At 69.8% G+C, this 52,813-nt stretch carries 52 protein-coding genes and 2 pseudogenes (1 of these 54 cut by a window edge); 33 read left to right on the top strand and 21 right to left on the bottom strand.

Annotated elements, in window-relative coordinates; genetic code table 11:
• Positions 1-187: 187 nt before the first annotated feature.
• Complete coding sequence (locus SPR02S_RS11850) at positions 188-451, bottom strand: GlsB/YeaQ/YmgE family stress response membrane protein (protein WP_019057177.1); 264 nt, start codon at positions 449-451, stop codon at positions 188-190.
• Positions 452-682: 231 nt separating this feature from the next.
• Here SPR02S_RS11850 and SPR02S_RS11845 point away from each other — a divergent pair, with 231 nt between their 5' ends.
• Complete coding sequence (locus SPR02S_RS11845; RefSeq protein ID WP_019057176.1) at positions 683-2,107, top strand: hypothetical protein; 1,425 nt, start codon at positions 683-685, stop codon at positions 2,105-2,107.
• 67 nt (positions 2,108-2,174) lie between these two features.
• Here the strand turns inward: SPR02S_RS11845 and SPR02S_RS11840 are convergent, their stop codons facing one another.
• Positions 2,175-4,928, bottom strand: coding sequence for a glycoside hydrolase family 2 protein (locus SPR02S_RS11840; protein WP_019057175.1), 2,754 nt, complete (start codon positions 4,926-4,928; stop codon positions 2,175-2,177).
• Between the two features lie 102 nt (positions 4,929-5,030).
• The gene (locus tag SPR02S_RS11835; protein ID WP_019057174.1) at positions 5,031-6,215 is read right to left on the bottom strand and encodes an ROK family transcriptional regulator; all 1,185 of its coding nucleotides are present in this window, start codon (positions 6,213-6,215) and stop codon (positions 5,031-5,033) included.
• A gap of 140 nt (positions 6,216-6,355) precedes the next feature.
• On the opposite strand from SPR02S_RS11835, the gene SPR02S_RS11830 reads away from it, so the two are divergent.
• The 3 genes from SPR02S_RS11830 (at position 6,356) to SPR02S_RS11815 (ending at position 9,682) form a co-directional block, all read left to right on the top strand.
• Positions 6,356-7,810 (top strand): APC family permease, encoded by a 1,455-nt coding sequence (locus tag SPR02S_RS11830; RefSeq protein ID WP_019057173.1) that lies wholly within the window; start codon positions 6,356-6,358, stop codon positions 7,808-7,810.
• A gap of 212 nt (positions 7,811-8,022) precedes the next feature.
• Positions 8,023-8,802, top strand: coding sequence for a phosphotransferase (locus SPR02S_RS11820; RefSeq protein ID WP_019057171.1), 780 nt, complete (start codon positions 8,023-8,025; stop codon positions 8,800-8,802).
• Between the two features lie 112 nt (positions 8,803-8,914).
• Entirely contained in the window at positions 8,915-9,682 is a 768-nt protein-coding gene (locus tag SPR02S_RS11815) for an ArsR/SmtB family transcription factor (RefSeq protein ID WP_019057170.1), read from the top strand.
• A gap of 69 nt (positions 9,683-9,751) precedes the next feature.
• Here SPR02S_RS11815 and SPR02S_RS11810 read toward each other — a convergent pair whose 3' ends face one another.
• Together SPR02S_RS11810 and SPR02S_RS11805 are read right to left on the bottom strand one after the other, a co-directional pair.
• Positions 9,752-10,192: an SPW repeat protein gene (locus SPR02S_RS11810; RefSeq protein ID WP_019057169.1), complete on the bottom strand. Its 441-nt coding sequence runs from the start codon at positions 10,190-10,192 to the stop codon at positions 9,752-9,754.
• Between the two features lie 89 nt (positions 10,193-10,281).
• Complete coding sequence (locus SPR02S_RS11805) at positions 10,282-10,884, bottom strand: sigma-70 family RNA polymerase sigma factor (protein ID WP_019057168.1); 603 nt, start codon at positions 10,882-10,884, stop codon at positions 10,282-10,284.
• Positions 10,885-10,986: 102 nt separating this feature from the next.
• Here SPR02S_RS11805 and SPR02S_RS11800 point away from each other — a divergent pair, with 102 nt between their 5' ends.
• A complete protein-coding gene (locus SPR02S_RS11800) occupies positions 10,987-11,970 on the top strand; it encodes a MerR family transcriptional regulator (RefSeq protein WP_043258197.1) in 984 nt (327 codons plus the stop codon).
• Positions 11,971-11,979: 9 nt separating this feature from the next.
• Here SPR02S_RS11800 and SPR02S_RS11795 read toward each other — a convergent pair whose 3' ends face one another.
• Positions 11,980-13,353: a cryptochrome/photolyase family protein gene (locus tag SPR02S_RS11795; protein WP_019057166.1), complete on the bottom strand. Its 1,374-nt coding sequence runs from the start codon at positions 13,351-13,353 to the stop codon at positions 11,980-11,982.
• Positions 13,354-13,544: 191 nt separating this feature from the next.
• Between SPR02S_RS11795 and SPR02S_RS11790 the strand changes: the two genes are divergently transcribed.
• Complete coding sequence (locus tag SPR02S_RS11790) at positions 13,545-13,733, top strand: DUF8839 family protein (protein ID WP_019057165.1); 189 nt, start codon at positions 13,545-13,547, stop codon at positions 13,731-13,733.
• A gap of 43 nt (positions 13,734-13,776) precedes the next feature.
• Here the strand turns inward: SPR02S_RS11790 and SPR02S_RS11785 are convergent, their stop codons facing one another.
• The gene (locus SPR02S_RS11785) at positions 13,777-14,688 is read right to left on the bottom strand and encodes a LysR family transcriptional regulator (protein WP_019057164.1); all 912 of its coding nucleotides are present in this window, start codon (positions 14,686-14,688) and stop codon (positions 13,777-13,779) included.
• A gap of 137 nt (positions 14,689-14,825) precedes the next feature.
• Here SPR02S_RS11785 and SPR02S_RS66125 point away from each other — a divergent pair, with 137 nt between their 5' ends.
• From SPR02S_RS66125 to SPR02S_RS11760, 6 genes are all read left to right on the top strand, one after another.
• Entirely contained in the window at positions 14,826-14,909 is an 84-nt protein-coding gene (locus SPR02S_RS66125) for a putative leader peptide (RefSeq protein WP_351305882.1), read from the top strand.
• Between the two features lie 130 nt (positions 14,910-15,039).
• A complete protein-coding gene (gene sfnG, locus SPR02S_RS11780) occupies positions 15,040-16,161 on the top strand; it encodes a dimethylsulfone monooxygenase SfnG (RefSeq protein WP_019057163.1) in 1,122 nt (373 codons plus the stop codon).
• Positions 16,162-16,191: 30 nt separating this feature from the next.
• Positions 16,192-17,409, top strand: coding sequence for an acyl-CoA dehydrogenase family protein (locus SPR02S_RS11775; protein WP_019057162.1), 1,218 nt, complete (start codon positions 16,192-16,194; stop codon positions 17,407-17,409).
• A 60-nt stretch (positions 17,410-17,469) separates the two neighbouring features.
• Entirely contained in the window at positions 17,470-18,024 is a 555-nt protein-coding gene (gene ssuE / locus SPR02S_RS11770; protein WP_019057161.1) for an NADPH-dependent FMN reductase, read from the top strand.
• A gap of 5 nt (positions 18,025-18,029) precedes the next feature.
• The gene (locus SPR02S_RS11765) at positions 18,030-19,226 is read left to right on the top strand and encodes an SfnB family sulfur acquisition oxidoreductase (RefSeq protein ID WP_019057160.1); all 1,197 of its coding nucleotides are present in this window, start codon (positions 18,030-18,032) and stop codon (positions 19,224-19,226) included.
• Between the two features lie 35 nt (positions 19,227-19,261).
• Positions 19,262-20,404 (top strand): LLM class flavin-dependent oxidoreductase, encoded by a 1,143-nt coding sequence (locus tag SPR02S_RS11760; protein ID WP_019057159.1) that lies wholly within the window; start codon positions 19,262-19,264, stop codon positions 20,402-20,404.
• Between the two features lie 21 nt (positions 20,405-20,425).
• Here the strand turns inward: SPR02S_RS11760 and SPR02S_RS11755 are convergent, their stop codons facing one another.
• The 4 genes from SPR02S_RS11755 to SPR02S_RS11740 form a co-directional block, all read right to left on the bottom strand.
• Positions 20,426-21,646, bottom strand: a complete 1,221-nt coding sequence (locus SPR02S_RS11755) for a GNAT family N-acetyltransferase (RefSeq protein WP_019057158.1) — start codon at positions 21,644-21,646, stop codon at positions 20,426-20,428.
• Positions 21,647-21,732: 86 nt separating this feature from the next.
• The gene (locus SPR02S_RS11750; RefSeq protein ID WP_019057157.1) at positions 21,733-22,764 is read right to left on the bottom strand and encodes an acyl-CoA dehydrogenase family protein; all 1,032 of its coding nucleotides are present in this window, start codon (positions 22,762-22,764) and stop codon (positions 21,733-21,735) included.
• Between the two features lie 91 nt (positions 22,765-22,855).
• Complete coding sequence (locus SPR02S_RS11745; RefSeq protein WP_019057156.1) at positions 22,856-24,553, bottom strand: purine-cytosine permease family protein; 1,698 nt, start codon at positions 24,551-24,553, stop codon at positions 22,856-22,858.
• A gap of 212 nt (positions 24,554-24,765) precedes the next feature.
• The gene (locus SPR02S_RS11740) at positions 24,766-25,848 is read right to left on the bottom strand and encodes a substrate-binding domain-containing protein (protein WP_019057155.1); all 1,083 of its coding nucleotides are present in this window, start codon (positions 25,846-25,848) and stop codon (positions 24,766-24,768) included.
• Between the two features lie 111 nt (positions 25,849-25,959).
• Here SPR02S_RS11740 and SPR02S_RS11735 point away from each other — a divergent pair, with 111 nt between their 5' ends.
• The 10 genes and pseudogenes from SPR02S_RS11735 (at position 25,960) to SPR02S_RS11690 (ending at position 34,613) form a co-directional block, all read left to right on the top strand.
• Entirely contained in the window at positions 25,960-26,448 is a 489-nt protein-coding gene (locus SPR02S_RS11735; protein WP_019057154.1) for a MarR family winged helix-turn-helix transcriptional regulator, read from the top strand.
• A 23-nt stretch (positions 26,449-26,471) separates the two neighbouring features.
• Positions 26,472-26,885, top strand: a complete 414-nt coding sequence (locus SPR02S_RS64805; protein WP_019057153.1) for a DUF6193 family natural product biosynthesis protein — start codon at positions 26,472-26,474, stop codon at positions 26,883-26,885.
• Between the two features lie 92 nt (positions 26,886-26,977).
• Positions 26,978-27,334, top strand: a complete 357-nt coding sequence (locus SPR02S_RS11725) for a YciI family protein (protein WP_026150438.1) — start codon at positions 26,978-26,980, stop codon at positions 27,332-27,334.
• Positions 27,334-28,530 (top strand): RNA polymerase sigma factor, encoded by a 1,197-nt coding sequence (locus SPR02S_RS11720; protein WP_019057151.1) that lies wholly within the window; start codon positions 27,334-27,336, stop codon positions 28,528-28,530. The genes SPR02S_RS11725 and SPR02S_RS11720 overlap by 1 nt, the downstream gene beginning before the upstream one ends.
• Positions 28,531-28,633: 103 nt before the next feature.
• Positions 28,634-29,965 (top strand): annotated as a pseudogene (locus SPR02S_RS11715) (aldehyde dehydrogenase family protein); the annotation flags it as partial.
• A gap of 58 nt (positions 29,966-30,023) precedes the next feature.
• Positions 30,024-30,398, top strand: coding sequence for an ArsR/SmtB family transcription factor (locus tag SPR02S_RS11710; RefSeq protein WP_019057149.1), 375 nt, complete (start codon positions 30,024-30,026; stop codon positions 30,396-30,398).
• Positions 30,395-31,027 (top strand): SRPBCC family protein, encoded by a 633-nt coding sequence (locus SPR02S_RS11705; protein WP_019057148.1) that lies wholly within the window; start codon positions 30,395-30,397, stop codon positions 31,025-31,027. The genes SPR02S_RS11710 and SPR02S_RS11705 overlap by 4 nt, the downstream gene beginning before the upstream one ends.
• 83 nt (positions 31,028-31,110) lie before the next feature.
• Positions 31,111-32,166 carry an NAD-dependent epimerase/dehydratase family protein gene (locus SPR02S_RS11700; protein WP_019057147.1) on the top strand — a complete coding sequence of 352 codons (1,056 nt, stop codon included), beginning with the start codon at positions 31,111-31,113 and terminating at the stop codon, positions 32,164-32,166.
• Between the two features lie 134 nt (positions 32,167-32,300).
• On the top strand, positions 32,301-33,665 hold the full coding sequence (locus SPR02S_RS11695; protein WP_019057146.1) for a phosphoinositide-specific phospholipase C-related protein: 1,365 nt from the start codon (positions 32,301-32,303) through the stop codon (positions 33,663-33,665).
• A 42-nt stretch (positions 33,666-33,707) separates the two neighbouring features.
• Positions 33,708-34,613, top strand: coding sequence for an aldo/keto reductase (locus tag SPR02S_RS11690; protein WP_019057145.1), 906 nt, complete (start codon positions 33,708-33,710; stop codon positions 34,611-34,613).
• A gap of 13 nt (positions 34,614-34,626) precedes the next feature.
• Here SPR02S_RS11690 and SPR02S_RS11685 read toward each other — a convergent pair whose 3' ends face one another.
• On the bottom strand, positions 34,627-35,085 hold the full coding sequence (locus tag SPR02S_RS11685) for a pyridoxamine 5'-phosphate oxidase family protein (protein ID WP_019057144.1): 459 nt from the start codon (positions 35,083-35,085) through the stop codon (positions 34,627-34,629).
• A gap of 155 nt (positions 35,086-35,240) precedes the next feature.
• Positions 35,241-35,843 (bottom strand): ArsR/SmtB family transcription factor, encoded by a 603-nt coding sequence (locus tag SPR02S_RS11680; protein WP_019057143.1) that lies wholly within the window; start codon positions 35,841-35,843, stop codon positions 35,241-35,243.
• A 201-nt stretch (positions 35,844-36,044) separates the two neighbouring features.
• Here SPR02S_RS11680 and SPR02S_RS11675 point away from each other — a divergent pair, with 201 nt between their 5' ends.
• Positions 36,045-36,317, top strand: coding sequence for a hypothetical protein (locus SPR02S_RS11675; protein ID WP_019057142.1), 273 nt, complete (start codon positions 36,045-36,047; stop codon positions 36,315-36,317).
• A gap of 317 nt (positions 36,318-36,634) precedes the next feature.
• On the opposite strand, the gene SPR02S_RS11670 is transcribed toward SPR02S_RS11675, so the two are convergent.
• Positions 36,635-37,345 carry a dienelactone hydrolase family protein gene (locus tag SPR02S_RS11670; RefSeq protein WP_019057141.1) on the bottom strand — a complete coding sequence of 237 codons (711 nt, stop codon included), beginning with the start codon at positions 37,343-37,345 and terminating at the stop codon, positions 36,635-36,637.
• Positions 37,346-37,463: 118 nt separating this feature from the next.
• Positions 37,464-38,555 (bottom strand): bile acid:sodium symporter family protein, encoded by a 1,092-nt coding sequence (locus SPR02S_RS11665; protein WP_019057140.1) that lies wholly within the window; start codon positions 38,553-38,555, stop codon positions 37,464-37,466.
• A 238-nt stretch (positions 38,556-38,793) separates the two neighbouring features.
• Between SPR02S_RS11665 and SPR02S_RS11660 the strand changes: the two genes are divergently transcribed.
• Both SPR02S_RS11660 and SPR02S_RS64800 read left to right on the top strand, forming a co-directional pair.
• Positions 38,794-39,165: a BlaI/MecI/CopY family transcriptional regulator gene (locus SPR02S_RS11660; RefSeq protein ID WP_019057139.1), complete on the top strand. Its 372-nt coding sequence runs from the start codon at positions 38,794-38,796 to the stop codon at positions 39,163-39,165.
• A gap of 110 nt (positions 39,166-39,275) precedes the next feature.
• Positions 39,276-39,440: pseudogene (locus SPR02S_RS64800) on the top strand (MerR family DNA-binding transcriptional regulator); the annotation flags it as partial.
• A 798-nt stretch (positions 39,441-40,238) separates the two neighbouring features.
• Here the strand turns inward: SPR02S_RS64800 and SPR02S_RS11650 are convergent.
• Positions 40,239-41,090: a putative RNA methyltransferase gene (locus SPR02S_RS11650; protein WP_026150436.1), complete on the bottom strand. Its 852-nt coding sequence runs from the start codon at positions 41,088-41,090 to the stop codon at positions 40,239-40,241.
• Between the two features lie 611 nt (positions 41,091-41,701).
• Between SPR02S_RS11650 and SPR02S_RS11645 the strand changes: the two genes are divergently transcribed.
• Positions 41,702-42,097 carry a VOC family protein gene (locus SPR02S_RS11645; RefSeq protein ID WP_019057137.1) on the top strand — a complete coding sequence of 132 codons (396 nt, stop codon included), beginning with the start codon at positions 41,702-41,704 and terminating at the stop codon, positions 42,095-42,097.
• Positions 42,098-42,172: 75 nt separating this feature from the next.
• Positions 42,173-43,243 carry an adenosine deaminase gene (locus tag SPR02S_RS11640; RefSeq protein ID WP_019057136.1) on the top strand — a complete coding sequence of 357 codons (1,071 nt, stop codon included), beginning with the start codon at positions 42,173-42,175 and terminating at the stop codon, positions 43,241-43,243.
• Here SPR02S_RS11640 and SPR02S_RS11635 read toward each other — a convergent pair.
• Positions 43,225-43,740 carry a mycothiol transferase gene (locus SPR02S_RS11635; protein ID WP_019057135.1) on the bottom strand — a complete coding sequence of 172 codons (516 nt, stop codon included), beginning with the start codon at positions 43,738-43,740 and terminating at the stop codon, positions 43,225-43,227. The two genes, SPR02S_RS11640 and SPR02S_RS11635, sit on opposite strands and share 19 nt — an antisense overlap.
• A 27-nt stretch (positions 43,741-43,767) precedes the next feature.
• Positions 43,768-44,658 carry a LysR family transcriptional regulator gene (locus tag SPR02S_RS11630; protein WP_019057134.1) on the bottom strand — a complete coding sequence of 297 codons (891 nt, stop codon included), beginning with the start codon at positions 44,656-44,658 and terminating at the stop codon, positions 43,768-43,770.
• A 125-nt stretch (positions 44,659-44,783) separates the two neighbouring features.
• Here SPR02S_RS11630 and mgrA point away from each other — a divergent pair, with 125 nt between their 5' ends.
• Positions 44,784-45,776 carry an L-glyceraldehyde 3-phosphate reductase gene (gene mgrA / locus SPR02S_RS11625; RefSeq protein WP_019057133.1) on the top strand — a complete coding sequence of 331 codons (993 nt, stop codon included), beginning with the start codon at positions 44,784-44,786 and terminating at the stop codon, positions 45,774-45,776.
• Here mgrA and SPR02S_RS11620 read toward each other — a convergent pair.
• A complete protein-coding gene (locus tag SPR02S_RS11620) occupies positions 45,766-46,755 on the bottom strand; it encodes an oxidoreductase (RefSeq protein WP_019057132.1) in 990 nt (329 codons plus the stop codon). The two genes, mgrA and SPR02S_RS11620, sit on opposite strands and share 11 nt — an antisense overlap.
• 103 nt (positions 46,756-46,858) lie before the next feature.
• Between SPR02S_RS11620 and SPR02S_RS11615 the strand changes: the two genes are divergently transcribed.
• Positions 46,859-47,785, top strand: coding sequence for an AraC family transcriptional regulator (locus SPR02S_RS11615; protein ID WP_019057131.1), 927 nt, complete (start codon positions 46,859-46,861; stop codon positions 47,783-47,785).
• Here the strand turns inward: SPR02S_RS11615 and SPR02S_RS11610 are convergent.
• Together SPR02S_RS11610 and SPR02S_RS11605 are read right to left on the bottom strand one after the other, a co-directional pair.
• Positions 47,724-48,062, bottom strand: a complete 339-nt coding sequence (locus tag SPR02S_RS11610; protein WP_019057130.1) for a DUF1905 domain-containing protein — start codon at positions 48,060-48,062, stop codon at positions 47,724-47,726. The two genes, SPR02S_RS11615 and SPR02S_RS11610, sit on opposite strands and share 62 nt — an antisense overlap.
• 77 nt (positions 48,063-48,139) lie before the next feature.
• The gene (locus tag SPR02S_RS11605) at positions 48,140-48,523 is read right to left on the bottom strand and encodes a nuclear transport factor 2 family protein (protein ID WP_019057129.1); all 384 of its coding nucleotides are present in this window, start codon (positions 48,521-48,523) and stop codon (positions 48,140-48,142) included.
• Between the two features lie 388 nt (positions 48,524-48,911).
• Here SPR02S_RS11605 and SPR02S_RS11600 point away from each other — a divergent pair, with 388 nt between their 5' ends.
• From SPR02S_RS11600 to SPR02S_RS11585, 4 genes are all read left to right on the top strand, one after another.
• Complete coding sequence (locus SPR02S_RS11600; RefSeq protein ID WP_026150435.1) at positions 48,912-49,322, top strand: hypothetical protein; 411 nt, start codon at positions 48,912-48,914, stop codon at positions 49,320-49,322.
• Between the two features lie 72 nt (positions 49,323-49,394).
• Entirely contained in the window at positions 49,395-51,734 is a 2,340-nt protein-coding gene (locus tag SPR02S_RS11595) for an ABC transporter ATP-binding protein/permease (protein ID WP_019057127.1), read from the top strand.
• A gap of 10 nt (positions 51,735-51,744) precedes the next feature.
• Positions 51,745-52,290: a hypothetical protein gene (locus tag SPR02S_RS11590; protein WP_019057126.1), complete on the top strand. Its 546-nt coding sequence runs from the start codon at positions 51,745-51,747 to the stop codon at positions 52,288-52,290.
• Positions 52,280-52,813, top strand: the 5' portion of a protein-coding gene (locus SPR02S_RS11585; protein ID WP_019057125.1) for a serine/threonine-protein kinase. The gene runs 450 nt beyond the window's last position; 534 of the gene's 984 nt are visible here — the first part of the coding sequence; its start codon is at positions 52,280-52,282; its stop codon lies off the right edge, out of view. The genes SPR02S_RS11590 and SPR02S_RS11585 overlap by 11 nt, the downstream gene beginning before the upstream one ends.

Below are 52,813 nucleotides of genomic sequence, written 5' to 3'. Positions count from 1 at the left end.
TACGGCTCGACGAGCGGAGCGATGCGTGGTGACGAGGGTTCGCCGTGAGTCGTGAGGAGCCGTGAGGAGGAGTGCGGGCGCGGGAAACGGGGGATCGGGCGGCAGGCCCGCAGAAGCCGGCCGCCGCCCGGTCGCGCCCGTGGCGCATGTCCCGCGTCTCACCCGCGACGCACGTCCCGCCGCCCGCTCAGCGGCGTGCCCTCGACCGGTCCAGCGCGGCTATGCCGACCGCCGCCAGGCCGATCTGGATGAGCCACTCGATCCAGTCGATGCCCTTGGTGTCGGCGACCCCCAGGCCCGATGCGATCGCCGCGCCGATCAGCGCGGCCACGATGCCGACGACGATCGTCAGCAGCACGCCGATGTGCTGGCGCCCAGGGACGACGAGCCGTCCCAGCACGCCAATGATGATGCCGATGATGATGGCACTGATGATGCCCGAGATCTCCATCTCCGCCCCTCTTTGTCGATAGTGCTGCTCTCTTCATGTGCCCGCTGGAGGCCAAGGCAGTCCGCCGGAGTTCTGTTGCCTGTTATTGCCGGGACTTTCTGTTCACCACCCCTACATGCCATGTACCTTTCAATCGTTCAACGCGTGTAGAACTCCCCAACTACCGTTCTACGCGCGCAGATCAGGCGCCCGCACCGCACCCTTCCCCATCCCCTCATGGAGGTTCGTCGGATGCTTGGATCCAGAAGATCCCGCCGCAGACTCACCACCGCCCTCGCCGGCCTGGGACTTTTCGTCACGGGGGCCGCCCTCCAGGTCACCACCACGGCCACGCCCGCGCACGCGGCCACCACGCACCGCGTCCTGTTCGACGACGGCCACGCCGAGGAGGCGGGCAACGCGGACTGGATCATCTCCACCAGCAAGCCCGACCCGCTGTCCCAGGACTCCTCCCCGTCCGCCGAGACCGACTGGACCGGGGCGCTCTCGTCCTGGGGCGTCGCCCTGCAGAAGACCGGCGACTACAGCCTGAAGACCGCCACCAGCGCGCTGACGTACGGCGGTTCGTCGACGACCGACCTGTCGAACTTCGACACGCTGGTCCTGCCCGAGCCCAACACGCTGTTCACGACGGCCGAGAAGACCGCGATCATGACGTTCGTCAACAACGGCGGCGGCCTCTTCATGATCTCCGACCACACCGGCGCCGACCGCAACAGCGACGGCTACGACGCGGTCGAGATCTTCAACGACCTGATGACGAACAACAGCGTCGACTCGACCGACCCGTTCGGCTTCTCCATCGACACCCTCGACATCAGCTCCGGCTACCCCGCCGCGATCAGCGACAGCACCAACACGGTCCTGAACGGCGCCTTCGGCACGGTCACCAAGAGCCTGATCGCCGACGGCACGACGGCCACGCTCAAGCCCGCCGACAACGCGAACGTCAAGGGCCTTGTGTACCGCAGCGGTTACTCCGGCAACACCGGCGCGTTCTTCGCGACCAGCACCTTCGGCAGCGGTCGCGTCGCCTTCTGGGGCGACAGCTCACCCATCGACGACGGCACCGGCCAGTCCGGCAACACGCTCTACGACGGTTGGAACGACACCGGCGCCACCAACGCCGCCCTCGCCCTGAACGCCACCGCGTGGCTGGCCGGCGACGGCAGCAGCGGTGGCGGAGGAGGCGGCGACGGCACCTGCACCGCCGCCCAACTGCTCGGCAACCCGGGCTTCGAGTCCGGCAACACCACTTGGACCGCGAGCAGCGGCGTCATCACCACCTCCAGCAGCGAGGCCGCCCGCACCGGTTCGTACAAGGCATGGCTGGACGGCTACGGAACCGCCACCACCGACACCCTGTCCCAGTCGGTGAGCATCCCGTCCGGCTGCTCCGCCACCCTCAGCTTCTATCTGCACATCGACACCGCGGAGACCACCACCAGCACCGCCTACGACAAGCTGACGGTGACGGCCGGATCCACCACCCTGGCCACGTACTCCAACCTGAACGCGGCCTCCGGATACGTCCTGAAGTCCTTCGACGTCTCCTCCCTGGCCGGCACCACCGCCACCATCAAGTTCACCGGCGTCGAAGGGTCCACCCTCCAGACGTCCTTCGTCATCGACGACACGGCGCTGAACGTCAGCTGAAGACGACCGGTGGGGCCCGGCGGCGGCCGGGCTCCACGGGTTTACGGGGTTTACGCGGTTTACGGGTTCACCGTGCGGGGATCGTCCGCTCCGGTGTGTTCCACCCGGAGACCCGGACCCGTGGCGCCGACCCGTGCAGGTCAGCCGTCCGGTAGGTCGCCGTCAGTGTCGTCGACTCCCCGGGCCACAGGCTCACTTCGTTGTCGGACCACTGCACCGGCAGCACCGGCTTGCCCGCCGAGTCCACGAGATGGACGTCGGTGAGGAGCGAAGGCGTCTTCCCCGAGCCCTTGCCCGAGCCCTTGCCCGTCCCGGAGTTGCGCACCGTGACCGTCGTGGTCGACATGCCGTGCGCGTCGGCGTTGGTCGACGCCGTCGCCGAAACCGGCGCCTGCGCCATCGAGTTGAGCCCCTTGAGGTCGGCGTAGCTCGTCGTCGGCGTGTAATACCAGTCGGTGTGCGCCCAGTCGAGCGTGTCGGGCTTGCTGGAGAGCCAGTACACGTTCCGGCTCACCTCCTTGCCGGACGCGTCGGTCAGGGTCAGCCGTACCAGGTACGTCGTCGACAGCCCGCTCACCGACGAGGGCGAGGGCAGGGTGAGCGCCGTGCTGTGCGCGCCGCCGCCGCCGGAGACCTTCACCCCGGTCACCTTCTTGTCGTACTTCGGTGTGCCGTCGGTGTTGAACAAGGTTGCGTGTGCGGTGAGTTGGCGTGCGGACGCGTTCCGGTTGTTCACCACTACAACCGAGCGGTCGTCGTACGAGTACTGGATGTGCAGCGGCTCGTTCGCCTTCTTCGCGCCGAAGTAGGCACCGCCCTGATCGAGGTAACGGTCCATCAACTGCCAGTGCAGGGAGGTCCACCCGCTGTTGAACATCCAGTAGACGACCCCGGTCGCCGGCTTGGAGGCGTCGGTGGCGTTGCGCTCGTACGCCTCGAACTGGGCCCGCACGTTCTCGTATTGGGCCAGCTGTGCCTTGCGGACGTAGTCGGTGAGGCTCGTCGGTGGGCCGTAGCGGCCGGTGAGGGCGTTGTCGTAGAGCTTGAGGGTGTTGAAGGTGGCGGACGGGGAGCGGTGGTACTGCTTGGCGCTCGGGTCCTTCCAGAGGGTGGCCAGTTCGGCCCGGGTCATCATGCGGCGCAGGGTGTCGAGGGTGGGGATGTCGGGGCCCGCGCTGGTCTCGGAGTTGAAGCCGGTGGCGCCGCCCTCGCGCTTGGCGTACCAGTAGTTCGGCGGGATCCAGTCGTACGGGCCGGTCATCTTCATGCCCGAACTGCCGCTGACCGGAGAGGAGTTGTCGGAGGCGGCGGCGACCACCGGGGTTTTCCAGTCGGCGGCCTTCAAGGCGTCCAGGTACGTCTTCTCGATCTTCGCGTCAGGGGCGAAGTCGCTGCCGATGAGGAAGGAGATCACGCTCGGGTGGTCGCGCAGCCGGGCGGCCTCGGCGGTCATCGAGGCCTTGGCGACCGGGTAGTCGGCGGCGGTCCACGGGTCGCCCCGCTCGTCGCCGTTGACCTGGCCCTCCCACTTGTCGCAGCATTCCCAGCCGGGGAGGGTCAGGATGCCGTAGCGGTCGGCCAGGTCGAAGAACTCGTCCGGCTCGATGTGCCCTTCCAGGCGGATGGTGTTCAGGCCCAGGTCGAGGGCGTACTTCAGGCGGTCCTCGACGTAGGTCTTGTCCCAGCGCAGGAACTCGTCGGGTGACCAACCGCCGCCCTTGATCAGCAACTTGCGGCCGTTGACGCGGTACTGGCGGGCGCCGTCGGAGTTCAACGGGGCCTGCACGTCACGGATGCCGAAGGTCTGGTGCGCGGTGTCGGAGGGGGCGCCGTTCACGGAGGCGCTGAGGTCGAGGCCGTAGAGCGGCTGGCCGCCCATGCCCGCGGGCCACCAGACCTTGGGGGAGTTCAGGTGGAGGCCGAAGGTGATGGTCTTCGTCTCGTGTGCGGTGAGGGAGACGGTCTTCTCGAAGGTCGTGCTGCCGATGCTGCCCCGGACCTGCGCCGTGACGGGCGCGTTCGAGTCGTTGCGGGCCTGCGCCTTCACCGTCAGGTCGGCGGTGGCCAGCGACGCCACGGCCAGTTTCGTCACCACATGTGCGTCGCGCAGCGCGACCGGGCCGCCGCGCCGGACGAGGACGTCACGGACGATGCCCATGTTCTCGTCGGGCGGCGGCTGGAGCCAGTCGATCCAGCCCATGGTGAGGTTCTTGTTCGGGTCGTTCGGCCGGATGCGGAAGGCGACCGTGTTCATGCCGGAGCGGACGAGCGAGGTGACGTCCAACTCGTGCTGTGTGTAAGCCCCGTTGACGTCCGTGGCCTTGGCGATCCGCTTGCCGTTGACGTAGACGTCGGCCGCCGAGATCACCCCGCTGAAGTCGAGGTAGGTGCGCTTGCCGGGGTCGGCGACCGTGAAGTCGCTGCGGTACCACCACGGCACCTGGAAGTCGGCCTTCGGGATCTTCTGCTGGTTGGTCGAGTAGAAGGGGTCCGGGTAGACGCCGTCGGCGATCAGGGCCGCGAGGACGGTCGAGCGCGCGCCTGCCGGGTGCCAGCCGGTCGCCGGATAGCCGGGGGAGGAGATGGCGGCGGCGGAGTCGGTGACCTTGGCGGAGGATTGGATCGCGTAGCCGGACAGCGGGGTGGCGGTCCCGGCGGTCGAGCGTACGGCGGTCACCGGGAGCTGCGCGCGCTGCGGCGGGGACGACTCCCGGGCCCCCGCCCACGCGCTGGTCGTCAGGGTACCCAGCAGGCCGAGCGCGACCGCGGCCGTGGCGAGACGGCCTCTGAGGAGTGGGGGAACGGCGGGGCGGTGGAACACGGCGGTCTCCAGCCTCGTCAAGTTAGGAAGCTTTACTAACCGCACCAGAAGGTAGGGCGCTCGGCGATGCCTGTCAAACACCTGTGTCCGTGGGTGAGTTGCTCAGGACCCCGAGTGACGCTCGAACACCAGGTCCCGCGCGGTGCCGAGCGCGGTGGCCACGGCACCCAGCAGCACCGCGTCCTCGCCCAGCGCGCTGGGCACGATCTTCGGGCGCAGCGGAGTCAGCGCGCGCAGGTTCTCCCGCACCGGACGCAACAGCAGATCCACGCTGTGCCCGACACCGCCGCCCAGCACGACGAGGTCCGGATCGAGGACAGCCGCGGCCGCCGCCACCGTGTGCGCGATCCGCTCGCCCTCCAGCTCAACTGCCTTGATCGCGGCGGCGTTTCCCTGCCGGGCCGCGTCGAACACGGCCTTCGCGGTGAGCTGCTGCCCGCTCATGCCGAACCTGCGGGCCGCCTCCACCACGGCCACCCCGGAGACCGCGTCCTCCAGCGTCTCCGGCTTCTGCTGCCCCGGCCACGGCAGGAACCCGATCTCCCCGGCACCGCCGTGCGCCCCCGTGAACAGCCGCCCCTCGCTGACCACACCCATGCCGAGACCGGTGCCGATCATGATGTACGCGAACAGCCGGCTGCCCGCGCCGACGCCGTACGTGTACTCGCCCAGCGCCGCGAGATTCGCGTCGTTGTGCACCTCCAGCGGGATGCCCAGCTCCTCCCGCATCCGGTCGAACAGCCCGGCCCGGCCCCAGCCCGGCAGATGCATCGCGTACCGCACCCGGCGCCGCTGCTCGTCGTAGACACCTGGCGTGCCCACCACGGCGTGGACGACCGCGGCCGGTTCGACCTCGGAGTTCGCGACGACCTGGTGGGCGGTGGCGACCACCAGCTCGGCCATGGCGCCCGAGCTGCGGGCGCGGTTGCGGACATCCGCGCGGGCCACCACCTCGCCGTCCAGATTGGCGACCGCGACGCGCAGCCAGCTGCGGCCGATGTCGATCCCGAGGGCGTAACCGGCGGACGGATCGGGGGCGTAGAGCACGGCGGTGCGGCCCCGCTCGGGGGCCTGCGTGCCGACCTCGTGGACCAGTCCCGCTTCCTCCAGGGCGGCCAGCGCGCTGGAGACCGTCGGCTTCGACAGGCCTGTGTCGCGGGCGAGTTGGGCGCGGGACGCGGCACCGGCGGTGCGCAGCCGGTCGAGCAGCAGCCGCGCGTTCGTACTGCGCAGCCGCTGACGACTCCAGGGCTGGTCCGGTCGCTCCACGGCGTCACTGGCGGGCATCGCATCATTCTCCGGCATCCGGGACAGCCTCTTGACGAGTCTAGTAAGGCTACTTAACTTTATCGCCCAGTCAGCCACCGGATACCGGCCCGCACGCCGCACCCCCTTCTCCCCGGTCACGCACACCCTCAGGAGCCTCCATGTCCGGTAGTCCGCCCCCCGACGGCGGGTTCGTCCGCCGCGTCGGCCTCTTCCAGGCCACCGCCATCAACATGAGCCAGATGTGCGGCATCGGGCCGTTCGTGACGATCCCGCTGATGGTCGCCGCGTTCGGCGGACCGCAGGCGGTGATCGGCTTCGTCGCGGGCGCGATCCTCGCGCTCGCCGACGGGCTCGTGTGGGCCGAGATGGGCGCCGCGATGCCCGGCTCCGGCGGCAGTTACGTCTATCTGCGCCAGGCCTTCCAGTACCGCACGGGCCGGTTGATGCCGTTCCTGTTCGTGTGGACGGCGATGCTCTTCATCCCGTTGATCATGTCGACCGGCGTGGTCGGCTTCGTGCAGTATCTCGGCTATCTGGCACCGGACTTGGGCAAGACGTCCGGCGACCTGATCGGCCTCGGCGTCATCGCCGTGGTGATCCTCCTGCTGTGGCGCGGCATCGAGAACATCGCGCGGATCACCGCCGTGATGTGGGCGGTGATGATCGCCTCGGTGCTCCTGGTCATCGTGGCCGCCGCGAGCGACTTCAGCGCGCACCTCGCCTTCACCTACCCGGCGCACGCCTTCGACCTGGGCAGCGACCACTTCTGGCTCGGCTTCGCCGGCGGCCTGACCATCGGCATCTACGACTACCTCGGCTACAACACCACCGCCTACATGGGCGCCGAGATCAAGGACCCGGGCCGCACCCTCCCGCGCTCGATCCTCTTCTCCATCGTCGGCATCATGGCGATCTATCTGATGCTGCAGATCGGCACGCTGGGCGTCATCGACTGGCACCGGATGACGAACGTCAACGACATCGCCTCCACCTCGGTGGCCTCGGCGGTCCTGGAGAAGACCTGGGGCAAGGGTGCCGCCGACACGGTCACCGTCCTGATCCTCATCACGGCCTTCGCCTCGGTCTTCACCGGCCTCCTCGGCGGCTCCCGGGTCCCCTACGACGCGGCCCGCGAACGCGTCTTCTTCCGCCCCTACGCCAAGCTCCACCCCAAGCACCGCTTCCCGATGCTGGGCCTGGCCACGATGGGCGTGATCACGGCGATCGGCTTCCTCATCGGCCGCCACACCGACCTGGCGACCCTGATCCAGTTGCTCACCACGGTGATGGTCATCGTCCAGGCACTGGCCCAGATCATCGCCCTCACGGTCCTGCGCAAACGCCAGCCGACCCTGCGCCGCCCGTACCGCATGTGGCTCTACCCCGTGCCGAGCATCGTCGCCTTCGTCGGCTGGTGCGTGATCTACGGCTACGCGGACAGGAATTCCCCGGGCCGCCACCCCATCGAGTGGTCCCTCGCCTGGCTGGCCCTGGGCTGCGTGGCGTTCGTGATCTGGGCCCGCTTCGAGAAGGTGTGGCCGTTCGGCCCGAAGGAGATCACGGAGGAGTACCTCGTGGAGACGACCCCGGACACGGAACCGGCAGGTGCCTAGCGGCAGTTGACTTACCTGGTCGAGGCCGGCACGTCACTCGCGATGCCGACGACGGAGCGCCCGTCGGGCACCACCCGCACGGTGTCCACGGGCGCCCGCCCATCCAACAGGCGTGCTTCACCAGCGCTGTTGGCCAGCTCGTGCGCCAACTCACCGCAGATCCCTGGTTTGTTGGCGGTGTCATCGGAGTCGATCAGCGGCGAGCGATACTCGTGCGGTCGGACGATTCCGGGGAGGCGGGCCAGGTGGAAGAGGCGGCGCTCGGTGGAGGGGCGATCAACGAGGTCGTACGGGTGGGAGAGACCGTACGCCGCACGCCCTCGGAACGGTCGCGGTACGTCACAGCGCTGCTCGCCCTGTTCGAGCGGAGCGGTTGGCCAGGAGCGCCGCGCTTCCTCGGCACGGACGAGCGAGGGCGGGAGGTGTTCCGGTACGTCGAGGGCCGGGCGGCAGTCACCCCCGACGAACGGTCCGCCGCCCGCACGGGCGACACCCTGATCCGCGTCGCACGGCTCGTCCGTGCCTTCCACGACCTGACCCACGGCACACCGCAGGCCGGTGACCAGGACGTCGTCTGCCACAACGACCTCGCCCCCAAGAACACCGTCTACGCCGTCCACGGCACCGCATGGCGCCCGCTGGCCTTCGTCGACTGGGACCTCGCGGCCCCCGGTGAGCGCGTCCACGACGTCGCCCACGTCTGCTGGCAGTACCTGGACCTCGGCCCGGGGATCACCGACGTACCCGAAGCCGCCCGCCGGATCGCGCTGATCCGCGAGGCGTACGGCCTCGATGAACTCGACGACACCGACCGGCTTCTCGACACGGTGCTGTGGTGGCAGGACCGGTGCCGGCGAGGCATCGAGGCGGGTGCCGAGCGTGGCGAACGGGGCATGGTCGGACTGCGGGCGAGTGGGGTCGTGGAGGACATCCGGGCCGCGCACGACTGGGTGGCCGCGCACCGGCGCGAGCTGGGCGCGTTCCTGCGCTGAGGCGCCGTAGACCGGAAGGAAAGACCGGGGTGAATCGGGCGAAGCGGTCCACCTTGACATGCAGGTGACTGCCTGCATAACTTTGAGTGTGCGATCCGAACACGACTCAGGGATGGACGCGGTCTTCAAGGCGCTGGCCGACGAGACCCGCAGACGTCTGCTGGACCGGCTGCACGAGGAGAACGGGCAGACGCTCGGCGAACTGTGCGGGCGCATCGACATGACCCGTCAGTCGGTGACCCAGCATCTGGCCGTTCTGGAGGCCGCCAACCTGGTCAGCACGGTGCGGCGCGGGCGGGAGAAGCTGCACTACCTCAACCCGGTGCCGCTGCACGAGATGCAGGAGCGCTGGATCGACAAGTTCGAGCGCCCGCGACTGCGCGCACTCGGGGCCCTGAAGCGACGAGCCGAGGAAGCCATGACCGACAAGCCGACATTCGTCTACGTCACCTACATCGCGAGCACCCCCGAGAAGGTCTGGGACGCGCTCACCGACGCCGACCTGACCGCCGCCTACTGGGGCCACAGCAATGTGTCCGACTGGCAGCCGGGCTCCCGTTGGGAACATGTGCGCACGGACGGTTCCGGCATCGCCGACGTCGTCGGCACGGTGGTGGAGAGCGAGCGCCCGACCCGGCTGGTGACCACCTGGACCTCACCGGAGAACGAGGGCCAGGAGGACACGTACTCCCGCGTCACCTACGACATCCGGCGGCACGAGGACATCGTGCGCCTCACCGTCACCCACGAGGACCTCGCCGACCAGGGCGAGCTGTCCGACGTGTCCGGCGGCTGGCCGGCCGTGCTGTCCAACCTGAAGACCGTCCTCGAAACCGGCAGCCCCCTCTCGCAGGCGCCGTGGATGGTGCCGAAGCACTGAAAGGACACGCGCAAACGCGCCGGTACCGGTCCGTGGACCGGCGCCGGCGTGCCTTCCCTTCGCGGGCTGTTATGGCTTGGGGGTGCTCTTCGCCGCCGTACCGGCACACACCAGGCCCATCAGCACGGCCAGTCCGCCGATGATGACGTTGTTCAGGATGACGCCCTTGTCGGGGCTGTCGCCGACGATCCACGGCGAGACGATCATCCAGACACCCAGGGCGCTCATCGCCCAGCTGAGGCCGTACATGCGCTCCGGTGCCCTGGTGAACCCGAGGGCCAGCAGGCCGATCGCGATGCCGACGATCAGGTTGTGCGGCACGAGCGCGGGCTGGCTCGTCGTGTAGTGGAGTATCCACGGGGATACGGCGCAGTACAGACCGAGCAGGAACACCGGTCCGTCCACGAGCGCCACATCGCGTCCACCGAGCATGCGGGCGTAGCGCGCCTGCATTTCGGAGACATCAGGGTGGCTCGTCATGTCACCTCTGGTGTGCGAGACATTGGCCATGGCTCGTCTCCTTTGACTTGCTGGCCTGACCGCGTCCGGTGCGGTATGCGGCAAAAGCCGCTTATCTCCATAGTGCTCTTATTTCGCCTTTATGTGTAGTGGTCAGCCTGTTCGTCGTCCTGGAGGCGGCTTCGCAACTGGTGGAGCCCACGTCGTGCGTGGCTCTTGACCGTGCCGAGCGGCCAGCCGGTGCGCCGTGCGATCTGGGTCTGGGTGAGGTCCTCGTAGTACGTCAGCCGCAGGACCCGCTGTTGGGGTGCGGGCAGCCTGGCCAGCTCGTGCAGGACGAGGACGCGATCGAGGGTCGTCTCGGGCTTCCGGGCGGCCGGTTCGGCGAGGGCGAGCGAGGAGCCCGCGGCGGCCACGAGGTGCAGGCGACGGGTGCGGGCGGACAGTGCGTCGGCGATCGTGCGCCTGGTGATGCCGACGATCCAGCCGCCGATCGTGCCGCGCTCGGGACGGAATCCCCGCCGCCCGCGCCACACCCCGAGGAACGCCTCCTGCGTCACGTCCTCGGCTTCCTTGGTGTCGCCCAGCGAGCGCCGCGCGAGGCTGTGCACCAGTGGCGACCAGCGGTGATACGCGGCGGCCAGGCAATCCTCGTCGCCCGCCGCCAGCCCCCTGGCCAGCTCCTCGTCGGTGAGCGACTCCGCCGCCGGACTCGGGTGGACGGCGCCGGTCTGCGCGCTCATGGCTACGGCTCCTCGCGGGTCGGACGGCGACTGTCCGGTCATCGTGGGAGCAAGGGATCAAGGCCATCAACTCGCGTCGATTCTGCGTCGTATAGTCGCCGGATGAGCGAAATGCCCGCAGACGGAGACGCCGCGTATCCGTCAGCGGCCGAAGTGCCCCTGACGACCGGTGCGTTGGCCCGTCGGCTGGGCGTGGCGCCGACCACGTTGCGGTCCTGGGAGCGTCGCTACGGCATCGGGCCCGCGGTCCGCGCCGAGGGACGGCACCGGCGCTGGACCCCGCGGGACGTGGCACTGCTGGAGGAGATGTGCCGGCTGACCTCGTCGGGCGTACCGCCGGCCGAGGCGGCGAAGGCGGCTGCCGACCGACGTGCGGAGAGCATGCCCGCACGGAGCCGGAAGTCACGGGCCCCCGGCGCGCTGCCCCTCGGGGACGTGCGCCAGGAATGCCGCGGCCTGGCGCGCGCCGCCGTCCGGCTCGACGCGCCGGCCGTCGAGCGTCAACTGGCCGATGCCGTCGGCCAGTACGGCACCGTCGTCGCCTGGCAGGAGGTGATGGTGCCGACGCTGCACGCGGTGGGGCGCAAGTGGGCGTCGGCGGGGGACCGTTACGTCGAGGTGGAGCACCTGCTGTCCTGGCACGTCTCCACCGCCCTGCGCCGACGCACTTCGCTTTCCGGGCCGCAGGTGGACGTCTCTCCCGTCGTCTCTCCCGTCGTCCTGGCCTGCGTGCCCGGCGAACAACACACCCTCCCCATCGAGGCGCTCAACGCCGCACTGGGTGAACTCGGCCTGCCCACAAGGATGTTCGGCGCCGCCGTACCCGCGGAGGCACTCACTGCGGCGGTGCGTCGGCTGGGACCGATGGCCGTCGTCCTGTGGGCACAGGCGCGCTCCACGGCGAGCCCGGCGCTGGCCCGGCACCTCGCCGACCTCCACTGGGGAGTGAAAGGCGCCCGGCGAAAGCCCTCGGTGGTGCTGGCCGGTCCCGGCTGGTCCGGCACCTCGGTGCGGGGCGCGCTGCGGCCGACGACCCTGGCGGACGCCGTGGGCATCGTGTCCGGGACGTACGCGGAACGGCACTGACAGCGGGCCTCAGTCGCCTGCCCGACCTCGCCTGAACCGCGCCAGCCCGTCCGCGAGTTCGACGATCGGATCCGGATAGTCGCCGAGCGCCCCACGGTCAAGTCCCCTGAGTTTCCACGGCTCGTGCACCAACGGGCCCTCCACTCTGGCGAGTTCGGGCACCCAGCGGCGGACGTACGCGCCGTCCGGGTCGTACCGCTTGGCCTGCGTGACGGGGTTGAGGACCCGGTTGGGGCGCGAGTCGGTGCCGGTGCCCGCCATCCACTGCCAGTTGAGCTGGTTGTTCGCCACATCACCGTCGACCAGCAGGTCGAGGAAGTGCCGGGCGCCGATGCGCCAGTCGACGTAGAGCGTCTTGGTGAGGAAGCTGGCCGTCAGCAGGCGTCCCCGATTGTGTATCCAGCCCTCGTGGCGCAGTTGGCGCATCGCCGCGTCGATCATCGGATAGCCGGTACGGCCCTCCTGCCAGGCCGCGATGTCCTCGCGGGCCGTGCGGGCGGACCGCCAACGGTCGTGTTTCGTACGGTAGTCGGCGGTCGCGGCCGAGGGCCTGGCCGCCAGGACCTGGCGGTGGAAGTCCCGCCACGCGAGCTGGCGTACGAAGGCATCGGCGCTCGGTCCGTCCAACTGCCGTGCCCGATGGACCAGTTCGACGGGGGAGAGGGTGCCGAAGTGGAGATGGGGGGAGAGGCGGGAAGTGGCGTCGGCGGCCAGGGTGTCGTGCAGGTTCTCGTACTCGGTGATGCCGTTGCGCAGCCACCGGTTCAGCAGCTTGCGGCCCTCGGTCTCCCCGCCGGTCGCCAGGCCCGGCGACAGCCCAACGATGCTGGTACGGGAGGGGAGTTCCTCGGAACCGACACCTTCCGGGACGCACACAGTGCGCGGTGCGGTCAGCGGGGCGCGCAGGTGCTGCCCTGACCAGTGGCGGAAGTACGGGGTGAAGACCGCGAAGTGGTCCGAGGAGGCCGGGGTCACCGCGCCCGGGGCGACGGCCGTGGTCACGGTGTCGTGGACGTGCAACCGCCGCCCCTCCGCCTCCAGCGCCCGCCGCAGCCGTTGCTCGCGCCGCCGCGCGTAGTCGCTGACGTCGGCCGCCATGTGGACCTCGTCGGCGTCCGTCTCGGCGGCCACCTTGCACACCTCGTCGACGACGTCACCGGACCGGATGACCAAGTGGCCGCCCCGTTCACGCAGGCCGGCGTCGAGGTCGCGGAGACAGTCGGCGAGGAACGCCAGCCGGTTGGGCGCGGCGAACCCGGCGTCCGTCACACCCCGGTCGCGGACGAACAGCGGGACCGTTCGGCGGGCCTCGGCGGCGGCGCGCAGCGCGGGATGGTCGTGCAGGCGCAGGTCGGCGGTGAACAGGGCGACCGAGACGTTCATGGGGCGCACTCCGGGAGACGGGGAAGGGGGTCGTGAGGTGCTTCCGGTCCGGCGCGCCCGGCGGATGCGGTTGTCACCCGACGGGCGTACGCGCTCCCGGCGCCGTCCCACCGCCATAGTTGGTTGGCATGTCGGCGTCGATCGGGGGCAGGTGAACAGGTACGACGGTCCCCGTGGGGAGTCGAAGAACGATGCTGGAGGTGTCTGCGGACATGGGCGCGAAGGTGTTGAAGCGGTTTTCGGCGGGGGCTCCGCGCGGATCATGGCCTGCCGAGGAGTTCGCGGCCCGGCGCCGCGCCGAGGGCCAGCCCGCCAGCGTCGTCATGGACCTGAAGTCCGACGCGTTCCTCGTCGTGGTTCCGATGGGCGACGAGGACTGACCGTACGACCACCGTCCCCGGCGATGTCCACCGGCTCAGGCCCTCAGCCGGGCGTTCCGCTCAGCTCCCGTGCCCGTCGTACGAACGCCTCGTGCAGGTCCCCCGCCGCCTGCGGTACGGAGTCCGCGCGGCGGCGGCGCAGCATCAGCAGGACGCGGGCCGTGTCGCCGGCGATCGGCCGGTAGGTGATCGCGCCGAGCCGCTCCAGCGGGTCCCCGACCACGCTGAAGTCGGGCAGGACCGTCGCTCCGAGTCCCTCCGCGACCATGAGCTTGCCCATCTCCGCGCCGTCGGTCGAGTACGCGAAGGCGGGACCCCGCCCACCGAGCAGCCGGTGGACATAGCGGTGCATCACATAGCCGGAACGCATACCGATCAGCGGCTCGGTGAGTAGCTCGTCCACACTGACCGTCGGGTGGGACGCCAGCGGGCTGTCGGGGCGCATGCACACCACCGGCAGCCCGGACAGCAGCTCGGTGGACTCGAACTCGGCCGGCATGTCGTCACCGTCCAGGTGATTGACCAGCCCGAGATCGAACCCGCCCTCCGACAGCGCCCGGTGGATGTCCGTCTGCTGCGCGCCGACCACCTCGACCTGCGTGAGCGGATGCGAGGCCCGGAAGTCGCGTACAACGGGAAGCAGCAGCGGCACGGTCGCCGCGTTGACCGTGCCCACCCGCACCATGCGACTGATCCGGTGCTGCTCGCCCGCCGCCGCCCGCAGCCGGTCCACCGCGTCCAGCACATCGACGATCTTCGGCAGCAGCTCCCGGCCCTCCGCGCTCATCGTCGCGCCGGACCGTTTGCGCTCCAGGAGATCGACGCCGAGTTCGCGTTCGAGGTTGCGTACGGTCTCGCTCAACGCGGGCTGTGACAGGCGCAGTTCGTCGGCGGCCCGGCGCAGGGAGCCGAGCCGGGTCACGGCCGCTATGTATTCCAGCTGTTCGGTCCGCATGCCCGCAGAATGCGGCCGATTTCCCCGGCTGTTCAAGGGTTTCCCTGTCACACCTTCGTGAAATTCAATGGTCCGCGATGCGAGACCGGTCGGGTTTTCCTTGACGGTCCCCACAGGCGGCTGCCACGATCGACGGCATGATGATGCGACTGGACCTCACGCGGCGACGCCATGTCGACCTCGCGCGCGTCTCCAGCGCCTCCTGTTGCACCGCGGCCTGATCCCCGTCACCTCCGTCCTGTGATCCGCCGCCTTCTCTCCCGCACCGCCTGAATTCCGCCCTTTCGCATGTCGTCACGCGTGCCCGGAATTCGGCGTGCCCGAAAACGCATTCCGCAACAGGAGTTCCGCATGCCCGCAGAGCCCGTGAAATTCGCCTACTGGGTCCCCAACGTCAGCGGGGGACTCGTCACCAGCAAGATCGAGCAACGCACCGACTGGGGCTACGAGTACAACCGCGAACTCGCCGTCCTCGCCGAGAACAACGGCTTCGAGTACGCGCTCAGCCAGGTCCGCTACATGGCCAGCTACGGCGCCGAGTTCCAGCACGAGTCGACCAGCTTCAGCCTCGCCCTCCTCCTCGCCACCCAGCGCCTGAAGGTCATCGCCGCCGTCCACCCCGGCCTGTGGCACCCAGGTGTCCTCGCCAAACTCGGCGCCACCGCCGACCACTTGTCGAACGGCCGCTTCGCCGTGAACGTCGTGTCCGGCTGGTTCAAGGGCGAGTTCACCGCCCTCGGCGAGCCCTGGCTGGAGCACGACGAGCGCTACCGCCGCTCCGAGGAGTTCATCCAGGCCCTGCGCCAGATCTGGACCGAGGACCACACCGAACTCGCCGGAGACTTCTACCGGTTGCGCGACTTCTCCCTCAAGCCCAAGCCCCTCAACACCCCCGAACGCCCGCACCCGGAGATCTTCCAGGGCGGCAACTCCACCGCCGCCCGCACGATGGCCGGCCGCGTCTCCGACTGGTACTTCTCCAACGGCAAGGACTTCGACGGCGTCACCGAACAGCTCGCCGACGTACGCCACTCCGCCGCCCAAGTCGGCCGCAGGGCACCGAAGTTCGGCCTCAACGGCTTCCTCATCGCCCGCGACACCGAGGCCGAGGCCCGCGACACACTCCGCGAGATCGTCGCCAAGGCCGACCACGAGGCCGTCGAAGGCTTCGGCGCCGCGGTGAAGCAGGCCGGACAGTCCTCGGCCGATGGCAAGGGCATGTGGCAGGACTCCACGTTCGAGGACCTCGTGCAGTACAACGACGGCTTCCGTACGGGACTCATCGGCACCCCGGAGCAGATCGCCGAACGGATCGTCGCCTACAAGAAGTTGGGCGTCGACCTTCTCCTGCTCGGCTTCCTGCACTACCACGAGGAGGTGGAGTACTTCGGCAAGCGGGTACTGCCGCTCGTGCGTGAACTGGAAGCCCAACTCCCGGACACCGAGCCCGAGTCCGTCTCTGTCCACGCCTGAGCGCCCCCACCGCGAAAGAGGTCGTCCGACATGAGCACCGTCACACCCACCGACTGGCAGACCCGCCCGGCCCCGCAGAGCGCCCAGGACTGGATCGCCCGCGCCGCCGAGGTCGCCGCCCTCCTCGACACCGACGCCGCCGCCCGCGACCGGGCCGGCGCCACCCCCTACGCCGAGGTCCAACTCCTCAAGGACTCCGGGCTCGTCACCCTGCTCGGCCCCACGGAGCACGGCGGCGGAGGCCAGGACTGGCCCACCGCCTACCGCGTCGTCCGCGAGATCGCCAAGGCCGACGGCTCCATCGGTCAACTCCTCGGCTACCACTACCTCTGGAACTGGGCCGCCCGACTCGTCGGCACCCGCGAACAGTGGGAACACGTCGAGGCCGAAGCCGCCCGCAACCAGTGGTTCTTCGGCGGCGCCGTCAACCCGCGCGACAAGGACGTCACCGTCACCGAGGACGGCGACACCCTCGTCTTCACCGGCCGCAAGTCCTTCTCCACCGGCAGCAAGGTCTCCGACGTCACCGTCCTCGAAGGCGTCCTGGAAGGCACCGACCAGCACGTCTTCGCCATCGTGCCCTCCGACAGCGAGGGCCTGACCTTCCTCGACGACTGGGACAACATCGGCCAACGTCTCACCGAGAGCGGCGGCGTCATCCTCGACGGCGTCCGCACCCCGTGGTCCTCGGCGGCCGGTTACGTCGACAAGGAATTCCGGCCGCGCACGTACAACACGCTCAACGTCCCCACCATCCAACTCGTCTTCGTGAACTTCTACTTGGGCATCGCGGCCGGTGCCCTGGAGACCGCCGCCACCTACACCCGCACCAAAACCCGCTCCTGGCTGCACGGCGGCTACGAGCGCGCGGTCGACGAGCCCTACGTCATCGACACCTACGGCGACCTCACCGCGAAGCTCTGGGCGGTCGAGGCCCTCGCCGACACCGTCGCCGCCGAGGGACAGAAACTGCACGACGACCCCGACGCCGTCACCGAGAAGACGCGCGGCGACTTCGAGGTGCGGGTGGCCGCCGTCAAGGCACGCGCGACCGATGTCGCCCTGGAGATCGGCAACCGCATCTTCGAGGTCACCGGCGCCCGCTCCACCGCCACCTCCGAGGGCCTCGACCGGTTCTGGCGCAACGTCCGCACCCACACCCTGCACGACCCCGTCGCCTACAAGCGGCGCGAGGTCGGCCGCTGGGTCCTCGAGGGCGAACTGCCCGAACCCACCTGGTACTCCTGACCCGCCAGCCCTGGGGCGTCCGCACATGTGCGGACGCCCCACCTCCCCGAAAGAGGACCCATGGCCACCGTCCTGTCCGTCTCCGGCAGCCCCTCCGTCTCCTCCCGCACCAACCGGCTTCTACGACACCTGGACAAGCGGCTGATCGCCCAGGGCCATGAGGTGATCCCGCTCGACGTGCGCACCATCCCCGCCGAGGCCCTGCTCGGCGCGGACTTCCGCCACCCGGCCATCGTCGAGGCCACCGAACTGTTCGCCCGCGCCGACGGAGTGGTCGTAGGCACCCCCGTCTACAAGGCCTCCTACTCCGGCGTCCTCAAGGCACTGCTCGACCTGCTCCCGCAGTACGCCCTCACCGGCAAGACCGTGCTGCCGCTCGCCACGGGTGGGTCCACCGCACATGTGCTCGCCATCGACTACGCGCTCCGCCCGGTGCTGAACTCCATGGGCGCGGCCCACATAGTCCAGGGCTGGTTCACCCTCGACAAGGACATCACCGCCCACGAGGACGGCTCGCTCACCGTCGCCCCGGCCACCACCGAGGCGCTCACCCAGGTGGTGGACCAGTTCTCGTCGGCCCTCGGCCGCACCCCGCTGCTGGCCGCGGCGAGCTGACGACCATGACCGACCGTGCGACCGCCCATGTGATCGCGGACGACGCCGAGGCCCTCGCTCTGGCCGCCGCACTCGCCGACGAGTTCCGGGCCGGGGCCTCGGCGCGCGACACCGAACGCAGGCTCCCGCGCGCCGAGTTGGACCGGCTGTCCGGCTCCGGACTGCTCGCCGTCACCGTTCCCGCCGAACACGGCGGCGCCGACGTGAGCGCGCAGACCCTCGCCGAGATCTTCCGCCTGCTCGGCTCGGCCGACGGCAGCCTCGCCCAGATCCCGCAGAGCCACTTCGCCTACGTCAATGTGATCCGCCGTCAGGGCACCCCGGACCAGCGGAAGTTCTTCTTCGCCGAACTCCTCGCCGGCCGCCGCTTCGGCAACGCCCAGTCGGAGGCCGGCACCAAACACGTCCAGGACATCCGCACCCGCCTGACCCGGCAGCCCGACGGCTCGTACCGACTGACCGGCGTCAAGCACTACTCCACCGGCGCCCTCTTCGCCGACTGGATCCCCGTCCTCGCCCGCACCGAGGACGACAACCTCCATGTCGCGTACGTCCCGAGCGACGCCGAGGGCGTCACGGTCGTCGACGACTGGGACGGAATGGGCCAGCGTACGACGGCCAGCGGCACGGTCCGCCTGGAGGCGGTCGCCGTCCCCGCAGACCGGGTGTTGCCACACCACCTCACCTTCGAAGGCCCTCAACTCCACGGCGCCGTGGCCCAGTTGCTGCACGCGGCCATCGACGCCGGGATCGCCGGGGGAGCGCTGGCCGAGGCCGCCGAGTTCGTCCGGACGAAGAGCCGCCCCTGGTTCGAGAGCGGGGTCGAGACCGCCGCCGAGGACCCGCTGCTGATCCAGCGGTTCGGTGAACTCGCCATCCAGGTAAGGGCGTCCGAGGCCCTGCTGATCCAGGCGGCCAAGGCTGTGGACGCGGCGCGCGCCGACCTCAACGACGACTCGGCGGCGGAGGCCTCCATCGCGGTCGCGGCGGCCAAGGTGCACGCGGCGCAGTCCGCCGTGGAGGTGGCGGGCGCGCTGTTCGAGGTGTCGGGAACCCGCTCGGCCCTCAACTCGCTGAACCTGCACCGGCATTGGCGTGACGCCCGCACACACACCCTGCACGACCCGGCCCGCTGGAAGATCCAGCACATCGGCCGCTACGTACTCAACGGCACCAGGCCACCCCGCCACGGCCTCCTCTAACTCACCTACAGGACAGTCCAGACAGGAGCCCCCACGTGTCCCTCACCTTCCACTGGTTCCTCCCCACCAACGGGGACAGCCGCCATGTCGTGGGCGGCGGTCACGGCACCCCCGCCACCGCCTCCGGACGCGATCGGCCGCCGACGGTCGCCTACCTGAGCCAGATCGCCCGCGCGGCGGAGGACCTCGGCTTCGTGGGCGCCCTCACGCCGACCGGCGCCTGGTGCGAGGACGCGTGGCTCACCACCGCGATGGTCAGCCAGAACACCGAACGCCTGAAGTTCCTGGTCGCCTTCCGGCCCGGCTTCGTCTCGCCGACGCTCGCCGCGCAGATGGCGTCCACGTTCCAGCGGCAGACCGGCGGACGCCTGCTCCTCAATGTCGTCACCGGCGGCGAGAGCCACGAGCAGCGGGCCTACGGGGACTTCCTCGACAAGGACGACCGGTACCGTCGTACCGGCGAATTCCTGGAGATCGTGCGGGAGTTGTGGGACGGCAAGACCGTCGATGTGGCCGGTGAGCATCTGCGTGTCGAGGACGCGAAGTTGGCGCGGCTGCCCGACCCCGTGCCCGAGGTCTACTTCGGGGGATCGTCGCCGATCGCGGGGGAGATCGCCGCCAAGTACGTGGACGTGTACCTCACTTGGGGTGAGCCGCCGGCCCAGGTCGCCGAGAAGATCGCCTGGATCAGGGGGCTGGCGGCCAAGGAGGGGCGGACGATCCGGTTCGGTATCCGGCTGCATGTCATTACCCGTGACACCTCCGCGGAGGCGTGGGCCGAGGCGAACCGGCTGCTCGAAGGGTTCGACCCCGAGACCGTGAAGTCCGTACAGGCCGGGCTGGCGCGGAGCGAGTCCGAGGGGCAGCAGCGGATGCTCGCGCTGCACGGCGGCAGCCGGGACGGGCTGGAGATCCATCCCAACCTGTGGGCCGGGATCGGGCTCGTACGGGGTGGGGCGGGGACGGCGTTGGTCGGCAGCCACGAGGAGGTCGCCGAGCGGATCAAGGAGTATGCGGCGCTGGGGATCGAGGAGTTCGTGCTGTCCGGGTATCCGCACCTGGAGGAGGCGTACTGGTTCGGGGAAGGGGTGCTGCCGAGGCTCGCGGCGGAGGGCGTGTGGCAGCACCCGGTCGGCGAGCAGCGGGCTTCCGCGGCACAGGTGCCGTTCGCCGGTTGATCTGTGTGGGCCGGCGCGTGGTCAGAACCAGTGCAGGCAGTGCGGGGAGCGGTCGGTGCGGAAGAGGGCGTCGGCGCGAGTGGCCGCGTCCGGGCGGTGGGCCCGGATGTGTCCGGCCCGGACGAGTGTGCTCGGGGCGGTACCGCCGAGGTAGAGCGAGCCCAAGTCGCGTACGTCCAGGGACAGATCGGGCTCCCGGCCCGTCGGGACGCACTCGGCCTTGCCGTCCCGGACGGTCAGCAGGTAGCGGCCGTGCCAGTCCAGGAACGGGTCGTCGACGGCGAGGACGAGCTCGCCGTCCGTGAACCAGCCGCGCGCGGTCAGCGCACGCGGGACGTCCAGCAGCCGTACCCACAGCCAGTCCGTGTCGCCGCCCATCTCGGCGGCGCGGAAGTCCGTGAGTTGCCAGCGCAGCGGGTGCTGGGGCGGGACGTGCTTGAACACGACCTGAGAGACCAGGTCGTGGCCGAGTACGAACCGGGCCAGGGCCGTGAAGACGGCGTCGTCGGTGGTGATGGTCTCGTCGACCGTCAAGGTCTGCTTCTCACCGATCGAGTAGCTGGCGTAGCCGTCCGGCACACCGTCGGCGTCCCGGTGAACGGCGATGTAGCGGGGCGCCGGAGAGATCGGGGGCTGCCCCGCGCGCAGAGCCCACCAGCGGTGCGGCCGGGACAGCGCGCCGGGCTGGGCGCGGCGGTAGCGGTCGTAGACCTCTTCCAGGATCTCGCCGCACTCGGCACGCCGCAGCACCTCGACCGAGCCGGTCGCTCGGCCGTCGGCCGTGCTGTGCGCCCGAGGGAGGTCGAGAGCGGCCTTGTGGCGCTGCACTGTCAGCCGCCCCGTGTAGGTCGCCGGTCCGTAGCCGAACCGGCCGTAGATCGGGGCCTCGGAGGCCAGCAGCACGGAGAGGAACTCCCCGCGGGTCCGCAGCTCGGTGAGCTGATGCCGCATCATCGCGCTGAGCACGCCCTGGCGCCGGTGCGAGGGCAGGACGCCGACGGCGGTCACTCCGGGGGCCGGGACGAGGGTCTCACCGGGCAGGGTCAGCTCGAAGGGGTGCGTGGCCGCGGTGCCGACCGGTCGCCCGTCCGCGGTCAGGGCGAGCACGCAGTGGTCCATTTCGAGCGCCGACCACCAGAGCCCGCCGCCCTCGACCGGGGTTTCCGGGAAGAGCCCGAACGCGGCATGGGCCGTGTCGACGAAGACGTCACGGTCCTCGTCGGTCGTGGGACGGATCTCCATCGCTGTCACTGCTTCCCCGATACGGACACCACCTGCTGTGGTGCCCCGCCACAGTGCAGCGCTGCTCCGTGACCAGGTCAACCGAATTACGGCCGGTCGGCGATTGCCGTCAGGTGGACCCGTCTCGACTCCGCCGTCTGGCCCTGAACCAGGAGGAACAGAGCCTCCCGCGCGAGGCGTTGGGCCTTGCTCGTCAAGGACAGCGACCGGCCGCCGCCGGCCACCACCGCAGCCGTGGTCGCCGTCATGAGGACCTCGTACGCCTGCGTCCGGAGCGACAGCCGCTCCTCCAAGTAGTCATGCGGTACGGGGTGTTCGGCCAGGACGTAGGCCTGCTCGCGTACGTTGTCGAGCCGCGTGCGGATCGGGCCGGAGGTGTCCTCGTCCAGCAGCGCGAGGGCCGCCTCCGCGACGCCGAAGACCGCCGGTGACGCGTTCGTCGGTTTCGGGCGGTCGGTCTTCGCCCACTCCGCGTACGGCACGCGCAGCGCCACCGACTCCTCGGGCAGCCACAGGCCGGCCAACTCCAGCGACACCGTCCGGGACGCCGTGAGCGCCGCCAGGCGCATCGGGTCGGACGGTCGCAGTCCCTCCTGCTCCCGTGCCTCCGTGAACGCGAACAGTGCCTCGTCCTCGCCCGTCACCCCCGCGAGCAGCATGACGTCGTTGAGGCCCCAGCCCGTGTACCAGGGCACCGTCCCGTCGAACCGCCAGCCGCCCCGCTCCCGTGTCACCCGCACCGGGATCCGGGGATACGCCCGCAGATGCGCGTACGCCACCCCGGACATCAGCTCACCTCGCGCGAGCGGTCCCAACAGGCGGTCCCGTACCGGTAGTTCGCTCTTCGCCAGGGTCATGACCGGCGTGTGGTGCTGTGTCTGTACGAACCAGGTCGAGCAGCACGCCCCGGCCAGGATCTCCGCCGTCTCCCTCGCCACCGCGCCGGGGGCCGCCGAGCCGCCGTAGGCCACGGGGGCGCTCACGCCCAGCAGGCCGGAGCGTTTGATCGCCTCGATGTGGCTCGCCGGGACGCCTTCCTGGTCGACCTGTTCGGCGTGCGGGGCGAGGAGGCCGTCGGCGAGGTGTCGGGCGCGGGAGACGAGGAAGTGGGAGGTCATGGGGGAGATTCTGCCGATCGCGTGGGTCGGCCACGCGTGACGCTGCGGCCCGTGTCGTGGGACACGGGCCGCAGCGGTGGGAACGCGGGGCTCAGTCCGCCGAGCGTACGGCGGGCATCGCCAGGTCTACCGGGCCCGTGGCGCCGGGAGCGCTCTTGCAGGAGTCGTGGCAGTCCTTCTCCAGGCTGCAGCACAGGGAGCAGATCGGGCCCGAGTGGAAGGGGCAGTTCGCCACGTCGGGGCGCTCGAAGTCCGTTGTGCAGACAGTGCAGTTGAGGATGACGGCCGAGGGGAGTCCGTCCGCGTCGAGCAGCGGCTCCGCCAGGTCGTCGAGGCGGGCGATGTAGTACTTGCCCTTGGTGAGGTACGCGAACAGGGGTGAGAGGACCATCGCCAGGAACAGGGCGATGAAGGGGGAGTAGGCCTTGGCGTAGTCGCCGAACGCGTCGAAGTACGCGGCGATGGAGACCGCCGACGCGATGAGCATCGAGCCGAAGCCGACCGGGTTGAAGTTGTACAGGTGGGCGCGCTTGAACTCGATGTAGGACGGGCTGAGTTTGAGCGGTTTGTTGATGACCAGGTCGGCAACCACCGCGCCGATCCAGGCGATCGCCACGTTGGAGTAGAAGCCGAGCACCGTGTTGAGGAAGCCGAAGACGCCGCCCTCCATGAGGGCCAGGGCGATGCCGACGTTGAGGAAGATGTAGACCACGCGGCCCGGGTGACGGTGTGTCAGGCGGGAGAAGAAGTTCGACCAGGACAGCGAACCGGAGTACGCGTTCGTCGAGTTGATCTTCACCTGGGACAGGATCACGAAGAACGTCGCCAGCCCGAGGGCGACCGGAGCGGCGAAGGTCTTGAAGCCGTGGACGTACTGCTGGATGGGCTCGTTGGCCTTGGCCAGGCCCACGCTGCCGGCGATGTAGAAGGCGAGGAACGCGCCGCCCATCTGCTTGGCCGCACCGAGGACGACCCAGCCCGGACCTGCCGAAAGCACCGCGCCCCACCACTTCTTGGCGTTCTCGGGGGTCTTGTCGGGCATGAAGCGCAGATAGTCGACCTGCTCACCGATCTGCGCGATGAGCGAGAGGGCCACACCCGCGCCCGCGCCGACGCCGAGCATGCTGATGCTGGAACCGGTGGGGGAGTTGCCCGCGAAGTGAGTGAACTGCGAGAACTTGCCGGGCTCCTGGATCGCGATGGACACGAACGGCGCGACCATCAGCACCAGCCACACCGGCTGCGTCCACACCTGCATCTTGGAGAGCGCGGTCATCCCGTAGATCACCAGCGGCAGGATGATCAGCGAGCAGATCAAGTAGCCGACGGCGAGCGGGATGTGGAGGCCCAGGTCCAACGCCTGCGCCATGATCGAGCCCTCTAGGGCGAAGAAGATGAAGGTGAAGCTGGCGTAGATGACCGACGTGAGGGTCGAACCGAGGTAGCCGAAGCCCGCGCCCCGGGTCAACAGGTCCATGTCGATGGAGTACTTGGCGGAGTAGTACGAGATCGGGATGCCGGTGAGGAAGATCGTCACCGCTGCCGCCAGGATCGCCACCATGGCGCTGGAGAAGCCGTTCGAGATCGCGATGGAACCGCCGATGGCGAAGTCGGCGAGGTACGCGATACCGCCGAGAGCGGTGGTGGCCACCACGTACGGCGTCCAGCGGCGGAAGGACTTCGGCGCGTAGCGCAGCGAGTAGTCCTCCAGCGTGTCGTTCTTCGCCCAGTCGTTGTAGGTCCGTCCGGCAGCCGTTGCCGGCGCCTCTTTGTCGACGATCTCCGTCACGACACTTCCCTCTTCCACGGGTGTGGGTCACCTCCCGGACGGCCCGGGGGAGTTGGACGGAAGAGTCACGCCGAATTGTTTCCCGACCGTTTCACCTGCTTTAAATGGAAGGGCTTTCAAAATTCTTTTGGCGACGCGCGTAGATTTAATCGATGCTTCCTGTGGAAACTATTCCTGAGGGAAGGTACTCTCGGTCGGAGCAGGTGGGAAGGTCAGAGTTGGGCGACGATGTCGAAGTCGAAGGCGTCCGCCCGCGCCAGGTACAGCCGTTGGCGGAGGTGATTGCCGTGCAGACGCAGTACGCCTCGCGGGCCCTCGTACGAGACCGTGCCGTCCATCGCGCACATGGCGCCCACGTCGAGCGACCGCGCGCGCTCGGCCAGGGCCGCGAGCAGTCGTACGCCTTCGAAACACGACTCGCCGAGGCTGCCCACGACGGGAGCCTCCACGCCGAAGCGGGCCGCGTAACGCCCGCTGAAATCAAGGCTTTCGGCGGTGGCGAGGGTCTCGAAGTAGCCGGCCGCCGCCCACAGCCCCTCGGTCGCCTCCGCGCCGGTGGCCAGCAGGATGTTCTCGTCCATGTGCGTGCTCAGCCGCAGACAGCGCTGATGCAAACCGTGCGCGGCGAACGCCCGGTTGAAGCGTGCCGCGTCGTCGCCGACCAGCAGCATCAGGACGGCGTCCGCCTCGCACCGCTCGACGCGCCGCAGCACCGGCCCGAACTCGTACGTCCCCAGCGGCACGAACGCCTCGCCCCGCACCCGGCCGCCGCACTCGCGGGCGTAGCGGCGCGCGGCGCGGGCGGTCACCCTCGGCCACACATAGTCGTTGCCCACCGTGCACCAGCGCCGCACGCCGGTCTCCTCCGCCAACAGTCGCATCGCGGGCAGGAGTTGGGCCGCGTCGGTCTCGCCGGTCAGGAACACGCCCGGTGTGCGCTCGCCGCCCTCGTACTGTGCGGTGTAGATGTACGGCACCCGGCCCGCGATGCGCGGCACCAGCGCCTTGCGGACCGCCGAGGTGTGCCAGCCGACCACCGCGTCGACGGCTCGCATCGACACCAACACCTCGACCTCGGCGGCCACTTGCTCCGCCGACGCACCGCCGTCCACCACGATCAGCCGGACCTCGCGGCCCAACACACCGCCGACGGCGTTGAGTTCCTCCACGGCGAGCTGCGCGGCCAGTTCGCAGGACGGGCCGAAGACGCCCGCCGGGCCCCGCAGCGGTACGACCAGGGCCACGACCAAGGTCTTGACCGGGCCGCTGATCCGCCCGGGCGGCAGGGGATGCACCAGACCACCTCCGTGAGGGCATGAGGGCACGGAAACCGGGCCCGGCCCCGGCGCCCTCGCAGAGGCTCGTAATCTGAACCGCACAGTAGACCTACCGGAAGGACAGCGGCAATGTCGTCCGTACCGTCGCCGGCCCTCGCCCACCTGCTGAGTCACGCCGAGCGACGGCTGGGCCTGCGCATGACCGCCGTCCTGGCCGAGGAGAACTGCTCGGTCGAGCAGTGGCGTGTCCTGTCGGTCATCGCCGACGGCAAGGGCCACCCGATGACCGAGATCGCCGACCAGGTCCTGATGCCGGCACCGAGCCTCACCAAACTGGTCGACCGGATGGTCGCCGACAACCTGGTCTACCGCCGCCCCGACCGGGCCGACCGCCGCCGCGTCCTCCTCCACCTCACCGCCCGCGGCCGTGCCCTCCACCAGCGCGCGGCTCATCGCCTGCTGGCCGACCAGACCCGGCTGCTCGACGCGATCGACGATCAGGGGGACCTCGTACGACTGCTCGCCCGGCTCACGGCGGCGCTCGACCAGGATCCTGCGGAGGGGACCGGGGACGGCGTCACGGACGACCCCGCGGAGAAAATCCTGCCGGTGTCCTGAACAGGCTCGGGCAGGATGGGGGCATGGACGGGTATGCGGCAGCCGAAGCGGTTGTAGAAGCACGCTGGCAGGCAGTCCGTGACGATGGAGGTGAGCAGGTCGAGTTGCTGGAAGCGGCCTACGGGGAACCCCGCCTGCGGAGCTGGTTTCCCTGGATCAGTATGGGAGAGCTGCACTTCAGCCGCTGCACGGAATCTCCGTGGACCTGGGACGTTCCCTACGTTCATCCCGCCATCGGCGGCCCCTACTTGGTCGCCGGTCCTCTCCGGAACCAGGTTGTGGGCCCGGCAGCCACAGCGGACGAGGCCATTGCCCTGGTGGTCCAGCACCTTCCGGCGGACTGGGGCCCTGCCTTCTTCGGGGACCGCGAAGCACTCGCGGCTCACGAAGCGGAAACACGGCGAGATCGGGCGAGCGAGGGTCAAGACTCAACCTGAGGCGAGGTGTCGATCCGGCGCCATGGCGTTCGTGTAGGAGGTGAGAGAACCCCCAGAGGGTTGGAGAATCCCCCTACGCCATGGAGGACGTCATGCCGCACTACCTGCTCAGCGTGATCACCCCGACCGACGGACAGATGCCCTCGCCCGAGGCGATGGCGGAGATCGTCCGCAATCTGGAGGTCTTCCACGACGAACTCCAGGCCGCCGGTTCCTGGGTCTTCGCCGGGGGACTGCACGGGCCGGAGACGGCCACCGTGCTGCGCCCCAAGGACGGCGACGTGCTCATCACCGACGGGCCGTACGCCGAGGGCAAGGAGTATCTGGGCGGGCTCTGCCTGATCAAGGCGGCCGACCTGGACGCGGCCCTGGAGTGGGGGAAGCGGGCGACCTGGGCCACCACGCTGCCCGTCGAGGTGCGCCCCTTCATGAACACGGCCGAGGACTGATGCCGTTCGACACCGACATCGAGGCCGTCTTCCGTGCCGAGTACGGGCGGGCGGTCTCGGTCCTGGTCCGCTTTCTCGGCGACATCGACCTCGCCGAGGAAGCGGTCCAGGACGCGTTCACCACGGCCGTACAGAAGTGGCCGGAGACCGGTGTGCCGCCGAGCCCGGCCGGGTGGATCATCACGACCGCCCGCAACCGCGCGATCGACCGGCTGCGCCGCGAGTCGTCGCGGGAGGCCCGGCACGGCGAGGCCGCCCTGCTGTACGCGTCCGACGCGCCCGCCGAGGAGGGACCCGTGCGCGACGACCGGCTCCGACTGATCTTCACCTGCTGCCACCCCGCGCTCGCCACCCAGGCCCAGGTCGCGCTCACCCTGCGGCTGCTCGGCGGGCTCACCACCGCGCGAATCGCCAGCGCCTTCCTGGTGCCGGAACCGACGATGGCCCAACGCCTCGTCCGCGCCAAGGCCAAGATCCGCGACGCGAAGATTCCGTACCGGGTGCCCCGCGACGCCGACCTTCCCGACCGGCTCAAGGGCGTCCTGGCCGTCGTCTACCTGATCTTCAACGAGGGCTACACGGACTCGCCCGAGCTGTGCGCCGAAGCCCTGCGCCTCGGCTGCCTCCTCTCCGAGCTGATGCCGGACGAGCCCGAGGTGATGGGCCTGCTCGCGCTGATGCTGCTCATCGAATCGCGCCGGGCCGCACGGGAGGGCCCGGACGGTGCGCTGGTGCCGCTGCCCGAGCAGGACCGCGAGCGCTGGGACGGCGAGCTGATCGCCGACGGCCAGTCACTCGTCCGGCGGTGCCTGCGGCTCAACAACCCCGGGCCGCACCAGATCCAGGCCGCGATCAACGCCGTACACAGTGACGCACCGACCGCCGACGCGACGGACTGGGGGCAGATCCTCCAGCTCTACGACCAGCTGATGGCCGTCGCCCCGAGCCCGGTCGTCGCCCTGAACCGGGCCGTCGCCGTCGCCGAGGTCGACGGTCCGCGCAAGGCCCTCGACCTCGTGGACGCGCTGGACCTCGGCGAGTACCACGTGCTGCACGCCGTGCGCGCCGATCTGCTGCGCCGCCTGGGCCGCGGCACCGAGGCGGTCCGCGCCTACGAGGCGGCCATCGCCCGCACCGGGAGCGCGGCGGAGCGCGGCTACCTGGAACGCCGGCGTCGGGAACTCGTCCGCATGTGACAGCTGCGAGGCGGAGGGTGACCATGGCTGCACCGGAATTTTTCCCGGTGCAAGAATGGTTGGCAATTACACCTGACCGCAGAGAACCCCCACGCACCAGCAGCGAGGCACCGTGAACCAGTCCAGCCCCGAGCAGCCCGCCGATATCGTCGCCCGGCTGCGCGCCACCTTCCGCACCGGCCGCACCAAGCCCGTCGAGTGGCGCACCGCCCAGCTGCGCCGCCTGCGCGACCTGCTCACGGAGCACGGCGACGACCTCGCCGCCGCCCTCCACGCCGACCTAGGCAAGAGCGCCGCCGAGTCCCAGCGCACCGAGATCGGCTTCACGATCCGCGAGATCGACCACACCCTCGACCACCTTGAGGACTGGCTGCGCCCCGAGTCCGCCCCCGTACCGGCCCACCTCGGCACGGACGCGACCGCGTGGACGCAGTACGACCCGCTGGGCGTCGTCCTCGTGATCGCCCCCTGGAATTACCCGCTCCAGCTCCTGCTGACCCCGGTCATCGGCGCGCTCGCCTCCGGTGACGCGGTGGTCCTCAAGCCCAGCGAGATGGCACCGGTCACGTCCGCCGCCATCGCCCGGCTGCTGCCCGCCTACCTCGACACCGACGCGGTCGCCGTCGTCGAGGGCGGCATCCCGGAAACCACGGCCCTGCTCGCCGAGCGCTTCGACCACATCTTCTACACCGGCAACGGCGCCGTCGGCCGCATCGTCCTGCGCGCCGCCGCCGAGCACTTGACCCCGGTCGCCCTCGAACTCGGCGGCAAATCACCGGCGTTCGTCGACCGCGACGCCGATCTCGCCGTCGTCGCCGACCGGTTGGCGCGCGGCAAGTTCCTCAACGCCGGCCAGACCTGCGTCGCCCCCGACTACGTCCTGACCGACCCGGAGACCGCCGCCGCGCTCGAACCCCTCCTCGTGAGCGCGGTCGAGAAGGTCTACGGCGCCGACCCGCAGACCTCCGGCGAGTACGGCCGGATCGTGAACGAGCGGCACTTCGACCGGCTCGCCGGACTGCTCGACTCCGGCCGTGTGGTGGTCGGCGGACGCAGCGACCGCAGCGACAAGTACATCGCGCCGACCGTCCTCGCCGACGTGGACCCGAAGGCGCCCGTCATGGCGGAGGAGATCTTCGGCCCGATCCTGCCGATCGTCACCGTCCCCGACCTCGACGCGGCGATCGCGTTCATCACCGACCGCGACAAGCCGCTCGCCCTGTACGTCTTCACCGACTCCGACGACACCCGCGCCCGGATCGCCGCCGAGACCTCCTCCGGTGCCATCGGCTACGGCCTCCCGCTCGCTCACCTCACCGTCTCCGACCTGCCCTTCGGCGGTGTGGGCGAGAGCGGCATGGGCAACTACCACGGCCGCTACTCCATCGAGACGTTCAGCCACCGCAAGGCCCTGCTGGAGAAGCCGCTGGTCTGACGGTCAGCTCCTCTATCACCGGTCGCTTATATAAGCGACCGGTGATACTTTTGGGCACATGCACGCTTTCGATGTGCTCGGAGACCCCGTGCGCCGCCGCATCCTGGAGCTGCTCGCCGAGGGCGAGCAGCCCGCCGGCACGGTCAGTGACGCCGTCCGGCGCGAGTTCGGGATAACGCAGCCCGCGGTCTCCCAGCATCTGAAGGTGCTGCGGGAGAACGGTTTCGCGACGGTACGGCCGGACGGCACCCGGCGCCTCTACGCGGTCAACTCCGAGCCGCTGCGGGACATCGACGCCTGGCTCGACCGGTTCCGCCGCTACTGGACCCCTCATCTGGACGCCCTGGCCACCGAGTTGGCCCGGGGCAAGCGCGAGCGCCGGCTCCGCGAGGCCGACGACGACAGCCCCGACGAGTCGAGGAGCACCCCATGATCGACGTCACCCACCAGATCAACTCCGTGAGCCGCAAGGTCGGCCGACGCGACTTCAAGGCCGGCGAGGCCCGCGTGATCACCATCGGCCAGTCCTACGACTCACCGGTCGAGGACGTCTGGGACGCCTGCACCAACCCCGAGCGCATCCCGCGCTGGTTCCTGCCGGTCACCGGCGAACTGCGGCTGGGCGGGAAGTACCAGCTCCAGGGCAACGCGGGCGGCACCGTCGAGCGCTGCGATCCGCCCATCAGCTTCTTCGCTACCTGGGAGTTCGGCGGCGAAGTCAGCTGGATCGAGCTGCGGTTGACGCCCGAGGGCGACGGAACGTGCTTCGAGTTGGAGCACATCGCCCACGTCGACGACACGAAGTGGGCCGAGTTCGGACCCGGCGCGGTGGGCGTCGGCTGGGACTCGATCCTGCTGGGGCTCGACGGCAACCTGTCGGGCACCACTCCCGTGAAGCCCGAGGACGCGATGGCCTGGCTGGCGTCCGAGGAGGGCCGCCGCTTCGTCACGGCGAGCAGCGAGGCGTGGTTCGCGGCGAACGTGGCGAGCGGCGAGGACGAGTCGGCGGCCCGCGAGGCGGCCGACCGGACCACGGCCGCCTATACAGGGGCCGGGAGTTGAGAGTCTTAGGGACCGAAGCGCTGACCCGGGACCGATCACCGTTGTAGCGTGCGCGCTGGATGCCACGGTGATCGGAGCCAGGGATGAGTGTCGGCGGCGAGACGGTGTTGGTGACCGGCGGGAGCGGATTCGTCGGCAGCCATCTGGTCCGGCAGTTGCTGGAGCGCGGCTACCGGGTGCACACCACCGTGCGCTCCCTCGGCAACGAGGCGAAGGTCGCGCCGCTGCGGGCCATGGGGGCCCAATTCCCGGGCGCGCTGGAGCTGTTCGAGGCCGATCTGCTCGCGGACGGTTCCTTCGGCGCGGCGATGGACGGCTGCCGGGTCGTGTTCCATGTGGCCTCGCCGTTCCTGATGCCGGAGAAGATCAAGGACGGCCAGAAGGACGTCGTCGACCCCGCGCTCACCGGCACCCGGAACGTCCTCGCCGGCATCGAACGCACGCCCACCGTCGAGAAGTTGGTGTTCACCTCGACGGTCGGCGCGATCTTCGGCGACTACGTCGACGTACTGGCGATGAAGGACGGAATCCTCTCCGAGGACTACTTCAACACCACCAGCACGGTCGAGAACAACCCCTACCACTACGCCAAGACGGTCGCCGAACGCGCCGCCTGGGACGCGGAACAGACCCAGACCCGTTGGCGCATGGTCTCCGTCAACCCCGGTCTGATCCTTGGCCCTTCACTGACCCCGGCCTCCGACTCCGGCAGCCTGTTCCTCCTCGACGAGCTGTTCAAGGGCTACTTCTTCTACGGGGCACCCGACTTCAGCTTCACCGTCGCCGATGTGCGGGACGTCGCGGGCGCGCACATCGCGGCGGCGGAAAATCCCGACGCGCACGGCCGTTACATCGTCGCCGCGTCCCGGATGGCGTCCTTCCTCGACATGTCCCGCGCCCTGCGGCAACGCTTCCCGCGCGACCACCGGCTGCCCCGACACGGCCTCCCGCACTGGCCGGTGCGGGTCCTGGGCCCGGCGTTCGGGCTCACCCAGGACTACATCCGCAAGCACCTCGGGATCAGGTTCGCCGTCGACAACCGGCGCGGCGTGAAGGAACTCGGCATCGACTACCGGCCGTTGGAGGAGACCCTCCTCGACCACTACCTGGCCTGGCGGGAGTTGAGGGAATCACGCTGACCGCGTCTCGCCCTTCGCCGTTCACTCCGTCGACCGGTCGCCCCTCTTGACTGGTTCAGACCAGAGGCGCTTGGGTGTGGCCCGATCACCTTCCGGTGTCATGAGCCTGACCACACTCGAACCGAAGGGCACCCATGCGAACCCCCCACGCCCTGCTGGCCGTCGCCGCCGCGCTGTCGGCGGCGATCGTCGCTCCACCGGCCGGAGCCGCCGACGCGGTCCCCGCTCCGGGCACCTACTACGTCCAGAGCGCCACGACCGGGCTCAACGCGGCCGACAAGGGGGGAGCGGTGGAGCAGCACAACCCCAAGGGCAACGAGGACCACCAGCAGTGGAGCCTCCGGGCGAGCGGATCGTCGTACGTCCTGGAGAGCACCGACACGGCCGGCAGCTGTCTGGGCCGCTCGGGCAGTCAGGCGAAGACCGTCGCCTGCACGAGCGCCGACGCGGCCTGGCAGATCACCCCGACCGGCGGCGACCAGTACACGCTCCAAGTCCCCGGCACGGCAAGCTACTTGACCGTGGCCGCCAAGCCCTCCGGCGCCAACTACCCGGCCCAGCTGGCCATCAGCTCCTCCGGCGGCCTCGCCTCCTGGTACCTGACCCCGATCACCTCACCCACCAGCCCGATGCCCGCCCAGGACCAACGCACCCTGGACCAGGTCACGTTCCTCACCGCGCACAACGCCTACGCCAACGGCGTCGACGGCGGTTTCGCCCCACCCTTCGTGAACTTCTTCCCGAACCAGTCACGCGGCATCAACCAGCAACTCTCCGACGGCGTACGGGGGTTCATGCTGGACATCCACCAGACCTCCGACGGCGCGATCCTCTGCCACGACAGCTGCACCCTGGTCAGCAGCCCGGTCGCCCTGAACGTCGACCTCCAGCGCATGGTCGACTTCCTCAAGACGCACCCCGACCAGTTCGTCACCGTCTTCCTGGAGGACTACGTCGACCCGGGCGTCCTGCGCAGCGAACTCGCCCGCGTCAACGGCCTGTACGACGTGCTGTACCGCCCCGATCAGACGGGTGTGCGGCAGAACGGCTGGCCGAAGATGGCCGACCTGATCGCCGCCAACCACCGCCTGCTGATCTTCACCGACCACAGCCGCGCCTCCGACGAGTCCGCCGGGCTGACCCGGGACAGCTTCGGCGTGATGTACCAGCGCGACTGGACCGTCGAGAACTACTGGTCCATGGGCTCCGGCGCGAGCTCCTCCGACTGGTCCTGCTACAGCCGTTGGTACGGCAGCGACCTCAACGTCCCGCTGACGCAGACGTATTCGGGGTTCCGCCCGCTGTTCGTCATGAACCACTTCCGTGACGCGACCATCGCCGGGACGGCGCAGACCGACAACACCAAGGCCCTCGACCGGGCCCAGCGGTTCTGCCAGCCGGCCGCCCGCAAGAAGCCCAACTTCCTTGCCGTGGACCGCTATGACCTCGGTGACCCGGCCTCCGCCGTCAGCTCCCTGAACAGCTACACGTATCCGTAAAGTGCGGGCGGCCGCGCGGCACGTGTGTGCGAAACTCCGCTGATGACATCGGAGAAGATCACCGCGGCCGCCGCGGGCACCTGGACACTCGGCGACCTGACCGTCAACCGCATCGGTTTCGGCGCGATGCGGCTGACGGGCAGCGCAGCCTTCAACCTCGGGGCACCGAGCGAGCGCGACCGGTCGATCGCCGTGCTGCGCAGGGCGATCGAGCTGGGTGTGAACCACATCGACACGGCCGCCTTCTACTTCTCGTCCCTGCGGTCGGCCAACGAACTCATCAATTCCGCACTCGCCCCCTACGCGGACGACCTCGTGATCGCCACCAAGGTCGGCCCCTTCCGGAACTACGCGGGGGAGTGGAGCACTTCGGCCCGCCCCGACGATCTGCGCGGCCATGTCGAGGAGAACCTGCGGCAGTTGGGGCGTGACCACCTCGACGTGGTCTACCTCCGCCGGATGGGGCAGGACTCGATCGCCGAGTACTTCGGTGCCCTCGCCGAACTCCGCGAGGAGGGCCTGGTCCGGCACCTCGCGATCTCCGACGTCGAGCCCCGGCACCTGGCCGAGGCGCAGGAGATCGCACCGGTGGTGAGCGTGCAGAACCGGTTCGGGCTCGACTCGTCCAGCCCCGCGACCGACGACATGCTGCGGATCTGCGGGGAACAGGGCATCGCCTTCGTCCCGTTCTTCGCCATCGCGGGCGACGCCGGGCCACAGGGCGCCACCGCCGCCCACGGCGACGAGGTTCTGGCGATCGCGAACGCCCACGACGCCAGCCCCGCCCAGATCCGCCTCGCCTGGTCCCTCGCCCAGGGTCCGCACGTCCTCGGGATCCCCGGCACGGGCAACCCCGACCACCTCACCGAGAACGTGGCCACGGGCGCGATCCGGCTCACGGAGGACGAACTGGTCCGCCTCAACGAGCTGCACCGGAAGGCCGGTTGAGCGAGGGTGGGGCTCAAGCCACCCAGGCGCCGTCCCGCATCAGATGGCGCTGGGGCAGCTCGCGCACCTCGTGCCACGCCTGGACGGCGAGCGGCCGTACCCGGAAGAAGGAGTAGGGCGCGCGGTCCTCGCGGGGATCCCAGCCGTACTTCGCGTGGAAGGCCTCGACCGCGTCGGCCGGGACGTCCTGGACGGTGAAGGCCGTCGCCTCGCCGTCGATGAGCACGACGTCCCGGGTGTCCGCGAGGGCGAGCCGGGTCCGCCGCCCGGCGCTGAGATTGCGGCCCGTGGGGTTCGTGGCCCGGGTGGACAGCCACACGGACCGCCCGTCCCAGAGGAACCACAACGGCACCAGACAGGGCAGCCCGTCGGCGTCCGCCGAGGCCACCCAGATGTCCAACTCCCGCTCCAGCCGGGCCAGTACGTCACGCTTGCGCTCTTCAGGGCCGCGGGGCGGCACGGTGATCTTCATGCCCGGGACGCTACCGGCGGCGCCTGCGCGGCACCTCGGGCCAGGGGCGTAGGACCTTGGCCCGAGGGTGTCGACGTCAGCCTACGTTCAGGTCGCCGCAATGGCCGAGGATCTCTGCCTTCAGGCCGGAGAAGTCGAAGAGTTCGCCCGCGGTGCTAGTCGTCGTCCGGCAGCGTCGGCCGGGGGCCCTCGTCGGGTACGACGACGAGGCGTACAGCCATGCGCCGTGAGTCGGGGTGGTGGTCGCCGGGCTCCGTGAGGTACTTGCGGAGAAGCGCCTGATACTCCTCGGCGAACGAGGCCACCTGCTCCTTCGTCATCCGCAATCCGGCGCGGTAGATCTGGTTCCAGCCTGCGGAGGCGTCGTATCCGGAGTATGCGCTCACGACCAGGTTCAGGTCATGGGCCATCTTCAGGGTGCCGATCTTTACTGCTGCCTCGCGTTCGTCCGCCGTCAACTCCAGGCCCGGCGGCGTGAAGATGTCCGTCATGAGCGACTTCCACCAGCGTTCACGGCCGGTGGACCGCTCTTCGATCTCGGCGATCAGTTTGAGATCGGCGAGTTTACGGAGGTGGTAGCTGGTGGTGCCGGTGCTTTCGCCGAGGGCCTTGGCCACGCTGGTGGAGTTCGCTTCGCCGTGCTCTCCGAGGTAGCTCAGGATGTCGCGGCGCACCGGGTTGGACAGTGCCTTGTAGAAGGCCTTGAGGTCCGGTCCGGTGAGCACTCTCTTCTCGGGCTTCTCGGGGCGCTCGACCATGTCGGCCAGCGTACTGCAGAGATCTTCTGCAGTAATCGCAGAGATTGTTTGCAGAATATCTCTGCAATCGCTAGGTTGGATTCGAGAGGGCGCCAGCGGGCGTTGGGAACTCGGGGGTTGAGATGCGAAACAACCAGGTCGAGAGGCTGCTGCCGACCACGGTGTTGGCTCTGATGCCAGGGGGCTTCCGGGGCGGCGTCCATGGCTGAATCGCTGGATGCCCACATACGGGACGAGATCGACGATCAGGTCGCTGAGGCGTTCGATGCCTACCTGGCCGACAGGCTGGCCGAACCGGGGCCACTGCGCGCGGCGCTGGCATTGAGGCGCAGCATCAGGCTGGTGCTGGGCACTGTTGGACTAGGTGCGCTTGCCACGGCGCTGGCGCCGGCCGACAACAACGTCGTCGGCTGGATCTGGGGAGCGATCGCGGTGATAGATCTCGCCTGGTTGCTGACCGCGCGCCGCCGCTGACGATCCGTGGGCCGGCCCCTTGGCTGCCGGTCGATCTCACTCGGTCGCGTAGTACCAGGGGTCTCATTGCCTCTAGTCGAACAAGACTCGGTTGAGGGCGAAGGAGCGTATCGCGCAGGGGTGCTCGCTGCCGTTGGGAGTCCATCGGCAGCCAAGTCGCCGACCTGTGCTGCTGGTTGGGCCGGAGAAGCCTATGTACCCCTGGGGTGCGGGATGGCTCGGTGATCTTCATATGCGGAACGCCGTCGGCGACGGCGGCTCGGCGCCTCGGGCCAGGGTGGTCGGCCCTTGGTCCGAGGCGCGGGTGGCGCCGGGCGTCAGCCCAACTGCTCGTGCAGGAACGGGACCGTGCTCGCCCAGGCGCGGGTGGCGGAGTCGGCGTCGTAGACCGGGCGGCCGTCGTTGAAGAAGGCGTGGTTGGCCGGGTAGAGGCGCAGGTCCGGGGTGATGCCGGACTGCTCCTGGATGTGCTTGCTCAGGGCTTCGCGGCCCGCCACCGGGATGCTCTCGTCCAACTCGCCGTAGTGGCCCAGGATTTGCGCCTTCAGGCCGGAGAAGTCGGGGAGTTCGCCCTGGATCACGCCGTAGAACGGCACCGCCGCGCTGACCCGGGGGTCGGCCGCGGCGAGGTACAGGACGAAGCCGCCGCCCATGCAGAAGCCGACCGCGCCGACCGTGTCCGAGGTGACCTCGGGCAGGGACAGCAGGTGGTCGACCGCGCCGGAGAGCAGTTCGACACCGCGGGCGACCGGGAGGGCCAGCATCATCCGGAGGGCCTCGTCGCTCTCGTGCGCCACGTTCCCGCCGTAGAGGTCCGGGGCGAGCGCGACGAAGCCCTCCTGGGCGAGGCGGTCGGCCACGTCGGCGATGTGGTCGGTCAGGCCCCACCACTCCTGGATGACGATCACGCCCGGTCCGCTCCCGGACGGCGGCAGCGCGAGGTAGCCGTGGGCGGTGCCCCCGGCGCTGGGGAAGGTGACGTTCTGATGGGCCGGGGCTCCGGTCGACTTCGGCAGCTCGGAGGACATGGGGCTCAACTCCTGTACGGCGGTGCTCGGTTGGGGGTGGCGTCGTCGGGGCGGGGCCTCACGTGATCTCCAGCCTGTCACGGCCGGGTTCGGGGGGCGCTTCGGCCCCTCGGTCCGGCTATTGCGCGGGGGTCGGTGCCGGGTTCGTCGCCGGGTCTGTTTCCTGTCCTGTGCGGATCACCCGTCCGGCGGCCACCTTCTGGAGCAGCCCGTACGCCAGCACCGGCAGCAGGATGTGCGGGCGGTCGGGCAGGGTCGTCGTGATCAGCACCGCGCTCGCGCTGCTGTTGTTCATCCCGCAGGCCAGCGTCACCGAGGCGCCGGCCCGGGCGTCGAGGCGCAGCATCCGGGCGGCCACCCGGCCCAGCGTGAAGGACAGCCCGCACACCGTCGCGGCGACGCCCAGCGCGGCCAGCAGGAGGACCGGGCGCGGATGGCGCAGGAAGGGACCGAGCACTCCGCTGGCGTTGACGTACGTCAGCAGCAGCGATCCCGGGAGCGCCGCGGAGACGGCCACGCCGATGAGTCCGTCCCGTGCGCGTGGGGGCAGGACGAGGCGGCACAGGATGCCCGCCGCGCAGGGCAGTACGACCGAGGTGAGGGCGAAGGCGTGCCCGGCCGACTGGGCGGCCGCGGCGAGTCTGCCCGCGTAGTCGCCTTGGAGCAGCGGGCACAGGACGGCCAGAGTGAGCGGGACGGTGAGCGGGCTGACCAGGGTGGAGGCGAGCACCAGGCCGACGGCCGTGGGCTGGTCGCCGTCCCCCTTCGCGGTCCACACCGTCGCCCCGGCGGCCACCGGCATGGCGACGACCAGGATCATCGCGGCGATCATCCCGCTGCCGCCGTCGTGGTCCGGCGACAGCCGCAGCGCGAGGGCCACCCCGGGGACGATCAGCAGCGGCACCAGGATGTGCAGCGCGAGGCCCGCGAGCAGGGCGGCGGGGCGCCGTAGCAGCAGCCGCAGTTCACGCAGCGGGACCTGGAGGCCTGCGCCGAACAGGACCAGGGCGAGGAGCAACTGGGGTGTCCGCAGGGGCAGTTCGGCGATGCCCGTCGCATGCGGGTGGCGGAGCCACAGGCCGGGGCCCGGCAACACCGCCGCGGCGAGGTACGTCACGGCGACGGCCCGGCCCAGGTGACGGCGGAGCAGGGCGAGCAGGTGAGGTACGGAGGGAAACCCGGCGGGGATCCCGGATGAGTGGGGACACATCGTGGCGCTCTTCCGTCGTAGGACCTGGGCGGAGACGGAGCGCCGGTATCGCGTGGAAGCTCGTCGACACGCGCGGGGGGATGAGTGTGCGAAGCCCTGAGGTCATCGTCGACGGTCCTTCCATAATGGGCGGGCGGAAACGGCCACACGGGCGCGGTGACGAGACGGCACCCGAGTGACTACAATTCTGTAGACGGTCTACTGAACTGTAGACGAAGACGGGGTGAGGATCGTTCCCATGGCCGACGAGAAGGACGAACGCCGACCGGCGGGTGAGCTGGAGGCCACCGTCATGGCCGCCCTCTGGGCCGCCGGTGACCCGCAGACCCCCGGCGAGGTACAGCTGAGCCTCGACACCGGCCTGGCCCGTACGACGGTGACGACGATCCTGACCCGGCTGCACGACAAGGGTGTGGTGGAGCGGCGGCGGCAGGGGCGGGGGTACGCGTACTTTCCGGTGCAGGACGCGCAGGGGCTCACCGCTCGCCGTATGCATACGGAACTCGACCGGGACGGGGATCGGGAGACGGTGCTCGCCCGGTTCGTCGCTCAGCTCAGTCCCGACGACGAGCGGGTGCTGCGGGACCTGCTGGAATCCGGGGAGGCGTGAAGCCCGGCGAGCGGTGACGCGTGCTTCGGCGCCTCGGCGGCCGTCGGGGTCGGGAGACAGCTGGAAACGGCCTTGAGTCTCCAGTGACTGGAGACAGCAGAGTGGGGGACATGGACGCCACGACCCTCTACTCGATCGGGGAACTCGCCCGGCGGACCGGCTTGTCCGTGCGGACCATCCGGTTCTACTCCGACTCGGGGGTGGTGGCGCCGACCACCCGAAGCCCCGCCGGTTATCGGCTCTACGACCTCGACGCACTGCTTCGTCTGGAACTCCTGCGCACACTGCGCGAGTTGGGCATGGACCTGGCCACGATCCAACGGGTGCTGGACCGTGAGCTCTCGGTGGCGGAAGTCGCCGCGGCGCACGCCGACGCCATGGACGTCCAGATCCGGGTGCTGCAACTGCGTCGGAGCGTTCTGCGAGCCGCGGCCGGATACGGGTCCGATCCCGAGGAGATCAAGCACGTGTACAGGCTCACGCAGTTGTCCGAAGAGGAACGCCGACGGTTGATCGACGATTTCGTGGAGGGCACCTTCGGCACAGCGGATGCCGCCCCGGCCGCGGTGGCCATGGTTCGCGCCGCCACCCCCGACCTCCCCGATGATCCGTCCAGTGAGCAGGTCGCCGCGTGGGTGGAGCTCGCCGAACTGGTCGGCGACGAGGACTTCCGGGCCCGGATGCGCCGGACGGCCAGGTACCAGGCCACCGGACGCGCGCTCGACATCGAGAGTGAGGTCGGTGAGGAGCTGATGGAGTTCACCCGTCAGAAGGTGGCCGATGCCATGGAGTCGGGTATCGACCCGCTCGGCGACGTGGGCGCTCCCGTCGTCGACGACCTCGTGCACCGCTTCGCCGAGGTGTTCGCGCGTACCCCTGACGCGGAATTCCGGGACTGGATGGCCCAGCGATTCGAAGAGGCACACGATCCCCGGGTGGACCGGTACTGGCGGCTGGTGTGGATCGTCAACAATGACGGACGCGGAAGGAGTTTCTGCGCTGCCTGGCAGGGCCGGAACGTCTCGCGTGGCCGATCTCTCCAGAGATCAACAGGCTCATGCGTCTGCTTGCGGTCACCGAGGCCGGTAGGCGGTCGCCAGCACGGAGACGGTGACGTGGTCGGGCAAGGGGCCGGCATCGTTGAGGTCGGTATGGCTCAAGTGGCGTGCGCTCGGCGTCATTCCGACCAGGTCGAGGGCCTCCTGCCGGGTCAATGGTGCAGTGTACTCGACCTGTTCGGTGACGGCGGCCTCGAAGCAGGGATCCAGGGCCCGGTGCAGGCGTTGCTCCTTGTCCGGGTCGATTGTGACCATCGCGGGTACCTGGCCGCGCAGCTCGGCGAGGTGACGCCTGGTAGGCCGGACCACGATCAGCCGGCCGGTCGGGCGCAGCACTCGGTGGAACTCGACCGGGTTGCGCGGGGCGAACACATCCAACACGACCTCGGCCACTCCGCTGGCCAGCGGGAAGGGACGAAAGACGTCCCAGGCTGCCGCGGCGGCTCGTTCATGGGCGCGCGCCGCCGAGCGCAGCGCGCGCACCGACGTGTCCAGCCCCAGACCGCGGGCGCCGGGGACCTGGTCGAGTACGCCGGCCAGGTAGTAGCCCGTGCCGCAACCGACGTCCACAACCGTGGCCTGCTCAGGCGCGGAGTCGGTCGCCAGACGGGCAACGGCTTTACGGATGGGCGCGTATGTGTCGGTCGACAGGAACCGTTCCCGGGCCTGGGCCATGGCCGCGTCGTCGCCGCTGATGGCACGGGTGCCCGTCAGCAGGCCAACGTAGCCGTGGCGGGCGATGTCGAAGCTGTGGCCCGCCGGGCAGCGCAGCGCGCCGCGGGCGGGGTGCAGGCCGCGGGTGCGGCACGTAGGGCAGCGCAGCAGGTCGAGGGACAGGCGGAGGGCAGGGGGAAACGACATGGGCACGAGGCACTCCAGGCAAGGGGGCGAAGGGAAGAGACCGTGCCTGTACGCGCGCTCGGACCGTCGCTGCGTCAAGCAGGAACGGGCAGCGCCGGAGATGCGGTTCACGCGGCAGGCACACCAAGGAGAGCGATGCCGTCCGGCCTCGCCCTCAACGCCTTCCGGTTACAGGAAGCAGTAGTGCGGGGTGCTCGTGAATGCCACGCCATGAGTCTACGAGCAACGGTGAAGCCGCTCGGGTCGCCGATGTCGGGAGCCGCGCCGAGGCCACCGACCCAGGCCGGCATCCGCCACGCCTCGTCGACCCCGCGTATCCGCCCCACGCCCCTGTCGGGCGGATCGTGCCCACCCGGTGTCCGCCGCCCTCCGCGGACCCCGCGCATCCGCCCGCGTGCCCGCCGAGCTTTCCAAGCCCACGCGCTATCCCGCCAGCACCCCGCTGACCTGCCTATTCGCGCAGTCGCCCGCACCTCCCCGACACGCCGAAAGCCCCGCCGCCCCGCTCCCTCCTCAACCCCCTCCGAATCCGACTGGCGCGAGCGAAGTTTTACGTATAACCTCACCCGTCAATCCCACGTCAATCCCGCCAACAGGAACCCGCACGGAGACCCCCGATGAGTCGTATCGCCCTGGTCACCCTCGTCGTCGACGACTACGACGAGGCGATCCGCTTCTACACCGAAGCCCTCGGCTTCCGTCTCGTCGAGGACGCGGCTCGCCCCGACGGATCCCGCTGGGTCGTCGTGACGCCGCCCGGTGTGGACGGTTCCGGGACCGGTCTGCTGCTCGCCCGTGCCAAGGGTGAGGACCAGGGCGCCCGGGTCGGTGACCAGACCGGCGGGCGGGTCGGGTTCTTCCTGCACACCGACGACTTCGCCCGCGACCATGCCCGCATGCTCGCCGCGGGCGTGACCTTCCTGGAGGAGCCGCGCCACGAGTCGTACGGTTCCGTCGCCGTCTTCCAGGACCTGTACGGCAACCGCTGGGACCTGCTCCAGCCCGCCGCCTGACCCCTTGCGCCGCGCCACCCCGTACCCCGCACCCCTCATCCCGCCTTCCGAACGACGACCGAGGAACCACCGCACATGTCATCTACGCGCATAGACATCGACACCCTCCGCCGGCTCCCCAAAGCCGTCCTGCACGATCACCTCGACGGTGGTCTGCGCCCTGCCACCCTGGTGGAGCTGGCAGAGTCGGTCGGGCACACGCTGCCCACCACCGATCCGGACGAGCTGGCCGCCTGGTACTTCGACGCCGCCAACTCCGGTGATCTGGTGCGCTACATCGCCACCTTCGAGCACACCCTCGCCGTGATGCAGAACCGCGAGGGCCTGCTGCGCACCGCCGAGGAGTACGTCCTCGACCTGGCCGCCGACGGTGTCGTCTACGGCGAGGTGCGTTACGCCCCCGAGCTGAACACCAACGGCGGGCTTGCGCTCAGCGAGGTCGTCGAGACCGTCCAGGAGGGGCTCGCGGCCGGTATGGCCAAGGCCGCCGCGGCCGGGACGCCGGTCCAGGTGCGGACGTTGCTGTGCGGGATGCGGATGTTCGACCGGGTCGGCGAGGCCGCCGATCTCGCGGTGGCCTTCCGGGACGCCGGTGTCGTCGGCTTCGACATCGCCGGTGCCGAGGACGGGTTCCCGCCCGCCGACCACCTCGCCGCCTTCGAGCACCTGCGGCGCGAGAGCGTGCCGTTCACCATCCACGCCGGTGAGGCGCACGGTCTGCCCAGCATCCACCAGGCCCTCCAGGTGTGCGGCGCCCAGCGCATCGGCCACGGCGTCCGCATCACCGAGGACATCGTCGACGGCAAGCTCGGCCGCCTGGCGGGCTGGGTGCGGGACCGTCGTATCGCCCTGGAGATGTGCCCGACCTCCAACCTCCAGACGGGCGCGGCCAGTTCGATCGCCGAGCACCCCATCACCGCCCTGAAGGACCTGGGCTTCCGCGTCACCCTCAACACCGACAACCGACTGGTGTCCGGTACGACGATGACGCGCGAGATGTCCCTCCTGGTCGACGAGGCGGGCTGGAACGTCGAGGACCTGCGCACGGTCACGGTGAACGCCCTGAAGAGCGCGTTCATCCCGTACGACGAGCGCAAGGCCCTCATCGAGGACGTCGTCCTGCCGGGTTACGCCTCCGCGCTCTGAAGCAACCCGCGTACATACGCGGCCTGTCCGACGTGTTCGAGATCGTCGGACAGGACGCTGACCAGTCGTACGCCCAACGTGACCGGCGGATCCCAGCGCTCGTCCACGATCCGTTCGTAGTCCTCGGGAGCCAGTCCGCGCAGGTACTCCAGCGTCTGCTCGTGCACGGCGTCGTAGTACCCGGTCAGTTGCCCGGCGGACTCGACGCGCACCTTGCCGACCTTCGCGGAGGTGTGGCCGTATCCCGTGTCCCGGGGCGGCAGATCGAGCCCGAAGCGCTTCTCCCAGCCCTGGGTGAGCCATACCTGGTCGAGGCCTGCGGCGTCGGCGACATGGTCGTCCTGGACGCGGGTGAGGTGCCAGATCAGCCAGGCGATGGAGTTGGCGTCGGCGGCCACGCGTGCGTGCAGTTGGTCCGGGGTCAGGCCGTCGAGAGCGGCATGGACTTCTTCCTGGACGCGGCCGTACGCGTCAATGAGGATGTCGTTGGCATGCATACGACCACCTTCGCGCATCGGCGTCGCTCATGCGGCCGGAGTCCCGGTTTCGAGGAGTGTCATGAGCGCTCTTGCCGCCGGACTGGTGGCCTGGGGAGGCGGGAGCAGGGCCACCGTCTCGTACACCTCCTCGCCGGTTCCTTTGAGGGGGAGTGCGGTGAGGGGTTCGCGCTTGTGGCGGAAATGCTGGGGGACCACCGCGATGCCGAGGTTCTCGTCGATCAGGTCGAGGAGGCTGTGCACGTCGTTGACCTCCAGCGCGACCGTCCGCCGTACGCCCGCCGCGGCGAAGACGGCGTCGGTGGTGCGGCGCGAGGCCCAGTCCGGGTGGAAGTCGACGAAGACCTCGCCGCCGAGGTCGTCCGGAGTCACCGCCGCACCCGTCTCCGCGAGCCGGTGGCTGGGATGGCACAGCACGGTCATCGGCTCGCTGGTGAGCGACACCGAGCGCAGCTGGTCGGTGTCCGCCTGGGTGCGGTAGGCGAAGGCCAGGTCGAGGCGGCCGGCCGCGACCTCCTCCGCGAGCGCCCCTGAACCCGCCTGCCGCAGCCGGATCTCCACGTCGGGATGCCGACGCCGGAACGCGGCGAGCAGCCCCGCCACATGCACCCCGGCGATGCACTGCTCGGTGCCCAACGCGAGTGTGCCGCGCAGGACGCCCTGGACCGCGGCCACCGCCTCGTGTGCCGAGCGGACCTGCGCCAGAATGCGTTCCGCCTCGCCGAGCAGCGCCCGGCCGGCCTCCGTGAGCGTGACCCGGCGGGTGGTTCGCACGAACAGCGGGGTCTGCAACTCCCGCTCCAGGGCGCGGATCGACGCCGACAGGCCCGACTGGGACACCATCAGCCGCTCGGCCGCACGGGTGAAGTGCTGGTCCTCGGCGACGGCGATGAAATGCTGGAGATGACGCAGTTCCATGATTGAGAAGCGTAGCCGCTGAATTCCATCGGATTCTTCTGTTGGACCACTGCCCGCAGGTCGGACAGAGTGGGCCACGGTTCCCTGGAACCGGTATCCCGTGTGCCAACCCCTCTGGAGTCGCGTTGTACACCGCACACCCCGACCGTTACGCGGACCTGCCCTACCGGCGCACCGGACGCAGCGGTCTGAAACTCCCCGCGATCTCGCTCGGCCTGTGGCACAACTTCGGGCCCGACCGCCCGGTCGACACCCAGCGCGCCATCCTGCGCCGCGCCTTCGACCTCGGCGTCACCCACTTCGACCTGGCCAACAACTACGGCCCGCCCCCCGGCGCCGCCGAGTCCGCCCTCGGCGAGGCGCTGAAGGCGGACTTCGGGTCGTACCGCGACGAGCTGGTGATCTCCACCAAGGCCGGCTATCTGATGTGGCCCGGCCCCTACGGCGAGTGGGGTTCGCGCAAGTACGTGCTGTCCTCGCTGGACCAGAGCCTGAAGCGGATGGGCCTGGACTACGTCGATATCTTCTACTCGCACCGCCCCGACCCGGAGACTCCCCTCGAGGAGACGATGGGCGCGCTGCACTCCGCGGTCCAGCAGGGCAAGGCGCTCTACGTCGGCATCTCCAACTACTCGGCGGAGCAGACCCGGGAGGCCGCCCGCATCCTCGGCGAGCTGGGCACCCCGCTCCTCATCCACCAGCCGCGCTACTCGATGCTCGACCGCCGCCCCGAGGACGAGGGCCTGCTCGACGCCCTCGACGAGCTCCAGGTCGGGTCGATCGTGTTCTCGCCGTTGGAGCAGGGGCTGCTCAGCTCCCGCTACCTGGACGGCATCCCGGAGGGTTCCCGGGCCGCGAGCGACAGCCCGTTCCTGAACTCGGACTCCGTCACCGAGGACCTGGTCGGACAGCTCCGCGCGCTCGACGACATCGCCAAGGGGCGCGGTCAGACCCTCGCCCAGCTGGCCCTCGCCTGGGTGCTGCGCGGTGGCCGGGTGACCTCCGCGCTGGTCGGTGCGAGCAGCCCGCAGCAGATCGAGGACAGCGTCGCGGCCACCCGCAACCTGGACTTCGACGCCGACGAGCTGGCCCGCATCGACGCGATCGTCAGGCCGTAACGAGCTGCTCGCTGACCTCCCAGAGACGGGCCGCCGCCTCCGGGTCCACGGCGCGGGACAGCACCCCAGGGGTGGTGTCCCCGCCGGCCCAGGCGGCCTCGTTCTCGGGGGCGACCAGCGGGCTGATGTCGACGTTCTCGCAGTAGACCCCGCCGAGACCGTCGAGCTGCGGGCTGGTCGCGCACCAGACACTGGTGGCCGCGCCCTGCTGCACGGTCTTCAGCTGGCGCTCGGGGTCACGGATGGGCTTGCCCTCACTGTCGAGCGCGCCCGCGGCCTGGAGTGCCGCCGGGTCGATGTGCTTGACCAGGCCGGTGTCGACGATCAGACCCGGGTGCACGGCGAACGCCCGGATGCCCTGGGCCTGTCCGCGCCGGTCCACCTCCACGGCGAACAGCGCATTGGCCGTCTTGGACTGGCCGTAGGCGAGGAACGGCTCGTACTTCCGGTGCTCGAACTGCAGGTCGTCGAAGTCGACGCCGGCGAAGCGGATGCCCCGCGACGACAGCACGACGACCCGCGCGCCGTTCGCCGCGACCAGCGCGGGCCACAGCTTGGTGGTCAGCTGGAAGTGCCCGAGATGGTTGGCGGCGAACTGCGCCTCGTACCCGCGCGCGTCCCGCGCCAGCGGGGTCGCCATGATCCCGGCGTTGTTCACCAGGAGGTGCAGCGGACGCCCGGAGGCCAGGAACTTCTCCGCGAAGGCGTCGATCGACGCCGGGTCCAGCAGGTCCATGTACTCGACCTCGGTTCCGGGGAGGACCGCGAGCGCCGTCCTGGCCCGCTCCACGTCCCTCGCGGGTACGACGATGTGGGCGCCCGCGCCGTGGAGTACCCGGGCCGTCTCCAGGCCGATGCCGGAGTAGCCGCCGGTGACGATCGCGACCTTGCCGGTCAGGTCGATGCCCTTGATCACCTCCTCGGCGGTGGACGCGGCGCCGAAGCCGGAATTCAGGGGCTGCTGTGCGGTGCTGGTCATGTCTGCTCTCTCCTCATCAGCTGAGCTGTTGAGACCACCGTAGGGCGATGGATCCGTACGATGAATACTTGAGAATCCGCATAACTTGCGTGATAGTTCGAACATGACCGTGGATCCCCTGTCCGACGCCCTCGCCGTCGCCGATGCCCGCAGCGTGTTCTCCGGCGGTTTCACGGCCGGCGGCGACTGGGCCATCGAGCTGCGTGGCCGCGACCGGCTGAAGGTGAACGCCGTGGTGCAGGGCGGCTGTCTGCTGGTCCGGGACGGCGGCGAACCGCTGCCGCTCACTGAGGGGGACGTCGTGATCTCCGACGGCGGCCGGCCGTACACGCTGTGCAGCCGGCCCGGCGTCGCGCCGACCGACTCCGCGGACGTCGTCATGGACCCGGTGACGCGGATGGGCCGGCTCGGGCAGGGCGACGCGGTGGACGTCGCCTGCGTGTCCGGGCACATCGACCTGAGCCGCGACCGCGGCGACCTGCTGCGGCGGGCGCTGCCGCAGCTCGTCCACGTACGGGCCGACTCGCCCGAGGCGGGTGTACTGCGGTGGCTCATCGGGCAGTTGGCGGCCGAGATGCGGATGCGCATGGCTGGGGTCGAGTTCGTCTCGGCGCAGCTCGCGCAGCTGATGTTCGTGCAGGTGCTGCGGGTCTGCCTGACCGACTCGGACGGCCTGCCGCCCGGCTGGCTGCGCGCCCTCGCCGACGAACGGCTCGCCCCCGCGCTGCGCCTGATGCACGGAGACCCGGCCCACCCTTGGCAGTTGGAGGAGCTGGCCCGGGCCGCCGCGATGTCCCGCACCACGTTCGCCGTACGGTTCAAGGAGGCGGCCGGTGTGCCGCCCCTGACCTATCTGCTCAACTGGCGGATGAATCTTGCCGCCCGGGCCCTCCGGCAGGACACCGCCCCGGTCGGCGCGCTCGCCCGTTCCGTCGGCTACACCTCCGAGAGCGCCTTCAGCAACGCCTTCAAGCGGGCGGTCGGGGTGGCTCCGCGGCGGTATCGCGAAGAGGCACTCGCCAGGAGTTGATCCGTTCTTCGAGTCGTACGGTGACCTGGTCGCCCTCGCCTTTGTCGATCACCTTTCGAAGATCGGCTTTCACAGGGAGTTTGTGGGTGCCGTCACCGAGAGCCATGAACGAACTGCGGAAAGGGTGTCCGTCGATCGTGCCGCGGACCTTGACCAGACCGCGGGTGCCGAAGAAAGCGACGGACTCGGGCCAGACGAGATAGGTCCAGCCGCCGTCGTTCGGGCTTTTGATCAATTCGGCGGTGAATTCCTCGTTCAACGGGGTGCCGGTACTCATGATGTGTCCTTCGCTCGGGGTGGCCTGCCGTAGAAGAGACCGCCCCGAGCGGGAGAACTCATCGCGGACGCCGGACCTCAGGCCCCGGCGGGTACCCGGTCGAGGAAACCGAGCACGGAGCGGATACGACCGTCCCGGTCGAGCGTGATCACGTCGAAACCGGCGACGGGCGCCGAACCGTCGGCCTCACTCACCAACTCCCAAGCGAAGCGCGCGGTGTCGTGGTGCCCGTCGACGGCGCCCAGCGGACGGAAGGCGAACCCCGGGAACTGTGCGTGCGCCCCGGCGATCAGCCCTGCGATCTCCGTGTGTCCGGTGACTGACGCCAGCGGGTCGGAGTACGTACCCTCGACGGACCAGGCAGCCGCGACCGCCTTCGCCAGCGCTTCCGGCTCGCCCGCGTTCCAGGCCTCGAAGTAGCGGGCGACGGCACTCTCGTATCGGTCGATGTTCACGGACATGGTGAATCAGCCTCCAGCGAGATCGTTCGTACTGGTCAGGGACCGGATCCGAGGACTGGCGACCCGGTGACTCCACCCTGCCGGGGTCTGCGGGAGGCGTCGATTACCCCTCGGGTAATGACGGCGGGAGAACACCGCAAAACGGGCTCCGAAGCTTTTCGGCCAACGGAGGCTGTGAATATGCCAAGAGAGTGGCTAAAAAGTCGTGGTGACAGTGTTTCAGGAGTGAACATACTCGTCTGCTAGGGCATAACTTCCCGAATGCTAGGGCATGGCTTCACGAGGCAAATCCGCCATCGTGCGCACCTACTGAGCCACCCGAGCCGCCAGCAGAGCCGCATGGAAAGCGAGGCCCGACCGGCAATCGACACGCGACGGGGGAGTGATCGTGCACGACGAATTCCTGTGCCATGTCACCGCGTACGGTACCTGCGACGGACAGCGCGTCGGGGTGCCTCTGGGAACCTACCGTGCGCCGACCCTGGCGCTCGCCTTGTGGTGGTTACGGGACCGCGCGGTGTGGATGGCCGACCGGCTCGACCCGCAGCCGGAGAACCCGCGCTTCCCCAGGGGTGCCCTGGTACCCGTTTCCGACACGGCCCCCGACGTGCCCCGGGCGTTACGCACCTGGTCCCGTGATGTCGGTCAACAGGAGCAGGTCGCCTACGAGTTGGCGGCCGGGCGGCTGGTGCAGATCGCCATCAACGACGAGACCACCGAGTACGAGCTGCTCGCCGAGTCGGTCGACGCCCTCCGGATGCAGCGGACGGTTCCGGCACTGGTCGTCCCCGTCGCCTGACACGTGTCGGCCATCGCGCACCCCTGACCGCTGACCGGGCGCACAGGTGAACGAATCGGTAGAATTCGGGGCATGCCAGAGCGGCCGAACGCGCCGACTGCGCCCGAACTCCTCCTGGAGACGGAATCGGGCTCCACGGTCATGACCCCGGGCCGCGACTACCACGTAGGCCGCGACCCCCTCAGCGACATCGTCATCGACGACGCCCGCGTCTCATGGCACCACGCGGTCCTGCGGCCCGACGCCGGCCACTGGACCCTGGAGGACGAGCACAGCACGAACGGCACCTACGCCGACGGCCGCCGCGTCCACGCCTGGGGTGTCGGCCCCGGCAGCGTGATCCGCTTCGGCAACCCGGCCGACGGCCCGTGCCTGGTCCTGGCCGACCGGCCCGCCCCGGCCCCGGAACGCCCCTCGGCCGTGTCCATGCCCGCCCTCACCGGCACCTTCCGGCAACCCACCACCGTACGACCGCTGCCCAGCCGTACCGTCCGCATCGGCCGGGCCGGCGACAACGACCTCGTCGTGGACGACCTGATCGTCTCCCGCCGCCACGCCGAACTGCGGGCCATGCCCGACGGGACATACGAGATCGTCGACCTCGGCAGCCACAACGGCACCTACCTCAACGGCCAGCCCGTCGCCCGCGCCCCGATCGGACCGGGTGACATCGTCGGCATCGGACACTCCGCGTTCTGTCTCGTCGGCGACCAGCTGCAGGAGTACGTCGACACCGGCGAGGTCTCGCTCGACGTACAGGACCTCACGGTCGCTGTCGACCGGGGCCGCAAGGTCCTTCTCGACCAGGTGTCGTTCCCGGTCGGCGAGAAATGTCTGCTCGCCGTCGTCGGACCCAGCGGCGCCGGCAAGTCCACCCTGCTCAACGCGCTCACCGGCCAGCGCCCCGCCGACCGCGGCACCGTCCTCTACGACGGCCGCGACCTCTACCGCGACTACGCCGAACTGCGCCAGCGCATCGGCCTGGTGCCGCAGGACGACATCCTGCACGCCCAACTGACCGTGCACAGCGCCCTGTCCTACGCGGCCGAACTCCGCTTCCCCCAGGACACCGCCAAGGCCGAACGGCGGGCCAGGGTCGACGAGGTCATCCGCGAACTCGGCCTCGAACAGCGCGCCGCGCAGCCCGTGCACAGCCTCTCCGGCGGCCAGCGCAAACGCGTCAGCGTGGCCCTGGAGCTGCTGACCAAGCCCTCGTTGCTCTTCCTCGACGAGCCGACCTCCGGACTCGACCCGGGCATGGACCGCTCGGTGATGCACATGCTGCGCGGCCTCGCCGACGACGGCCGTACCGTCATCGTCGTCACCCACAGCGTCCTCAGCCTCGACGTGTGCGACCGGCTCCTGGTGCTCGCGCCCGGCGGCAAGGTCGCCTACTACGGGCCGCCCGACGACGCCCTCGCCTTCTTCGGCTTCGCGCACTGGCCGGAGGCCTTCGAAGCCTTTGAGCGGGATCAAGACCGGGACTGGGCAAGGGAGTTCGCGGAGTCTCCCGTCCAGCGCCAGTACATCCGCAACTCGACCGCGCAGCCCCACCTGCTCGGCAACGGGCCGGTCGCCGTGGCGCCGCCGCCCCGGCCCCGCAGCCGTAGCGCGCAACTCGGCACCCTGGTCCGCCGTTACACCGCGGCCCTCGCCGCCGACCGGACCTTCCTCGTCATCATGATCGCGCTGCCGTTCGTCATGGGCGCGATGGCCCGCGCGCTCGCCGGGAGCGAGCTGACCCGGGAGACGGCGATGAACGCGCTGCTCATCCTGTGCGTCGGCGGCGTGCTCACCGGCGCGGCCAACGCCGTGCGCGAACTCGTCAAGGAACGCGCGATCTACCGGCGCGAGCGAGCCGTCGGCCTGTCCAGATCGGCCTATCTGCTCTCCAAGGTCGTCGTCCTGGGCGCGATCACCGTGGCACAGGCCGTGGTGCTCACGCTGGTCGGACTGTTCGGCGTCGACCTCAACGCGCCACGCGGCAAAGGGGTCTTGATGCCACCCCTGATCGAAATCACCGTGGCTGTCGCCCTGTTGGCGTTCACGGCGATGATGCTCGGGCTGCTGGTCTCCGCGACGGTCCGCAAGGAGGAGGTGACGATGCCGCTGCTCGTGCTGCTCGCCATCGTCCAAGTGGTGTTCTGCGGCGCCCTGTTGAAGCTGCACGGCGTACCCGGCCTGGAACAGCTCTCCTGGCTCGTTCCCTCCCGGTGGGCACTCGGCGGAATGGCCGGCACCATCGGGCTGGCCCGGATCGTGCCGGGCGAGCTGACCGGCGATCCGATGTTCCGGCACTCGGCCGGGGTGTGGCTGCTCAACATGGGCATGTTGATCGTGCTGTCGCTGCTCTTCGGCTTCCTGGTGTCCCGGCTGCTGCGGCGGCACGAACCCGCCGTGATGCGGAAGTAGGGGCGCCCTCATGACGACCCCTGACTTCCGGCCCACGCATGTCGTCCCCGAGCACGGGATGCCCGCCTGGGAGGCACCGGACCCCGCCCGCCCCACCGTGCCGCTCGACGCGCTGCTCCCGGTCCAGTTGCTGGAGCGACGCGGCGACTGGGCGCACGCCCTGTGCTCCAACGGCTGGTCCGCGTGGGTCGACGGCCGCCACCTGATCTCGGTCTCCCAGGACCCGCCGGCCGCAGGTGGCCCCCTCACCCGCACCGCCGACCCACGCCCGCTGCTCGCCCGCGCCGAACAGGCCCTCGCCCGCTACCGCAGCGCGGTGGAGGACCTCGCGGGCGGCGGCCTGGACGGCTCGACCTTCCAGGCCCGCACCAAGGGCCTGCGGATCGGCGTGGTCGTCGACGGCGAATCCGTCTGGCTCTACGACGCCGACCACGAGCGCTGGGTGTACGGCGACGGCACCCGGCTCAGCACCTACGCCTCGGACGACGGACCCCGCGCCGAACCGGCCGACGCCGGTCATGCCCCCACCCAGGTCGTGAGCCCCGATGGCCCGTGACGCGAGCCTCTTCTCCGGGCGTCCCTCCGAGCTGATCGGGCAGCAGATCGCCGGGTACCGCATCGAGGACGAGATCGGCCGCGGCGGCATGGCCGTCGTCTACCGCGCCCACGACCTCCGCCTCGACCGCACGGTCGCCCTCAAGCTCCTCGCCCCCGAACTCGCCCGCAACGACACCTTCCGCAAACGCTTCACCCACGAGTCACGGGTCGCCGCCGCGATCGACCACCCGCACATCGTGCCCGTCTTCGAGGCGGGCGAGACGGACGGCGTGCTGTACATCGCGATGCGCTACGTCTCCGGCAGCGACCTGCGTCATCTCCTCGACCGGGAAGGCCCGTTGGCGCTCCCTACGGCCGTGCGCATCGCCACGCAGGTCGCGTCCGCGCTGGACGCGGCCCACGAACACGGGCTGGTCCACCGGGATGTGAAGCCGGGCAACATCCTCGTGGCCCGCGGTACGGACAGCGACCACCCGGAGCACGTGTACTTGACCGACTTCGGCCTGACGAAGAAGTCCCTT

Source organism: Streptomyces prunicolor NBRC 13075 (assembly GCF_000367365.1).
Classification (GTDB): Bacteria; Actinomycetota; Actinomycetes; order Streptomycetales; family Streptomycetaceae; genus Streptomyces; species Streptomyces prunicolor.
Note: the sequence above shows the minus strand (reverse complement) of the source record. Positions and strands in the feature narration are given on the sequence as shown.

Coding starts and splice junctions, on each gene's coding strand:
- SPR02S_RS11850 (WP_019057177.1), bottom strand. CDS start 451: ATGGAGATCTCGGGCATCATCAGTGCCATCATCATCGGCATCATCATT.
- SPR02S_RS11845 (WP_019057176.1), top strand. CDS start 683: ATGCTTGGATCCAGAAGATCCCGCCGCAGACTCACCACCGCCCTCGCC.
- SPR02S_RS11835 (WP_019057174.1), bottom strand. CDS start 6,215: ATGCCCGCCAGTGACGCCGTGGAGCGACCGGACCAGCCCTGGAGTCGT.
- SPR02S_RS11830 (WP_019057173.1), top strand. CDS start 6,356: ATGTCCGGTAGTCCGCCCCCCGACGGCGGGTTCGTCCGCCGCGTCGGC.
- SPR02S_RS11815 (WP_019057170.1), top strand. CDS start 8,915: ATGGACGCGGTCTTCAAGGCGCTGGCCGACGAGACCCGCAGACGTCTG.
- SPR02S_RS11810 (WP_019057169.1), bottom strand. CDS start 10,192: ATGGCCAATGTCTCGCACACCAGAGGTGACATGACGAGCCACCCTGAT.
- SPR02S_RS11805 (WP_019057168.1), bottom strand. CDS start 10,884: ATGAGCGCGCAGACCGGCGCCGTCCACCCGAGTCCGGCGGCGGAGTCG.
- SPR02S_RS11800 (WP_043258197.1), top strand. CDS start 10,987: ATGAGCGAAATGCCCGCAGACGGAGACGCCGCGTATCCGTCAGCGGCC.
- SPR02S_RS11795 (WP_019057166.1), bottom strand. CDS start 13,353: ATGAACGTCTCGGTCGCCCTGTTCACCGCCGACCTGCGCCTGCACGAC.
- SPR02S_RS11790 (WP_019057165.1), top strand. CDS start 13,545: ATGCTGGAGGTGTCTGCGGACATGGGCGCGAAGGTGTTGAAGCGGTTT.
- SPR02S_RS11785 (WP_019057164.1), bottom strand. CDS start 14,688: ATGCGGACCGAACAGCTGGAATACATAGCGGCCGTGACCCGGCTCGGC.
- SPR02S_RS66125 (WP_351305882.1), top strand. CDS start 14,826: ATGATGATGCGACTGGACCTCACGCGGCGACGCCATGTCGACCTCGCG.
- sfnG (WP_019057163.1), top strand. CDS start 15,040: ATGCCCGCAGAGCCCGTGAAATTCGCCTACTGGGTCCCCAACGTCAGC.
- SPR02S_RS11775 (WP_019057162.1), top strand. CDS start 16,192: ATGAGCACCGTCACACCCACCGACTGGCAGACCCGCCCGGCCCCGCAG.
- ssuE (WP_019057161.1), top strand. CDS start 17,470: ATGGCCACCGTCCTGTCCGTCTCCGGCAGCCCCTCCGTCTCCTCCCGC.
- SPR02S_RS11765 (WP_019057160.1), top strand. CDS start 18,030: ATGACCGACCGTGCGACCGCCCATGTGATCGCGGACGACGCCGAGGCC.
- SPR02S_RS11755 (WP_019057158.1), bottom strand. CDS start 21,646: ATGGAGATCCGTCCCACGACCGACGAGGACCGTGACGTCTTCGTCGAC.
- SPR02S_RS11750 (WP_019057157.1), bottom strand. CDS start 22,764: ATGACCTCCCACTTCCTCGTCTCCCGCGCCCGACACCTCGCCGACGGC.
- SPR02S_RS11735 (WP_019057154.1), top strand. CDS start 25,960: ATGTCGTCCGTACCGTCGCCGGCCCTCGCCCACCTGCTGAGTCACGCC.
- SPR02S_RS64805 (WP_019057153.1), top strand. CDS start 26,472: ATGGACGGGTATGCGGCAGCCGAAGCGGTTGTAGAAGCACGCTGGCAG.
- SPR02S_RS11725 (WP_026150438.1), top strand. CDS start 26,978: ATGCCGCACTACCTGCTCAGCGTGATCACCCCGACCGACGGACAGATG.
- SPR02S_RS11720 (WP_019057151.1), top strand. CDS start 27,334: ATGCCGTTCGACACCGACATCGAGGCCGTCTTCCGTGCCGAGTACGGG.
- SPR02S_RS11710 (WP_019057149.1), top strand. CDS start 30,024: ATGCACGCTTTCGATGTGCTCGGAGACCCCGTGCGCCGCCGCATCCTG.
- SPR02S_RS11705 (WP_019057148.1), top strand. CDS start 30,395: ATGATCGACGTCACCCACCAGATCAACTCCGTGAGCCGCAAGGTCGGC.
- SPR02S_RS11700 (WP_019057147.1), top strand. CDS start 31,111: ATGAGTGTCGGCGGCGAGACGGTGTTGGTGACCGGCGGGAGCGGATTC.
- SPR02S_RS11695 (WP_019057146.1), top strand. CDS start 32,301: ATGCGAACCCCCCACGCCCTGCTGGCCGTCGCCGCCGCGCTGTCGGCG.
- SPR02S_RS11690 (WP_019057145.1), top strand. CDS start 33,708: ATGACATCGGAGAAGATCACCGCGGCCGCCGCGGGCACCTGGACACTC.
- SPR02S_RS11685 (WP_019057144.1), bottom strand. CDS start 35,085: ATGAAGATCACCGTGCCGCCCCGCGGCCCTGAAGAGCGCAAGCGTGAC.
- SPR02S_RS11680 (WP_019057143.1), bottom strand. CDS start 35,843: ATGGTCGAGCGCCCCGAGAAGCCCGAGAAGAGAGTGCTCACCGGACCG.
- SPR02S_RS11675 (WP_019057142.1), top strand. CDS start 36,045: ATGGCTGAATCGCTGGATGCCCACATACGGGACGAGATCGACGATCAG.
- SPR02S_RS11670 (WP_019057141.1), bottom strand. CDS start 37,345: ATGTCCTCCGAGCTGCCGAAGTCGACCGGAGCCCCGGCCCATCAGAAC.
- SPR02S_RS11665 (WP_019057140.1), bottom strand. CDS start 38,555: ATGTGTCCCCACTCATCCGGGATCCCCGCCGGGTTTCCCTCCGTACCT.
- SPR02S_RS11660 (WP_019057139.1), top strand. CDS start 38,794: ATGGCCGACGAGAAGGACGAACGCCGACCGGCGGGTGAGCTGGAGGCC.
- SPR02S_RS11645 (WP_019057137.1), top strand. CDS start 41,702: ATGAGTCGTATCGCCCTGGTCACCCTCGTCGTCGACGACTACGACGAG.
- SPR02S_RS11640 (WP_019057136.1), top strand. CDS start 42,173: ATGTCATCTACGCGCATAGACATCGACACCCTCCGCCGGCTCCCCAAA.
- SPR02S_RS11635 (WP_019057135.1), bottom strand. CDS start 43,740: ATGCATGCCAACGACATCCTCATTGACGCGTACGGCCGCGTCCAGGAA.
- SPR02S_RS11630 (WP_019057134.1), bottom strand. CDS start 44,658: ATGGAACTGCGTCATCTCCAGCATTTCATCGCCGTCGCCGAGGACCAG.
- SPR02S_RS11620 (WP_019057132.1), bottom strand. CDS start 46,755: ATGACCAGCACCGCACAGCAGCCCCTGAATTCCGGCTTCGGCGCCGCG.
- SPR02S_RS11615 (WP_019057131.1), top strand. CDS start 46,859: ATGACCGTGGATCCCCTGTCCGACGCCCTCGCCGTCGCCGATGCCCGC.
- SPR02S_RS11610 (WP_019057130.1), bottom strand. CDS start 48,062: ATGAGTACCGGCACCCCGTTGAACGAGGAATTCACCGCCGAATTGATC.
- SPR02S_RS11605 (WP_019057129.1), bottom strand. CDS start 48,523: ATGTCCGTGAACATCGACCGATACGAGAGTGCCGTCGCCCGCTACTTC.
- SPR02S_RS11595 (WP_019057127.1), top strand. CDS start 49,395: ATGCCAGAGCGGCCGAACGCGCCGACTGCGCCCGAACTCCTCCTGGAG.
- SPR02S_RS11590 (WP_019057126.1), top strand. CDS start 51,745: ATGACGACCCCTGACTTCCGGCCCACGCATGTCGTCCCCGAGCACGGG.